Source organism: Pseudomonas sp. 10-1B (assembly GCF_000935045.1).
Lineage (GTDB): Bacteria > Pseudomonadota > Gammaproteobacteria > Pseudomonadales > Pseudomonadaceae > Aquipseudomonas.
In genome coordinates this window covers 1-55,721 of sequence record NZ_JYKS01000034.1, presented here as the reverse complement: position 1 = coordinate 55,721, position 55,721 = coordinate 1, and the positions used below count along the sequence as shown (strand labels likewise).

Here is a 55,721-nt window from a genome sequence, read left to right as displayed (position 1 = left end):
CGAAGCCGACGGTGCCCTGGGTGAAGCCCGACTCGAAGGTGCCGAGGAAGCCGAGGCCGGTTTCTTCTACGCGGCTCTTGTCGTCTTCGTTGTTACGGAAGTCACGGCTGAAGTACAGCATGCGGGTCTTGACGTTCAGCTTGCTGTCTTCGATGAAACCTTTGGACTCGTCCTGCGCCGAGGCCATTGCCAACTGCGAGGTCCCTGCCGTAACGGCCAAGGCGATCATGCTCCACTTCATCACGCGCATCGTGATTTGCTCCTTTGGTTTTTAGGAAGAGTACCGCTGCGTCCAAGTTTTCTAGTTATATGGGGCAGCTCTTTCTTGTTATGTCGGCGAAAATGTATAACACGCTGACTGTTGTTGGCGATATGGCTATAAACACTCTTTTCGGAACTTTTTTGCCATGTCGCTTTTAGGTATTTCCATGTCGCAAATCACGTCCCAATTCAAGGGTCGTGCAACACCAGCGCTGTTCCCTTCAGCGTAACGAATCTGTAACTACAGGTTCCTGCTGGGGAAACTCCCTGGTAACCAATGCCGCTGTTGTTATTTGTCGCGTACACCTGCCATTGCAGATGTCGTGCCGACTTGGCGTGAAGGGAATGCAACAAGCGTGCTCAAAATTCGCAACAGTTCATGAAATTTTCACAAATGCCGCTACCGAAGGTCGGAAAGTGCCGTAAACACGGGGCGAAAGCTGTCTGATGGTGTACCGGAGTCGAGAATCATTAAAATTTAAAAAGCTGCCATGAAAGTCAATGTGTTACCGCAACTTGTTCATCCAGAGTCATTTGTGGGGTGGCAAGTGTGGTGTGGGGTGTGCAGATGGCCTCATTTTGGTGCGAAAAGTAGCGCTGTGTTACCGGGATCGTGCAAGGTATCCTTGCAGGCCTGTTTTCCGCTTGAAGCGGGTTCGCTCTGCCAGAAGGAGATTTGCCGTGTTCGTCCTCGATTCGCGTTTGCAGCAGGATTGCCTGGTGTTGGGGGAGTTTGCGCTGTGCCAGTTGCTGCTGAGCAAGGATGCCAACTACCCATGGTTCATCCTGGTGCCCAAGCGCCCCGGTATCAGCGAACTGTTCGAGCTCGATGCGGCGCAGCAGCAGCAGTTGTGGCAAGAAACCAGCGCCCTGGCCGAGGCGCTCAAGGCCAGCTACAACGCTGACAAGATGAACGTGGCTACCCTGGGCAATGTGGTCAGCCAACTGCACATGCATGTGATCGTGCGCCAGCGGGACGACGTTGCCTGGCCGGCACCGGTGTGGGGCAAGTGCCCGGCAGTGGCCTACACCGACGACCAGGTGCAAGCCATTCGCCAGCGCCTGCGCGGGCTGCAACTCGCTGGCTACCAGGAGGCCTGAGATGTCGCTTGAATTGCGTGTGGTCGAACTGGAAACCCGTCAGGCATTCCAGGATGACACCATCCAGGCGCTGAATGACGTGGTGGTGGAGCAGGGGCGGGTGATCGAGCGGCTGCAATTGCAGATGGCCGAGTTGATCAAGCGTTATGAAGAGATGGTCGGCCAGTTCGGCAGCGAAGGGGAAGAGGCGCCGCCGCCTCATTATTGATTCCTCAGGCCAGCGCACAGGCCTCATCGTATATATGCGAGGCCCTGTGGGAGCGGGCGAGCCTGCCCCCACAGGGATGGTCGGTTTCCAGCAAGCGTCAGCGGCGGGTCACCGCAACCACATCCTCGGCCTGCAGGCCTTTGTCGCGGTGCATTACCGAAAACTCCACGCGCTGGCCTTCGACCAGGATGCGGTGGCCTTCACCGCGAATGGCACGAAAGTGCACGAAGATATCGTCACCCGAATCGCGGGAAATGAAGCCAAAGCCTTTGGACGTGTTGAACCACTTGACGGTACCGGTATCACGGTTGCTGGCATCTTGTGCCGTGTGTTGGCTGGTGCGTGCCTTGCGCGGGCTGCGGGCAAGGCCCACGGCCAGGTGCAGGGCCACGGCCAGCGCCGCGCAGACCAGTGCGGCGAGGTTGCCCATTTCCGGGCGGGCCAGCAGCGTCAGGGTCTGCAGTACCACCGCCACTACTAGCAGGGCGCAGGCCAGGTGTTGCAGCTGCTGCCGCGCACCGCGGTAGTACAATGGCACGACCGGTGCCAGAACCAGGTTGAGCAGGCCGAGCAAGGCCAGGTAGACCGCGTCGGGTTGTTGCAGGAAGGGTGTCGCATCGGTTTTCAGGCTGGGTATGAGCGATAGCAGCAAAGCTGCCACGCCCGTCACCAGGTGGACGATCTTGAACATGGGGTTGGCTCACAGTTATAAGGCCGATCACAGGAAGAGCTGGCAGCACGGTGCGCATGAGGTGTAGAGCGCGAACACATGGCGGCCAGCCTATGCACCCGGCAATGACAGTCCGCACGGGTGGCACAGTGCCTATTTAACAGCAAAGCTGCAGGCTACTCAAACCGCAGGCCAAGGTGGGCGATGTGTTGCGCCAAGTCATGGGCGGTGTGCGCCAAGTGTTGCTACAGTGGTCGGCACCTGCTTGAGTCTCAAGCCACGTGGAAAGGGGAACTTCATGGCAATCGATATCGGTATCACTGAAGAAGATCGCAAGTCCATCGTCGATGGGCTGTCCCGCCTGTTGTCGGATACCTACGTGCTGTATCTGAAAACCCATAACTTTCACTGGAACGTCACCGGCCCGTCGTTCCGCACCCTGCACCTGATGTTCGAAGAGCAGTACAACGAACTGGCACTGGCGGTCGACTCCATCGCCGAGCGCATCCGTGCCCTGGGCTTCCCGGCACCGGGGTCGTATGCATTCTATGCCCGGCACTCCTCGATCAAGGAGGAGGAAGGCGTCCCCCCTGCGGAGGAGATGATCCGCCAGCTGGTCCAGGGCCAGGAAGCCGTGGTGCGCACTGCGCGCAGCATCTTCCCGGTAGTGGACAAGGTCAGTGACGAGCCGACCGCCGACCTGCTGACCCAGCGCATGCAGGTTCACGAGAAGACCGCCTGGATGTTGCGGGTGTTGCTCGACGGTAAATAACGACCCAAAGCTGTGACATAACCCTGTGGGAGCGGGCGTGCCCGCGAACACCGGCATAGCCGGTGCCATCCACTGCGTCGCCTGCTTCGCGGGCACGCTCGCTCCCACAATGGTCCGGTACAGCCTTTTGTGTTTGTGCAGGAAGATTTTGCCGCTGCTTTAAGCTCGCCCATCAGCGCTTCATAGGTCACCTGGTACCTGTGACGAGGAAGTGTGGCGCATGATGCAAGCGAGCAAACGTGTGGCTGGCCAGGGGAGCTGGCCAGGAAAACAGTGCATCGATCCGTTCAAGGCGGATTTCGACATGTTGCAGATCCAACCGGTGTCTCGCTCGGTGCGGCTCAACGGGTTTTCCACCTGTCTGCGCCTGGAGGCCGTGTACTGGGGCATCCTCGAACGCATCGCCGCGGCCAACCGCTGTTCGGTCAGCGCGGTATTGTCCTACGTGGACCGCGAAGTGCACCTGCGCCAGGGTGGGGTAAGAAACTTCAGCGGGCTGATCCGGGTAATCTGTGTCGCCTGGCTGCAAAACCCGCCAAGTGTGCGCTGATCGCCTGGCGGGCTGCGCAGTGCTTGCTAACCATATATAATCCCGCTTTTTGCTGCCCCGGGCAGCCAGCGTTGTGGTTGACGAGAGACACCCATGCCCCTTTATGACTATCAATGTGCATCCTGCGAGCACCGCATGGAAGTGCTGCAGAAGATCAGCGCCGCGCCGCTGACAGATTGCCCGGCCTGCCAGGCGCCGGCACTGAAGAAGCTGCTGTCGGTGCCAGGCTTTCGCCTGAGCGGTAACGGTTGGTACGAAACCGACTTCAAGACCGGGGCAAAAAAGAATCTGGCAGGCGGCGACAAGGCCGACTGAGTTGAATGCTGTGACCGGGTCTTGCAGTATTAGCCCTCCGGGCGGCCAAGGCCTCCACCGAATACACGAATCACGAGAAGCGAAACCACCATCATGATGCGCAGCCATTATTGCGGCCAACTGAACGAGAGCCTGGACGGCCAGGAAGTCACCCTTTGCGGCTGGGTCCATCGTCGCCGCGACCACGGCGGGGTGATCTTCCTCGACATCCGTGACCGCGAAGGCATGGCCCAGGTCGTGTTCGACCCGGATCGCGCCGAAACCTTCGCCGCTGCCGACCGCGTGCGCAGCGAATACGTGGTGCAGATCACCGGCAAGGTGCGCAAGCGCCCTGAAGGTGCGGTGAATGCCAACATGGCTTCCGGTGCCATCGAGATCCTCGGCTACCAGCTGACCGTGCTCAACGAAGCGGAAACCCCGCCGTTCCCGCTGAACGAATACTCTGACGTGGGCGAGGAAACCCGCCTGCGTTACCGTTTCATCGACCTGCGTCGCCCGGAAATGGCCGACAAGCTGCGCCTGCGTTCACGTATCACCAGCAGCATTCGTCGCTTCCTCGACGAAAACGGCTTCCTCGACGTCGAGACGCCAATCCTGACCCGTGCCACCCCGGAAGGCGCGCGTGACTACCTGGTGCCAAGCCGTACCCACGCTGGTAGCTTCTTCGCCCTGCCGCAGTCGCCGCAGCTGTTCAAGCAGCTGCTGATGGTCGCCGGCTTCGACCGCTACTACCAGATCGCCAAGTGCTTCCGTGACGAAGACCTGCGTGCCGACCGCCAGCCGGAGTTCACCCAGATCGACATCGAGACCAGCTTCCTCGATGAAAGCGAGATCATGGGCCTGACCGAAAGCATGATCCGCAAGCTGTTCAAGGAAGTGCTGGACCTGGAATTCGGCGAATTCCCGCACATGACCTTCGAAGAGGCCATGCGCCGCTACGGTTCCGACAAGCCAGACCTGCGTATCCCGCTGGAGCTGGTCGACGTTGCCGACCAGCTGAAGGATGTCGACTTCAAGGTCTTCGCCGGCCCCGCCAACGATCCGAAGTGCCGTGTCACCGCCCTGCGCCTGCCAGGCGGCGCCAGCATGCCGCGCAGCAAGATCGACGAGTACACCAAGTTCGTCGGCATCTACGGTGCCAAGGGCCTGGCCTACATCAAGGTCAACGAGCGTGCCAAGGGCGTCGAAGGCCTGCAGTCGCCGATCGTCAAGAACATCCCCGAGGCCAACCTCAACACCATTCTCGACCGCGTTGGTGCCGTTGACGGCGACATCGTGTTCTTCGGTGCCGACAAGTTCAAGGTGGTCAGCGAAGCCCTGGGCGCGCTGCGTATCCGCCTGGGCCACGACTTCGAGCTGCTGACCTGCGAATGGGCGCCGATGTGGGTGGTCGACTTCCCGATGTTCGAAGAGAACGAAGACGGCAGTTTCACTGCACTGCACCACCCGTTCACCGCGCCGAAGTGCACCCCGGAAGAGCTCGAGGCCAACCCGGCCGTGGCCCTGTCCCGTGCCTACGACATGGTCCTGAACGGTACCGAGCTGGGTGGCGGTTCGATCCGTATCCACCGCAAAGAGATGCAACAGGCCGTGTTCCGCCTGCTGGGCATCGAGGCAGAAGAACAGGAAGAGAAATTCGGCTTCCTGCTCGACGCCCTGAAGTTCGGTGCACCGCCTCACGGTGGCCTGGCCTTCGGCCTGGACCGTCTGGTCATGCTGATGACCGGCGCCCAGTCGATCCGTGAAGTGATCGCTTTCCCGAAAACCCAGAGCGCCGCGTGCGTCATGACCCAGGCCCCAGGCATGGTCGACGCCAAGGCCCTGCGCGAGCTGCACATTCGACTGCGCGAACAGACCAAGGTCGAGTAAGCGGTCCCCGGGCGCATCCACATGGATGCGCCTTTGCGTTTCGGCGCAGGATTTTTCCGTCCCGCCCCGTACAGGGGCGGGGCTGTTTGTGATTCAAGGAAATCGGAGTCGTTATGGCTGGTCATTCCAAGTGGGCGAACATCAAGCACCGCAAAGAGCGCCAGGATGCCAAGAGAGGCAAGATCTTCACCAAGTGGATCCGCGAACTGACGGTCGCCGCCAAGCAGGGTGGTGCTGACCCGGCATCCAACCCGCGCCTGCGCCTGGCGCTGGACAAGGCGCTGGGCGCCAACATGAGCCGCGATATCATCGATCGCGCCGTGGCCCGTGGTGCTGGTACCAACGAAAGCGACAACGTCGAAGAACTCAGCTACGAAGGTTACGGCCCGGGTGGCGTGGCGATCATGGTCGAAGCCATGACCGACAACCGCAACCGTACCGCCGCCGCCGTGCGCCATGCCTTCACCAAGTGTGGCGGCAACCTGGGCACCGACGGTTCGGTGGCTTACCTGTTCGAACGCAAGGGGCAGCTCAGCTTTGCCCCGGGCGTGGAAGAAGACGCGTTGATGGAAGCGGCGATGGAGGCCGATGCCGACGACGTGGTGGCCAACGACGACGGTTCGTTCGATGTGTTCACCTCGTTCAACAGCTTCTACGCCGTGCGCAATGCCTTGGAAGAGGCCGGCTTCAAGGCCGCTGACGCGGAAATCGTCATGCAGCCGACCACCAGCGCCGAGCTCGACCAGGAGGGTGCCGAAAAGGTGCTCAAGCTGATCGACATGCTCGAAGACCTGGATGACGTGCAGAACGTCTACTCCAATGCCCAGATTTCCGATGAGATCATGGAGAACCTGGGCTAAGGTGTTCTGAAGTTTCGGAGCAAGTAGCTTTTTTGGGGCTGCTGTGCAGCCCATCGCCGGCGAGCCAGCTCCCACAGGTACAGTGCAGCCCTCAAGCCTTGCACTGTACCTGTGGGAGCTGGCTCGCCGGCGATGGGCCGCGCAGCGGCCCCAATGGTGTTAAAAAATGAGCTTTGTACGACAGGCACTATGACTCTGATTCTTGGTATCGACCCCGGTTCGCGCATCACCGGCTATGGCGTGGTACGCCAGACCGCCCGTGGTTGCGAGTACGTGGCGTCGGGCTGTATCCGCACCGGCAGTGGCGAGCTGCACGAGCGGCTGCAGATCGTTTTTCGTGGCGTGGGTGAAATCATCGCCCAGCACGGCCCGGTGACCATGGGCATCGAACGGGTGTTCATGGCCCGCAACGCCGACTCGGCGCTCAAGCTCGGCCAGGCCCGTGGCGCGGCCATCGTCGCCGCAGCCGAAGCCGGCCTGGAAATCGCCGAATACAGCGCCACCCAGGTCAAGCAGGCCGTGGCCGGCACCGGTGGGGCCAACAAGGAGCAGGTGATGATGATGGTCATGCACTTGCTGAAACTGACGCAAAAGCCGCAGATCGACGCCTCCGACGCCCTGGCCATCGCCTTGTGCCATGCCCATACCCGCTCCAGCCTGGTGCCGCATGGCCTGGCCACGGCGCGGCGACGCGGCGGGCGCTTGCGTCTGTAGGCGCTTCATGCGCTGATACACATTTTGTCCGGGTGAAGCGTTCACCCGCTGCATTTGCTGATAGGGTTGAGCGGTTTTTGACCGGCTCCCCGAGAGGAAGGATCGGAACGTGATTGGACGTTTGCGCGGCACCCTGGCGGAAAAACAGCCGCCGCACCTGATTATCGACGTCAATGGCGTGGGCTACGAGCTGGAAGTGCCGATGACCACCCTGTACCGCTTGCCCAAGGTTGGCGAGCCGGTGACCGTGCATACCCACCTGGTAGTGCGCGAAGACGCCCACTTGCTCTATGGCTTTGCCGAAAAGCGCGAGCGTGAGCTGTTCCGTGAGCTGATCCGCCTCAACGGCGTTGGGCCGAAGCTGGCCCTGGCGCTGATGTCCGGGCTGGAAGTGGACGAACTGGTGCGCTGCGTGCAGGCCCAGGACACCTCGGCCCTGGTGCGCGTGCCCGGCGTTGGCAAGAAAACCGCCGAACGCCTGCTGGTCGAGCTCAAGGACCGCTTCAAGGCCTGGGAAACTTCGCCGGCCATGTTCACCCTGGTGTCCGATGGGCCGTTGCCGGTCGCCAGCGAGTCCAGCGCCGAGGCCGATGCGGTCAGCGCCCTGGTCTCGCTGGGCTACAAGCCACAGGAAGCCAGCAAGGCGATCGCGGCGATCAAGGACAAGGCCGGCCTGAGCAGTGAAGAGCTGATCCGCCGCAGCCTGAAAGGGATGATTACCAAGTGATCGAAGCCGACCGCCTGATCGCCGCCAGTGGCCGCGACCGTGAAGAAGTCCAGGACCGTGCGATCCGCCCGCTGCGGCTGGACGAGTACATCGGCCAGCCGGTGGTGCGCGAGCAGATGGCGCTGTTCATCCAGGCCGCCCGTGGCCGCAGCGAGTCGCTCGACCATACGTTGATCTTCGGCCCGCCTGGTCTGGGCAAGACCACCCTGGCCAACATCATCGCCCAGGAAATGGGCGTGTCGGTCAAGAGTACTTCGGGGCCGATCCTCGAACGCCCGGGCGACCTGGCAGCCATGCTGACCAACCTCGAGCCGCACGACGTGCTGTTCATCGACGAAATCCACCGGTTGTCGCCGGTCGTCGAAGAGGTGCTGTACCCGGCCATGGAGGACTTCCAGCTCGACATCATGATCGGCGAGGGGCCGGCGGCCCGTTCGATCAAGCTCGACCTGCCACCTTTCACCCTGGTAGGGGCTACCACCCGCGCCGGCATGCTGACCAACCCGTTGCGTGACCGCTTCGGTATCGTCCAGCGCCTGGAGTTCTACAGCGACAAGGACCTGGCCACCATCGTCAGCCGTTCGGCCGGCATCCTCGGCCTGGCCATCGAAGACCAGGGCGCCTATGAGATCGCCCGCCGTGCCCGCGGCACGCCGCGTATCGCCAACCGCCTGCTGCGCCGCGTGCGTGACTACGCCGAGGTGCGCGGCAAGGGCCAGATCACCAAGGCCGTGGCCGACCTGGCGCTTAACCTGCTGGACGTCGACGAGCGCGGTTTCGACCATTCCGACCGTCGCCTGCTGTTGACCATGATCGAGAAGTTCGACGGCGGCCCGGTGGGCGTCGACAACCTGGCCGCGGCCATCAGCGAAGAACGCCACACCATCGAGGACGTGCTCGAGCCGTACCTGATCCAGCAGGGCTATATCATGCGCACGCCGCGCGGCCGCGTGGTCACCCGGCATGCCTACCTGCACTTCGGCCTGAACGTGCCCGGGCGCCTGGGGGAGGGTGGAGATTTTTCCGAACCAGGCGATGAATGACAGATCGAAAACGGCTTTTCGTGGTCCTACCGCTGGCATGCCGAAGGTGCGCTGGCAATAAGACATTAATGAAGAAAAAACAGTTGCCACAGCGGATTGGCAAGCTGAGGAGTAAGCACTAGAGTATGCGCGCGCAAAATGGCCTGGAACCGTTCGCACACCGTTGTCGCGTCTATTACGAAGATACCGATGCCGGTGGCGTGGTGTATTACGTCAATTACCTGAAATTCATGGAGCGCGCGCGCACCGAACGCTTGCGGCACCTGGGCTTTTCCCAGTCGCAGCTGGCCGAAGACAACCTGCTGTTCGTGGTCCACTCCAGCGAAGCGCGCTATCACGCGCCGGCGCGGCTGGACGACGAGCTGCGGGTCACCGCGCAAGTACTTGAACTCAATCGCGCCAGCCTGCGCTTCGTGCAGCAGGTCTGGCGGGAAAAGGATGAAACGCTGCTCTGCGAAGGGCAGTTCCTGGTGGCCGCCGTGCGCGCCGACACTTTCAAACCCCGAGCCATACCCCCCCAGCTGCGCGACGCCTTTGCGGCGGACGGCTCGGGTAATCAATCGAATGCAGGAGAATAAGCGTGGAAGCTAACGTCGTCGACCATACCTCCATGTGGAGTCTGGTCAGCAATGCCAGCGTGGTGGTACAGCTGGTAATGCTGACCCTGGTGGCCGCCTCGGTCACCTCATGGATCATGATCTTCCAGCGCAGCACCATGCTGCGCGCCGGTCGTCGTGCGCTGGATGCCTTCGAGGAACGCTTCTGGTCGGGCATCGACCTGTCCAAGCTGTACCGCCAGGCAGGCAGCAACCCAGACCCGGATTCCGGCGTGGAGCAGGTCTTCCGTGCCGGCTTCAAGGAATTCTCGCGCCTGCGCCAGCAGCCGGGTGTCGACCCGGACGCAGTCATGGAAGGCGTTGGCCGCGCCATGCGCGTGGCCATCTCGCGCGAGGAGGAAAAGCTCGAGCAGAGCCTGCCATTCCTCGCCACGGTCGGTTCGACCAGCCCATACATCGGCCTGTTCGGTACCGTATGGGGCATCATGAACTCCTTCCGCGGCCTGGCCAGCGCCCAGCAGGCCACCCTGGCCACGGTTGCCCCGGGTATCGCCGAAGCGCTGATCGCCACCGCCATCGGCCTGTTCGCGGCAATCCCGGCGGTCATCGCCTACAACCGCTTCGCGGCCCGCAGCGAAGTGCTGATCGGTCGTTACTACACCTTCGCCGACGAGTTCCAGGCGATCCTGCACCGCAAAGTGCACACCAGCGAAGAGTAATCAGGTAGAAGCCCATGGCCCGAGTTCGCCACAAACGCAAGCCCGTCGCCGAGATGAACGTGGTGCCCTACATCGACGTGATGCTGGTGCTGCTGGTCATCTTCATGGTGACGGCGCCCATGCTCAACCAGGGCGTGAAGGTCGACCTGCCCAAGGTTTCCAGCGAAGCCTTGCCGCAGGACAACAACGTCCAGATCCTCACCATCTCCATCAAGGCCGACAAGACCTACTACTGGAACCTCGGCAGCGAAGTCGACACCGACAAACAGATGGACAAGGCCATGACCTTGCCTGCCATGACCGATGCCGTGACCAAGATCATTGCCGCCGGCCGTGACCAGGGCAAGCAGACCCAAGTGTTCATTCGTGGCGACAAGGCTGTCGACTATGGCGCGGTCATGGGTGCCATGGGCGGGTTGCAGAAGGCCGGTGTCGGTAACGTTGGCCTGATTACCGAGGCGCCCTGATGCAACAGCGAGAGCCATCCGCCTCGGAAAGCTACTTCTGGCCCAGTGTCTGGGCCATCGGCCTGCATGTGCTGGTGTTCGCCCTGCTGTTCGTCAGTTTTGCCATGACGCCTGAGCTGCCGCCATCCAAGCCGATCGTTCAGGCTACCCTGTACCAGCTCAAGTCCAAGAGCCAGGCCACCACCCAGACCAATCAGAAGATTGCCGGGGAGGCGAAGAAAACCGCTTCGCGCCAGACCGAGGTCGAGCAGCTGGAACAGAAGAAGGTCGAGCAAGAGGCCGTGAAGGCCGCGGAACAAAAGAAAGCCGACGCCGCTCAAAAGGCCGAAGAGGCGCGCGAAGCCGCCGAAGCGAAAAAGGCCGAGGAAGCGGCCAAGGCTGCCGAGACCAAGAAAGCCGCCGAAGCCAAGAAGGCCGAAGAGGCGAAGAAGGCCGCCGAGAAGCAGCAGGCCGACATCGCCAAGAAGAAAGCCGAGGAAGAAGCCAAGAAACAGGCTGCTGAAGAGGCGAAGAAACAAGCCGCCGAGGATGCCAAGAAAAAGGCAGCCGAAGAGGCCAAGAAGAAAGCAGCCGAGGACGCCAAGAAGAAAGCGGCGGCCGAGGAAGCGAAGAAGAAGGCAGCTGAAGAGGCCAAGAAAAAGGCCGCTGCAGACGCCCAGAAGAAAAAGGCACAGGAAGCGGCCCGCAAGGCGGCGGAAGACAAGAAAGCCCAGGCCCTGGCCGAGCTGTTGTCCGACACCACCGAGCGGCAGCAGGCGCTGGCCGACGAGCAGGGTGACCAGGTGGCCGGCGACTTCGACGACCTGATCCGCATGCGCGCGGCCGAGGGCTGGGCGCGTCCGCCTTCCGCGCGCAAGGGCATGACGGTGACTCTGCAGGTCAACATGTTGCCGGACGGCACCATCACCAGTGTCAGCGTGGCCCGTTCCAGTGGTGACGGCCCGTATGACAGTTCGGCGGTGGCTGCGGTGAAGAACATTGGTCGTTTGACCGAGATGCAGGGTATGAAGCCGAGCGATTTCAACCGATATCGTTCGTTCAAGATGACATTTACACCTGAGGATCTAGCGTTGTGATTAAACGTCTGAGAGGACTGCTGGTCATGCTGTGCTGCGTGGCAGGCATGGCCGTGGCAGAGGAAAAGAACATCCTGGTCACCAGCGGCAGCGACCGGGCCACGCCCATCGCGGTAGTGCCGTTCGGTCTGCAGGGCGGCAGCGTGCTGCCCGAAGACATGGCCGACATCATCGGCAACGACCTGCGCAACTCCGGCTACTACTCGCCGATCCCACGGCAGAACATGATCAGCCAGCCGTCGCAGGCCAGCGAAGTGATCTTCCGTGACTGGAAGGCGCTGGGTGCCCAGTACGTGATGGTTGGCAGCATCGTGCCGTCGGGCGGTCGCCTGCAGGTGCAGTACGCGCTGTTCAACGTCGCCACCGAGCAGCAAGTGCTGACCGGCAGCGTGGCGGGCAGCGTCGACCAACTGCGTGACATGGCGCACTACATTTCCGACCAGTCGTTCGAGAAACTCACTGGTATCAAGGGCGCGTTCTCCACCCGCATGCTGTACGTGACGGCCGAACGCTTCTCCACCAACAACACCCGCTACACCCTGCAACGTTCGGACTACGACGGTGCGCGTGCGGTCACCCTGCTGCAATCGCGTGAGCCGATCCTGTCGCCGCGCTTCGCACCGGATGGCAAGCGTATCGCCTATGTTTCGTTCGAGCAGAAGCGCCCGCGTATCTTCGTCCAGCACATCGATACCGGCCGCCGCGAACAGGTCACCAACTTCGAAGGCCTGAACGGCGCGCCAGCCTGGTCGCCAGATGGTTCGCGCCTGGCGTTCGTGCTGTCGAAGGACGGTAACCCGGACATCTACGTGATGAACGTGGCTTCGCGCCAGATCAGCCGCGTAACCGCGGGCCCGGGTATCAACACCGAGCCGTTCTGGGGCAAGGATGGCAACACCCTGTACTTCACCTCCGACCGTGGCGGCAAACCGCAGATCTACAAGCAGTCGGTCAGTGGTGGTGGTGCCGAGCGGGTAACGTTCGTGGGCAACTACAACGCCAACCCGAAGCTGTCGGCAGACGAAAAGACCCTGGTGATGATCCATCGCCAGCAGGGCTTCACCAACTTCAAGGTTGCGGCCCAAGACTTGCAACGCGGAAGTGTAAAGATTCTGTCTGAAACAAGTCTTGATGAGTCTCCCACTGTTGCGCCAAACGGCACCATGCTAATCTACGCCACCCGCCAGCAGGGCCGGGGAGTCTTGATGCTCGTGTCGCTTAACGGCCGTGTGAGGCTCCCACTTCCTACCGCTCAAGGCGAAGTCAGAGAACCGTCCTGGTCCCCCTACCTGAACTGATTGCGGCGTAATACTTTGCTTAACACACTGGGGTTTCATTAGGAGTTTCACGATGGAAATGCTGAAGTTTGGTAAATTTGCTGCGCTGGCTCTGGCCATGGCCGTAGCTGTAGGTTGCTCCTCGAAGGGCGGTGACAACGCAGGCGAAGGCGCTGCTGTAGACCCTAACGCTGGCTACGGTGCCAACACTGGCGCTGTTGACGGCTCCCTGAGCGAAGAAGCTGCCCTGCGCGCAATCACCACCTTCTACTTCGAATACGACAGCTCGGACCTGAAGCCAGAAGCCATGCGCGCTCTGGACGTTCACGCCAAGGACCTGAAAGCCAACGGCAACCGCGTTGTTCTGGAAGGCAACACCGACGAGCGCGGCACCCGCGAGTACAACATGGCTCTGGGTGAGCGTCGTGCCAAGGCCGTTCAGCGCTACCTGGTTCTGCAGGGCGTTTCCCCTGCTCAGCTGGAACTGGTCTCCTACGGTGAAGAGCGTCCGGTTGCCACTGGCAACGACGAGCAATCCTGGGCTCAGAACCGTCGCGTAGAACTGCGTAAGTAAGTTTTATGCGTATGTGCCGCCGTGTAGTAACCGTCCTCGCACTCAGCCTGCCGCTCGCGGCCTGGGCTGAGGTTCCTGTAGTAGATGACAACGCAGGCAGTTATCCGCCTTCGGGTTATGGCACGAGCGGCGCCTATGCCGGGGCAGGGGCTTCGGCCCCTGCCTCTGCACAGGGCCAGCTGTTCATGCAGCTGCAACAGATGCAGGATCAGCTTTCCCGCCAGCAAGGCATCATCGAAGAGCTGCAGAACGATGTGTCGCGCATGAAGCAGGAAAACCTGGAGCGTTACCAGGACCTGGACCGTCGCATCAACAGTGGCGCTGCGCCTGCCGCGACCCCTGACAATTCCTCCGGTGGTGGTGCTGTCAATGCCGCCCCGGGTGCAGCAGCGGGTGCTGCTGCGCAACAACCGGCCGCCAGTAGCGAGCCCGGTGATCCGGCGAAAGAAAAGCTCTACTACGATGCTGCTTTCGACCTGATCAAGCAGAAGGACTTCGACAAGGCCAGCCAGGCGTTCAACGCCTTCTTGCGCAAGTACCCCAACAGCCAGTACGCCGGCAACGCCCAGTATTGGCTGGGTGAAGTGAACCTGGCCAAGGGCGACCTGCAAGGCGCCAGCCAGGCTTTCGCCCAGGTCAGCCAGAAGTATCCCAAGCACAGCAAGGTGCCGGATTCGTTGTACAAGCTGGCTGACGTCGAGCGCCGCATGGGCCACACCGACAAGGTGAAGGGCATCTTGCAGCAGGTCATCACCCAGTACCCCGGCACCTCTGCCGCGCAACTGGCCCAGCGTGACCTGCAGAAGCTCTAGGCCATACAGCACCGTTCGAAAGAAACCCGCGCTTGTCGCGGGTTTTTTCGTTAGAATCACTGCCCTTTTTTCGTAAACACGCTGCTGCGGATAACGCTATGTCGAGTCCGCGACAGTGCCTGACGGAGGCGGGCAGCCTGTTTAGCTGTCACGCCCGTGGCGAGCATGCAAGACACATTACGCATTACCGAAGTCTTTTACTCTTTGCAGGGTGAAACGCGAACGGCTGGACTGCCCACGGTATTCGTGCGCCTCACCGGTTGCCCCCTGCGCTGCCAGTACTGCGACAGTGCCTATGCCTTCAGTGGCGGCACCATTCGCAGCCTCGATTCTATCCTTGAGCAGGTCTCCGGCTTCAAGCCGCGTTACGTCTGCGTCACCGGTGGCGAGCCATTGGCCCAGCCCAGCGCCTTGCCGCTGCTGCGGCGCCTGTGCGACGCCGGTTATGAGGTGTCGCTGGAAACCAGCGGTGCGCTGGATATATCCGGCACCGATACCCGTGTCAGCCGCGTGGTCGACCTGAAGACCCCCGGCTCCGAAGAGTCGCACCGTAACCGCTACGAGAACATCGAGCAGCTGACCCGCAACGACCAGGTCAAGTTCGTCATCTGTTCCCGTGAGGACTACGACTGGGCGGTTTCCAAGCTGATCCAGTACAACCTGGCCGAACGTGCCGGTGAGGTATTGTTCTCGCCCAGCCACCACCAGGTGAACGCCAGCGACCTGGCGGACTGGATCGTTGCCGACAACCTGCCCGTGCGCTTCCAGCTGCAGTTGCACAAGCTGCTGTGGAACGACGAACCCGGACGTTGATTGAGGAGTAAACCGACATGACAGAAAAACGCGCAGTCATCCTGCTGTCCGGCGGCCTGGACTCGGCCACGGTGGTCGCCATGGCCAAGGCCGAAGGCTACAGCTGCTACACCATGAGTTTCGACTATGGCCAGCGCCACCGCGCCGAGCTGAACGCCGCTGCCCGCGTGGCCCGCGACCTGGGTGCGGTCGAGCACAAGGTGATTGGCCTGAACCTGGACGGCATCGGTGGCTCGGCGCTGACCGACAGTAGCATCGACGTACCGGAAACCCCGGGCGAAGGTATCCCGGTCACCTACGTGCCAGCACGCAACACCGTGTTCCTGTCCCTGGCGCTGGGCTGGGCAGAAGTGCTGGAGGCGCGGGACATCTTCATCGGCGTCAATGCCGTGGATTACTCCGGCTACCCCGATTGCCGCCCCGAGTTTGTCGAAGCCTTCGAGCGCATGGCCAACCTGGCGACCAAGGCCGGAGTAGAGGGGCAGGGCTTCCGCATCCAGGCGCCGCTGCAGAACATGAGCAAGGCGCAGATCGTACAGGCCGGTATGGCCCGTGGCGTGGACTACAGCCTGACCATTTCCTGCTACCAGGCCGACGATGACGGCCGGGCCTGCGGCAAATGCGACAGCTGCCGCCTGCGTGCCGATGGCTTCAAGGCGGCGGGTGTAGCAGACCCGACGCGATATTTTTAAAAAAGTTGCGATGGGGTGTTGATTTCCCGTTAGAAATCAGTATTATACGCGCCATCCAACGGGTCGTTAGCTCAGTTGGTAGAGCAGTTGGCTTTTAACCAATTGGTCGTAGGTTCGAATCCTACACGACCCACCATACGCAGTACGTCAAAGCCCGCTACCGGCAACGGTCGCGGGCTTTTTCGTATGCGTCCTGCACGGCGTGCTATCAGTGACCGCTCTCGGCCCAGCCTGTGTGCCACCGAACAAGGTACCGGCAATCGCCCGTTGCCCGCGTCTTAGCCAATACAACGTTAGCGCCATTTCTGGTGATGGCCCAGCCTCGGGCCGCGCGATCTAATTGTTCTAGAACATCAGTCATGCCCATCTGGATGTCATAGACTGCTGCCCGTCGTTAAAGTGGCGCCATCATATTGGCATCATTGGCGATAGAGCGACTCACTGGGTACACATTGAGACGGGATTAGACATGATTCTATGTCCCGCGGTGTTCTTTTGCCTTGTTGAGCCTCTTTTTATCGCTAAACCCTCAGAGAGTGCTTCTTCATGAAGTGGAAGATGGTCAGCTCCAATCAACGATTGTTCCGGATGTTAATCGGCATGCAGATCATTGTGCTGATCTTCCTGATGTTCATGGGGCTCGACGCTTTTTTATGTAGCCCGGTTTCCATCGAATGGTTTCCTGGTCGGGTCGTGAACATGGATACAGGGTTAACGCACACTTTTTCAAATGATGGACACGCTTTCACGAACCTGGTGGGTTCTCAACCATTGAAATCATTTGGCGTGGAATTGAGTTGGGAAAGCAACTCGAACCTTGTCTTTGTTTTGCTGGGTGTGATCGGTTCGATTGTGCTCTTCATTATCCTGCGTTCGCTGTGGTTTATGTGGCGGGCGCGAAAGACCGAGGCAGTTCGCCTGCACCTATGTGCCAAGACCGTAAGGCTCGCCCCCCATGTTTTTCAATGGTGTGGAACATGCGGGGCCCGGCTCGGATATCCGCGACCTGCACCAGCTCGCGCCCGTAGCGTGTGGGTAATCGAGATCATCCTGAATACGACTCGGGTGCGTAAGGCCAGTGCACTTGCAATCAAGGATTTGCAGTTGCCGGTCATCAGGACCGAGACCAATTTGATCGTGATAGGCGTGTACCGGAACAAGGCGGAGCCTGCTGCCGTCATCAAGTTACTTAAGGAGAGATACGATGTGCGCGGCTGGATGGTCGAAGGGAATTGAAGGTGAAGACTGCAGCGCCGTGCTGATTGGAGTGCGTCATGGTCAGCCCTGAGCCGGTTCGTGTAATTGCCGTGACAAGTGGGAAGGGCGGGGTAGGGAAAACGAACCTGGCCATCAACTTATCGATTGAACTCGCTGCGAAAGGACGGCGTGTCGTCTTGATGGATGGCGATCTCGGGTTGGCCAATATCGACGCGCTGCTCGGCTTGAAGGCGCAGTATACGTTGCAGGACGTCATCGAGTCCCGCTGCGAGATCCGGGATACCTTCATCAAAGGGCCGGCTGAAGTATTGATCGTGCCGGCAGCCTCAGGCTCCCAGGGCATGGTGCAGTTGAACACCGCCCAACACGCAGGGTTGGTCTATGCGTTCGATGAGCTTGCAAAGGATATCGATGTCCTGGTGGTGGACACGGCAAGTGGTATTGGTCACACCGTCATCAACCTGGCCAAGGCGGCCAGTGAAGTCCTGATCGTGGTGTGCGATGAGCCTGCTTCGCTCGTGGATGCTTATTCATTGATCAAGCTGTTGTACCGCCAGCAGGGCACTACGCACTTCAAGGTATTGGTGAACATGACGAGGTCGTCGGGCGAAGGGGCTGCCACGTTCGCCAAGTTAAATAATGTGGCGCTGGAATTCTTGGGAGTGGCCTTGATCTATGCCGGTGCCTTGCCCTACGACGATGATGTGAAGAAAGCCATGCAAAAGAAAGCCCCTGTTGTATTGGCTTACCCTAAATCGAAGTATTCACTGGCACTCAAGCCTATCGCATGCACTCTGGACCGAGCGCCGATCAATACGGCGGGGCAGAAAGGTGTGACTTTTTTCCTGACGCGGAATTTTTAAGCCTGCTTTTTTCGCTGGTGTAATTGAGACGATTCTTCGAGGGGACAATGCGGTGTGGTGGGGGATATGAACAGGGACATGACGGTATTGGTGGTCGATGACTTTTCTACCATGCGGCGCATCATCAAGAACCTGCTGCGTGAGTTGGGCTACAGAAACGTGCTCGAGGCCGAAGATGGCCTGGCGGCATTGAAGGTCCTGCAAAAAACACCGGTGGATCTTGTCATCACGGACTGGAACATGCCCCACATGTCGGGGTTGGAGCTCCTGCGGACCCTGCGCGCCAGCGAAAACTGGAAGCACCTGCCTGTGTTGATGGTGTCGGCGGAAGCGAAGCGTGATCAGATCATTCAAGCCGCAAATGCCGGGGTGAATGCCTATATCGTCAAACCCTTCAATGGTCCGACGCTTGAAGAGAAGATCCATCGTATCTATGAGCGCCTTCAATGGCAGATCGCGCCTCATGTCGGCGATTAGGCAAATTCGCGCTCGACTATACGGGTTGCAAATGAGTACCCAAGCCTGTTTTCAACGCAGCATGATCGCCGCGCAAGCGCTTTTTGTATAACGCCTAAGTAGTGGCCTGTGTAATAAGTCGTTAGCCCGTGAACGCTGAATGTCGCCTGTTTCAGGTTGCTACATGACTTTAGCGTCCTGCGTCAGATAGGTATCTATTTGAAAGGCTTGAAAATACAAGACCACATGCTCAAAGCAAGGAAACTTAATCAAGAAATCAAGGTTCTACTGAAAGATAGGGTGATCGCGCGCTCAATTTATAATATGTAAGTTCTGAAGGATTGTTTTTGATGGCAAATCATACGCCAAATCGACACTGTCATAAGTGGAGGTTGGAATTGCGCAGCGCTCAAGGCGGCGAGTCCAAATCCAAGATTCTCGCAAAGTCGATCAGGGCGGATATCGAACAGGGCTTACTACTGCACGGCGTGCGCCTTCCGCCGCAGCGGCATTTGGCCGACTGCCTGGGCATTAGCTTGCAGACGACATCCAACGCCTATCGGGAGCTAGAGCGGCAAGGATTCATACGTTGCGAAATTGGCCGCGGCAGTTTCGTCTCGAGGCCTGTGAGCTCCGACGTCGCCAATTTGATTCTCGACACCCCGCAGTCCACGGTCATGGACTTTTCTACCGTCAGAATTATCCATACAGATGAACATGGGCAGCGTTGGCGCGACATCTGCCTGGCCTTGAGCGGCGAGCAGGACCAGCCTTGGATTCAGGCGTTACGCCCAATTGCCGGCCTTGAAGCGCACCGTGAAACGGCTCGGCAATGGTTGGCACGCCACGGGGTGCAGGCGGACCTTGAGGACATCCTCATCACCAATGGGGCAGCCCATGGGATATTCCTCGCTCTGGCTTCCTTGACGAGTACGAATGATGTGGTCCTCTCCGAGGGCATTACCGATCATGGGATAATCGGGACTTCCCAAGTGCTGGGCTTTACGCTGAAAGGGCTCGAAACGGATCGTCATGGTATTGACCCAGACCATTTTGAGTACCTGTGCACCCATGAGCGTGTTACGGCCTTGGTGTGTACGCCTAATTTCAACAATCCGACAACGACCTTGATGCCTGCTAGCCGTCGCCGTGAAATTGCCAGCATTGCCAGGCACTTTGGTGTCTGGATCATCGAGGATGATGTTTTCGGGCCGTTGTTAGGGGAGCATCACATACCGCCGATTAGTCATTACTTACCCGAACGCACCATTTATTGCACGAGCATGACAAAGTCTGTGCTCACGGGGTTACGTATTGGTTATCTGGTGATGCCAAAAACCCTATCGTCACGGACGAAAAGCGTGTTGCGGGTCAATGGTTGGATGGGGACACCAATCATGGCCGAAATCGCATCCCGTTGGATTCGCGATGGTAGCGCCGATTTATTGATTCAAAAGCAAAGGCTGCTGGTGGCAGAAAGACAGGCGGTGATCAGTGAATGTTTTTCTGATTTCATTTTGGGGCATCACCCATACGCCTTGAGTGCCTGGATTGGCGTTCCGCCTCATTGGGAAGCTGCCGGTCTGGTCAACACATTGCGTGAGCGGCACATCGCGATCACTCCACCGGATCCTTTTGTTGTGCCGGGAATTGTCAAACCGCCAGCGGTTCGTATTTGTGTCGGGGCCGAATGTGGCTTTGATGAGATGCGCAATGCGATACAGCAAATGCGCGAAGTCTTCGACAAAATGCAATAGCGTGCCGTTGGCGTCGCAGCGCATATGGATCATGGCTGCGGCCTGAAGCGCTCAGGTCTCTCTAGTCCGGCCAGTTTCTGTTCCCAGGCACAGCCTGAGGTCTCGAATTATCGTCGGACGATATCAGGAGCCTTGTACCGCGATGGGTTTGGGTAGCGGCTCAATGCAGGCGGGTTACTCGGCCCATTCCGGATCCCCGGTGAACACTACCGTCAACCAACGATCCGGTCCTTCACCCCCCACCGCATCGCCAATCTCGTTGCGCCACGCATCCCATTCATCAATGGTTTTCGCAGCCATGCTCTTCGGCACGATGAAATACAACTCGATCTCCCGCGAGCGCCCGACCTTGGCCACATAGGCGCGGTATGACTGCAGCCCATGGCGGGCGACGAAGGCCTTGGCCACTTCATCGACGTGCAGCTTGAGGTCGCCAGGGGTGACCAGGAAGATTTCCGACAAAGCCTGGCGCACCACCGACAGCGGCAGCGGCACGATCACCAGGCACACCAGCGCCAGCACCGCCGGGTCGATGTACGGCGATACCCACTCCAGCGACGTGCCCTGTACCGCGTAACCAAAGCAGAAGGCGATCAGCAGCGCGGCGGTGATGCTGGCCGACATCACCCAGCCCTTGACGTCCATGCGCACGAAGTCCGAGCCCAGCTTGCGGTTGGCGCGCGCTTCGACAATGGCGATGGTCGCGCAGGCGATCACGGTCAGTACCGCGTAGACCATGGCGATGCCGAACTCCAGGTGACGGCCGCCTTGCAGCAGGCTGCTGACGGCGTTGATCAGCGCGTAGATGGCCACGCCGCTGAGCAGGATGCCGTTGAGCGCCAGTACCATCGGCTCCAGGTGCCAGAAGCCCATGGTGAAGCGCTCGCGCAGCTTGCGCGACATCTGCACGCTGGTGGTGTGCGAGGTGATCAGCTTGACCACCACCAGCGACAGCCCGCTCATGCTGGCGTCGACCAGCGAGTAGACGCCGTCGAACACGATGGAGAACGAGCCGGAGGCCAGGCCGAAGCCGATGCCGATGGTGGCGATGAACAGGGTGACGGCGATCGAGGTGCGTAACAGGCCCTGTTCGCTGGTGATGTCGAAGAACGTGGATTGGGTTGCGGTTTGCATAAGGTGTGCTCGGTAAAATCGATGATGCTGTAGTACCTGTGAGGGCCTCTTCGCGGGTGAACCCGCTCCCACAGGTTGGGTGCTGCTTGTGAGGGCAGTGCCCACCTGTGGCCTACAGGGGATCATGGCTTCAAAGGCCAGTGAGGGACCCTGTGGGAGCGGGTTCACCCGCGAAGAGGCCCTCACAGGCTAGACGCGGAACTGCTCCATAAGCGCCTGTTGCTGGTTGGCCAGCCGGTTCAAGGCCTGGCTGATGCGTGCCGACTCGTCTGCCTGGCCTGCCAGCGATTCGGTCACGTCGCGAATGCCGGCTACGTTGCGGTTCACCTCTTCGGCCACTGCGCTCTGTTCCTCCGCGGCCGAGGCAATCTGCAGGTTCATGTCGCTGATCACCGCCACCGCCTCGCCAATGCGCTGCAGCGCCGGCAGCGCCTGTTCCATGCGCGTGGCGCTGTCCTGGGCCTGGCGCTGGCCTTCATGCATGGCGCCCACCACATCCTGGGTGCCTTGCTGCAAGCCTTCAATGACCTGGCGGATTTCCTCTACCGATACCTGCGTGCGCTGGGCCAGGCCGCGCACTTCATCGGCCACCACGGCAAAACCCCGCCCGGCTTCGCCAGCGCGGGCGGCTTCGATGGCAGCATTGAGGGCCAACAGGTTGGTCTGCTCGGCGATGGTGCGGATCACCTCCAGTACCGTGCCGATCTGCCCGCTGCGGCCTTCCAGCGCACGCGCCTCGTCCATGGCGGTGTTCATGCCGGCGGCCAGGCGGTCGATGCCCTGGCGGGTGCTGTCGATCAGTTGCAGGCCTTCGCGGCTGGCCTGGTCGGCAGCGCGGGCGGCCTGGGCTGCCTGCGAGGCGTTATGGGCGACATCCAGGGCGGTGGCGCTCATTTCGTTGGCTGCAGTGGCCACTTGCTCGATTTCGCGGTGCTGCTGCTGCATGCCGCTGCTGGTCTGGCTGGCGATGGCGGCCGACTGGTCGGCGGTACCGCGGGCTTCCTGCAGTGAACCTTTGACCTGGGCGATGACCGGCTGCAGTTTGTCGAGGAAGCGGTTGAACCAGCCGGTGAGCTGGCCCAGTTCGTCCTGGCGCGCATAGTCCAGGCGGCGGGTGAGGTCACCTTCGCCGCTGGCGATGTCCTCCAGCCGCGCGGCCACAGCCAGGATCGGCCGGGTGACGCCGCGTGCGGTCAGCCACACCAGCAGCAAGCCAACCACTGCGGCACCCAGGCCGATCAACAGGCTGGAGAGGTTGGCGCTTTGGTTGTGTGCGTCCAGGCGCTGGTTAAGGGCTACGGCTGGTGCCTGCAGCACGCTTTCCGGCAGTTCCAGCAACACCTGCCAGGGGGCGGCGTCAGGGATTGGCGTGAAGGGGTGGGCCACGCGCAGCAGGCCATCGGCTACCGCCTTGTCCATGGGGTGGCCAAGCGTGCTGGCGTCACGGCTGTTGCCGGCCAGCAGGCCGGCTGCGCTGACGATACTCACTTGGCCCTGGCCGTCGAACAGCTCGCGGCGGCCGTCCACGCTCAGTTGTTGCAGGTTGGCCAGGCCGATGTCCAGGCCGACCACTCCGACCACCTTGCCATGCTCCAGTAGCGGCAGGGCGATGCTGGTCATCAGTACCTGCTGGCCATTCACCTCGTCGAGGTACGGTTCGAGCATGCAGGTGCTGGCGGTGTCTTGCGGGCAGGTCAGCCAGCGGTTCTTCGCCGCGCCGTTACTGCCGATGCTGGCATCGCCGAGCATCGATTCCGGCATGGCTTCAAGCTCCAGGGTGCCGGGGTGCGGCTGTGACCAGTACAGCGAGAAGCGCCCGCTTTCGTTGCTGCCCACAGCCTCCTGGCCAATGTATTGGCTGTCGTGCTGGTCCAGAGCATCGGGCTGGAACACCAGGTACAAGCCGATCACATCCGGGTTGCCGGCCAGGCTGGCACGGGCCTGGCGCGTCAGCTCGGCGCGCAGGTCGCTGCCACCACGGGTCTTGAGCACCTGCACCAGGCGGGCAAAGCCATTGCCGTACTGGTAGGCATCCATGAAATAGCGCTGGATGCGCAAGGCTTGGGTTTCGGCGTGGGCCTGCAGGCGCAGGCGGGCGCTACTGTCGAGCATTTCGGTGTTGGCCTGGTTGACCAGTGCCGCGCTGCGCCGGGCCTGGGTCAGCGACGTGGCCACCAGCAGGGCGACGATGGCCAGCAAGCAGAGGCCGGCGAGCAGGGTGATCTTCCACTGGATGGAGAGGCGACGCAGCGGCATGAGGGCTTTCCTTATCGATAAAAGGCAAAGCCCGCGGTCAGGCGCGGGCGTTGTTGGCAGCGTGGGTCATTCTGCGATGTAGTTGGGCGGGGCATCCTTGAAGGCTTTGGTCAGATAACCCAGGTACAGCACGCCGAGCAGTGCCCAGGCGCCGCCGAACAGCAGTGAGTGCGCGTTCAGGTCCAGCCACAGCGAGACGATGATGCAGAAGCCGATGGTCGGCAGTACCAGGTACTTCAGCTGATTGGCCAGGCCTTTGCGGTTGCCTTCGCGCAGGTAGCAGTGGTTGATCACCGACAGGTTGACGAAGCTGAACGCGACCAGCGCGCCGAAGTTGATGATCGAGGTGGCAGTAACCAGGTCGAAGAAGATCGCCGACAGCGAAATCAGCCCTACCACGACGATGTTCAGTACCGGTGTCTTGTAGCGCGAATGCAGGCGGGCGAAGACGCTGGCCGGGATCACGTTGTCGCGGCCCATCACGTACAGCAGGCGTGACACGCTGGTTTGCGAGGCCAGGCCCGAGGCGATGGTGTTGATCACGGTGCAGGCAATGAAGATCGACTGGAACAGCTTACCGCCTACGTACAGGGCGATTTCCGGCAGGGCCGCTTCCTGATCGTGGAAGCGCGCCATGGTCGGGAAGTAGGCCTGGATGAAGTACGACACGGTGATGAACACCACGCCGCCGATCAGTGCGGTGAGGAAGATCGCCCGGGGGATGGTCTTGCCCGGGTCGCGGGTTTCCTCGGACAGGCAGGTGACCGCATCGAAGCCCAGGAACGAGAAGCACAGGATGGTCGCGCCCGCGGCCAAGGCGCTGAACTGAGTCTGGCTGTCGGCGAATGGCAGCAGGCTCCAGCTGGTACCCAGCCCTTCCCCCTGGTCCAGGCCGCGTACGCACAGGTAGATGAACACGGCGATGATCGCTACCTGCACGCCCACGAACAGCAGGTTGAAATGCGCCACCAGGTTCACGCTGCGCATGTTGATCAGGCTGATCAGGGTGACGAAGCTTGCCACCCATATCCACTCCGGTACCTCCGGGAACATGGCCGAGAGGTACAGCTTGGCCAGCAGCGCGTTGACCATCGGCAGCAACAGGTAGTCCAGCAGCGACGACCAGCCGACCAGGAAGCCCACGTGCGGGTTGATCGCCCGTTGGGTGTAGGTGTAGGCCGAGCCCGATTGCGGGAAGCGTTTTACCAGGGTGCCGTAGCTTACGGCGGTGAACAGGATCCCGGCCAGCGCCAGGATGTAGGCGCTGGGTACATGACCGGCGGTAATCCCGGACACGATGCCGAACGTGTCGAACACGGTCATCGGCGTCAGGTAGGCCAGGCCGATGATGATCACGTGCCAGAGGCGCAGGGTTTTGCGGAGTTGGCCGTTGCCGGAGGCGCTGTGGTCAGGCTGCATGCTGGCATGGCTCCTGCGGCTGGGCGTAAACGACGGGCACGGGGTACTGCGCATGCGGCAAGGGCGAGCGGGTGGGCTCCATGTTGTTCACCTTTTTTGTTGGAGCGGCGGGAGGCGCGAGGGGGCGCGCAAAGTGGTGAAAATAAAAAACGATGGGTAGGTGGGTGTCAAGTTAAACATGACAAGATGTTGCTAATTTGAAGTATTTATCGAGTCAAATAGAGATTTGTTCGGTTTTTGTGCGTTTTTTTGCGGTTATGATCAATCTCTGTGTTCGTAAAAATTAACGTATTGGCCATTTCTTTTCAGATGGGTCGGAAATGTGGGATTTCTCCACTGGGACCACCCACGCTGCTTGGCCTGCGGTGGTACTCTTCGCGCTCTGCGTGGCCGCTGGCGCCACGTGCATTCCCTACGGACAGCAATCGGTTCTATTCATGAAGAAATCAGTTGGCATCCTCTCCGGCCTGGCTATTGCCATCGCCGTCGTAACCACCGCTGGCGCCTGGTACACCGGCAAGCAACTGCCTGTGGAGCTGGACAGCGCCCTTGCCCGCAGCAACGCCGAGCTCGAAAAGGCCCTGATCGGCACCGGTGGCAACATGAGCATCGAACGGGTGTCGCTGGAGCAGCATTTCTTCAGCAGTACTGCGCAGTACCGGCTCAAGGCGCGGGACATCAACCTGGGTCAAGGCGAGGTGGTGAATTTCGATGTGGGTGTGACCGATCAGATCGAACACGGCCCGTTCCCTTGGTCGCGGGTCAAGGCGCTGAAGCTGATGCCGGTGTTGGCCGTCAGCAACAGCACATTGCAAAAGGATGACTTCACCGCGGCATGGTTCGCCGCCGCGGGCGACAAGCCCCCGGTCAGCGCGCAGACCAGCCTGGGCTATGGCGGCAATGTGGTTAGCCAGGTCCAGCTGGCGCCGGTCAAACTCGATGAAGCCGACGGCAACAGCCTCGACTTCTCGGGCATGCAATTGCAGGTCAGTGGTGACCGGGAAGGCAAGGCCTCTGCATTCCACGGCCAGGCCGAGCGTTTCGTGATGAAGCTGGTGCGCGACGACCAGCCGCCTGCCACGTTCGAACTCCAGGGCCTGAATGTTGCTGGCAACCTTCAGGCCACCGAGCACGACGCCATCTATGTGGGCAATGTCGACCTGGCTCTGGCCGAAACCAAGGTCACCCTGGGGCCCAAACAGCAGATACTGCTGATCAAGGGCCTTGAGCAGAATGCCGTGCAAACCCTCGACGGCCCGGATACCGTGGGCGGCCGCGTGGAGTACAAGCTGGGGGATATCACCTGGGATGGCCGTGCGGTCGGCAAGGCTCAGCTGGCGGTGAGCATCACTTCGGTCAATGCGCCGGCACTGCAGGCGTTGTCGCAGTGGTACCAGGCGCACCTGCCGGAGTTCGAGGCCGCGTCTGCCGCCGGCCAGCCTGTGCCGCAAATCCAGATGGACGACGCCGAGAAGGCGCGGTTCCAGGGGGACCTGCACAAGCTGCTGGCGGCCAAGCCCAAGGTGGCAGTGGAAAACCTGTCGTTCAAGACCGCCAATGGCGAAAGCCGCTTCAACCTGTCGATGGACTTCGCCGCCCCGGCCAGCTTCGACCTGCCGGCGGACCAGTTGAGCAAGCAACTGATCACCGAGGTGAAGAGCCAGTTGTCGCTGTCCAAGCCGATGATCGGTGACCTGGCGACCTTGCAGGCGCTGCTGGAGGGCCAGACTGACGCCCAGGCGATCGCCATGCAGTCGAGCCAGGCGGGGGAAGTGGTCGGCATGATGGCGCTGCAGAGCGGCATGGCCACCGTGCAAGGCAATGATGTGGTCAGCAGCCTGCACTATGCCGATGGCATGGTCGATTTCAACGGCAAGAAGATGACAGTGGAAGAATTTGCCATGCTGATGGCGGCACACCTGGCGGCCCTGTCGCCGCAGGGTTGACAGTCACCTGTACTGGCCTTTCGCGGGCTTGCCCGCTCCCACAGGATATTCATTGCACCTGAGGGCAGCACAATACCTGTGGGAGCGGGCAAGCCCGCGAAGGGGCCAGCACAGGCAACACAAAAACCACTTTAGAATTCGCTGGATTGTCTGTAGCCTTCGGCCTCCGATAATAATCCGTGCCCGCAGAGGGCCGTGGCGGCCTGCGTGCCGTCCGGCACCCTTAGCCGATCTGCCAGGGCCGGGTGATACACTCGATTTGACGCGCACACGCGCCTGCAGGTCCAGCGATCATGACCCAGATTTCCGAACGCCTATTGGTTCAGGCCCACCTCGACGCCAAGCAGCCCAACCCGCTGACAGCCGAGCAGGAGGCCGAATACCGTGCGGCCATCGCTGCCGAGCTCAAGGCCCAGAACGCCGTGCTGGTCGCCCACTATTACTGCGACCCGGTCATCCAGGCGCTGGCCGAAGAAACCGGCGGTTGCGTGTCCGACTCGCTGGAAATGGCCCGCTTCGGCAAGAACCACCCGGCCGAGACGGTGATCGTTGCCGGTGTGCGCTTCATGGGCGAAACGGCCAAGATCCTCACCCCGGAAAAGCGCGTGCTGATGCCAACCCTGGAGGCCACCTGCTCGCTCGACCTGGGTTGCCCGGTGGAAGAGTTCTCGGCCTTCTGCGACCAGCACCCCGAGCGCACCGTGGTGGTCTATGCCAACACCTCCGCTGCCGTGAAGGCGCGCGCTGACTGGGTGGTGACCTCGAGTTGCGCGCTGGAAATCGTCGAAAGCCTGATGGACAACGGCGAGACCATCATCTGGGGCCCGGACCAACACCTGGGCCGTTACATCCAGAAGCAAACCGGCGCCGACATGCTGCTGTGGGATGGCGCCTGCATCGTTCACGAAGAGTTCAAGTCGCGCCAACTGGCCGACATGAAGGCGCTGTACCCGGATGCGGCGATCCTGGTGCACCCCGAGTCGCCGGAGTCGGTGATCGAACTGGCCGACGCGGTGGGTTCCACCAGCCAGCTGATCAAGGCCGCCCAGACCCTGCCGAACAAGACCTTCATCGTCGCCACCGACCGCGGCATCTTCTATAAGATGCAGCAGCTGTGCCCGGACAAGGAGTTCGTCGAAGCGCCTACCGCCGGTAACGGCGCGGCATGCCGCAGCTGCGCGCACTGCCCATGGATGGCGATGAATACCCTGGAGCGGGTGTTGCATTGCCTGCGTAATGGTGGCGATGAAATCTTCGTGGACCCGGCGCTGGTGCCCAAGGCGATCAAGCCGCTGAACCGGATGCTGGACTTTACCCAGGCCGCGCGCCTGAAGCTGTCTGGTAACGCCTGACTTCAGACCGCGTCGTCTTCTTCGCGGGCTCGCCCGCTCCCACAGGTACTGCACCGCTTGCAAGGGCGATGGGGAACCTGTGGGAGCGGGCGTGCCCGCGAAAGGGCCCTCAGCGCCCCATCATCTCCCGAACCATGCGCTGCTGCTCCATGATCTCGCGCTGGCGCTGGTCAATTTGCGAGGCCAGCGGGAAATTCCCCCCCGCCCGACGCTTGGCATAATCCAGCTGCTGGATCGCCTGGTCAAAATCCCCCACCAAAGTGAAGTACTCGGCGCGCGCCCGGTGCAAACCGATGGTATTACCCGACAAGCCACGCACTTCGGCCATATCGTACCAAACGTCCGGGTCATCCGGCCGGCTCTTGACCAGCTCGTTCAACACCTTTTCCGCCTCGGCAGGCTTGTTCTGCTTCACCAGCAAATCGGCACGCACCTGCTTCAGCGGATAGTTGCCCGGGTACAGCCCTTGCATCCGCTCGGCCCGCTGTTGTGCATCAGCCAAGCGGTTGTTGGTGATGTCCAGGTCGATTTGCGCCAGGTTGTAGGTGATGTCGTTGGGCGCCTTGGCCAGTAGCGGCTTGAGCAGCTCACGCGCCTCGTTCAGCTGGCCGCCCTTGATCTGCGCCAGGGCCAAGCCATAACGCGCGGCATCGAGCTTGGGGTCTTCGTCCAGCTGGGCGCGGAAACGCTTGGCGGCGAGCCCCGGGGTGCCTTCGTAGGTCAGCGCCACCCGGGCACGAATCAGCTGGTAACGCATGCTGTCTTCAATGCCGCCCTTGGGCGCCTGGTCGGCACGGTTACGGGTATCGGCGATACGCGATTCGGTCACCGGGTGAGTCAGCAGGAATTCCGGTGGCTTGGCGTCATAGCGATACTGGCGTGCCAGGCGCTCGAACATGGTCGGCATGTTGCGCGGGTCGTAGCCGGCCTTTTCCAGGTTCTGGATGCCGATACGGTCGGCTTCCTGTTCATTCTGCCGCGAGAACCGCCGCTGTTCCTGGATGGCCGCTGCCTGGGTGCCGGCAATCATGCCGATGCCCGCATCGCCAGCGCCACCTGCGGCCAGCACGATACCGGCCAGCAGCGCCGCCATCATCGGCAACTGCATGCGTTGCTGGGCCTCCACGCCGCGGGCGAAGTGGCGCTGCGACAAGTGCGCCAGTTCGTGGGCCAGTACCGAGGCGTATTCGCCTTCGGTCTGGGCGTTGAGGAACAGCCCGCCGTTGACCCCGACAATGCCACCGGGGGCGGCGAAGGCGTTGAGCTCGCGGCTGTCGATGAGGATGAACTCCAGGCGCCGGTCCTGTAGCTGGCTGGTTTCGGCCAGCTTGTACACGCTGGTTTCGACGAAGTCCTTGAGCTGCGGGTCGTTAAGCTGGTTGACCTGGCCACGCAGCAGGCTCAGCCAGGCACGGCCGAGCTGGTGTTCCTGCTGCGGCGAAACGATCGCGGAGCTGGCGTCACCCAGTGATGGCAGGTCGTCAGCATGGCCGGGAAGGGCCATCAGGCAGGCCAGCGTCAGCAGGGTAGGGCGCAGTAGATTCATGCATGAAGCTCGCGTCGGTCAAAGATAGCTACTGTAGCGGGCTCACACGTTGGCGACCAGTGGCGCTATCCTAGCCGACCCTATCGAACAGCAGCCCGGCAATGCCTTTGGAGAGCCCCGCGATGACTGACACCCTGACCTGCGACGCCGAACTGGACGCCAGCGGGCTGAATTGCCCTTTGCCGCTGCTGAAGGCCAAGATGGAGCTCAACCGCCTGGCCAGCGGCGCGGTGCTGAAGGTGATCGCCACTGACGCCGGGTCCCAGCGCGACTTCCGCACTTTCGCCCAACTGGCCGGTCATACCCTGCTGCGGGAAACGGCCGAGGCCGGTACCTACACCTACTGGCTGCGCAAGGCCTGAGTCTTTTCCAAGGATCGTCAATGTTCAAAGTGCTTCGCGACTGGATGCAGCGCTACTTCTCCGATGAGGAGGCCGTGGTGCTGGCGGTCCTGTTGTTCCTGGCTTTCACTGCGGTGCTCACCCTGGGTGGCATGCTCGCGCCGGTGCTGGCAGGCATGGTGCTGGCGTTCCTGATGCAGGGGCTGGTCAATGCCCTGGAGCGTGTGCGGGTGCCGACGCGGCTGGCGGTGGCGCTGGTGTTCGCCCTGTTCATGGGGGCGCTGGCGGTGTTCATGCTGGTGCTGGTGCCGCTGCTGTGGCACCAGCTGATCACCCTGTTCAACGAACTGCCGGGCATGCTCGGCAAGTGGCAATCGCTGCTGTTGCTGCTACCCGAGCGCTACCCGCATCTGGTCTCGGACGAGCAGGTGCTGCGTGCCATCGAGTCGGTGCGCGGGGAAATCGGCAAGTTCGGCCAGTGGGCGCTGACCTTCTCGCTGTCCAGCCTGCCACTGCTGGTCAATGCCATGATCTACCTGGTGCTGGTGCCGATCCTGGTGTTCTTCTTTCTCAAGGACCGTGAGCTGATCGGCCGTTGGGTCAGCGGCTACCTGCCGCGCGAGCGCACCTTGCTGAACCGGGTTGGCAGCGAGATGAACCGGCAGATTGCCAACTACATTCGCGGCAAGGGCATCGAAATCCTGATCTGCGGCATTGCCACCTACATCGCCTTCATAACCTTGGGGCTCAACTACGCCGCGCTGTTGGCGTTGCTGGTGGGGCTGTCGGTGGTGGTGCCATACGTGGGGGCGGTGGTGGTGACCGTACCGGTGACCTTGATTGCACTGTTCCAGTGGGGCTGGGGCGACCAGTTCATCTACCTGATGACGGTGTACGCAATCATCCAGGCGCTGGACGGCAACGTGCTGGTGCCGCTGCTGTTCTCCGAGGCGGTGAGCCTGCACCCGGTGGCGATCATTTGCGCGGTGCTGCTGTTTGGCGGGTTGTGGGGGTTCTGGGGGATCTTCTTCGCGATTCCGCTGGCGACGCTGATCAAGGCCGTGCTGGATGCCTGGCCCAGGCAGGAGCCTAGTGTTTCGCCGATGCTTTAGCTTTGATGCTGTAGTTTTTGGGGCTGCTTTGCAGCCCTTCGCGGGTGAACCCGCTCCTACAAGGGAACGCAACCCCCTGTAGGAGCGGGTTTACCCGCGAAGGGCCACAAAGCGGCCCCATTCAATCTCAAGCCTTGTGCAAAGCCTGGGCCGCCGCCAACACGGCATCCACATGCCCCGGCACCTTCACCCCACGCCATTCCTGGCGCAGCACACCGTCCTTGTCGATCAGGAAGGTGCTGCGGTCAACGCCCATGTATTCCTTGCCATACAGCTTCTTCAGCTTGATCACGTCGAACAGCTGGCACAGGGCCTCGTCCTTGTCGCTGATCAGCTCGAACGGGAAGCCTTGCTTGGCCTTGAAGTTCTCGTGCGACTTGATGCCATCGCGCGAGACGCCGAACACCACGGTATTGGCCGCGGCAAAGGCAGCATGCTGGTCACGGAACCCCTGGCCCTCGGTGGTGCAGCCCGGGGTGCTGTCCTTCGGGTAGAAGTACACCACCACTTGCTGGCCCTTGAGCCCGGCCAGGCTCACGGTGTGCCCGCTGGTGGCCTGGGCTTGGAAATCGGCGACGGGTTGGTCGAGTGCTACGGCCATGGTGGTTTCCTTACATGGGGTTCTGTGGGCGCCAAGGCTCGATCAGCGCGTCCAGGTTCAGGGCGTCGGCAAAGTCCAGGAACTGGTCACGCAGCCAGCTGATCTGGGTGCCGGCCGGCAAAATCACGGTGAACTGGGCGTTGAGCATGCTGCTGCCGGTCTGCGGCGCCAGGTACGTGTCGCAGGTCATGGCTTCCAGCTCGACGCGATGGTCGAGGAAGAACTGGCACAGCTCGTTGATGATGTCCGGGCGGTAGGCGGCGCTGACGTAGGCCACGTAGGGCAGGGCCTGTGGGCGCACTTCCTGGTCGGCGCTACGCACCACGTCGAGGGTCAGGCCGTGCTTCTTGCCCAGGCCCGGCAAGGAGGCTTCGAGGCGCGCCAAGGCGTCCCAGCTGCCGCCCACCTGCAGTACCAGGGCGCTGGTCTCGCCGTGGCGGCTCAGGCGCGAGGTGACCACCGCACAGCGGTTTTCGAAGGCAGCGCGGCTGAGGACGTTGGCCAGCTCCATGGGGTTCGGGCCCAGGGCGCTGATGACAAGGAATTGTTCGCGGACGGTGGGGGTGGACATGCAGCATTCCTAAAGCGATGAGCGGTCGGTACAGGACGGGCGAAAGCCTCCTGTCGGCAGGGCCCTGGGCTCGCATGCGAGATCGTGGACGCTGGCCGGGAGCAAGGTCGACGGCCCGGCGGGCCGTGCTGCACCGATCAAAGCATCAAGGGTAGCGAAATAAGGCGCCGAGGGGAATGCTCCGCCCGCCTGCTTCGCTTGTGCAAGGCCGATGCCCCCAGTACCATTACCGCTCTCTTTTTCCGGCAGGAGCAGTTACATGATTGCGGGCAGTATGGTGGCATTGGTCACTCCCATGGATGCACAAGGGCGTCTTGACTGGGACAGCCTCGACAAACTTGTAGACTTCCACCTGGAAAACGGCACCCATGCGATCGTCGCTGTCGGCACCACCGGTGAGTCCGCCACGCTGGATGTCGAAGAACACATCCTGGTCATCAAGCACGTGGTCGAGCGCGTCAAGCGCAGTAGCCACCGCATCCCGGTCATCGCTGGCACCGGTGCCAACTCCACCGCCGAGGCCGTGCACCTGACCCAGAACGCCAAGAGTGCCGGTGCCGATGCTTGCCTGCTGGTAGTGCCGTACTACAACAAGCCGACCCAGGAAGGCCTGTACCAGCACTTCAAGCACATTGCCGAAGCCGTCGACATCCCGCAGATCCTCTACAACGTACCCGGCCGCACCTCCTGCGACATGCAGGCCGATACCGTGATCCGCCTGTCGAAGGTCAAGAATATCATCGGCATCAAGGAAGCCACTGGCGACCTGGCCCGTGCCAAGGCCATCCTCGATGGCGTCGACAGCGATTTCATCGTCATGTCGGGTGACGACCCGACTGCCGTCGAGCTGATCCTGATGGGCGGCAAGGGCAACATCTCCGTCACCGCCAACGTCGCCCCGCGCGAAATGGCCGATATGTGCGAGGCCGCCCTTGCGGGCAATGCCGAGAAGGCCCGCGCGATCAACGAAAAACTCATGCCGCTGCACAAAGACCTGTTCTGCGAAGCCAACCCGATCCCGGTGAAATGGGCGCTCGTCGAAATGGGCCTGATGCACAAAGGCATTCGCCTGCCGCTGACCTGGCTGAGCGAAGGCTGCCACGAAAAAGTCCGTACTGCCTTGCGCCAGTCCGGCGTACTGGTTTAAGAGGAAGTACACCGCATGAAGCGACTGGCTGGTCTTTCCGCCCTTGCCCTGATTATCTCCAGCACCAGCGGGTGTGGCTGGCTGTGGGGCGAGGATGGCTATTTCCGCGACCGCGGCAGCGATTACCTGCAGGCGCACCCGACCGCGCCGATGCAGCTGCCGCCGGACGCCAGCAACGTCAAGCGCCTTGACCCACTGCTGCCGATCCCGCGTAACGTCGCCGACGATCGCGCCAGCGGCGAGTTCGAAGTGCCGCGTCCGCAGCCTCTGACCGGCGGTGCCGCCCAGGTCACCGACTACAGCCTGCAGCGCAGCGGCAGCAGCCGCTGGGTGCTGGCCCAGCACTCGCCAGCCGAAGTATGGCCGGTGGCTCGCCAGTTCTTCGAGGACAACGGCTTCCGCATCGCCGAAGAGCGCCCGCAAACCGGTGAGTTCAACACCACCTGGCAGCGTTTCGACGAACTGTCGGCATCCCTCGGCCAGCGCCTGGCTAGCACTGCCAGCAGCGGTGACAGCGAGGTGCGCGTGCGTGTGCGCATGGAGCCTGGCGTGCAGCGCAATACCTCCGAGGTGTACGTGGTCAGCGTCGAGCGCCCAGCCGGCAGCACCGCCGAGCCTGATTTCCCGTCCACTTCCAGCAACACCGGCGCCGATGCCCTGCTGGTCGACGAAATGCTCGCCAGCATGAACCGCAGCGCCGAGAAGGGCGGTTCGGTGTCGCTGCTGGCCGCGCGCGACTTCGACGCGCCAAGCCGCGTCAGCCTGAGCGAAGACGGCAGCGGCAACCCGGTGCTGTACCTGGGCGCCGACCTGGACCGCGCCTGGTCCAGCGTGGGCCGTGCCCTGGAGCAAGGTGGCGAGTGGCGTGTCGAGGACATCAACCGCAGCCTGGGCCTGTACTACATCAACCTGTCCGAAAAGCCTGACGACAAGCAGAACCAGCCAGGCTTCTTCAGCCGTATGTTCGGCAGCGAGCCGACCAAGGAAGAGCGTGAAGCCCGTGCCGAGCGCTACCAGGTACGCCTGAGCAAGGTGGGCGAGAGCGTGCAGGTCACGGTCGAGAAGAACATCAACACCGTGGCTCCGGCCGATGTCGCCCGCCGCGTGCTGAGCGCCATTCAGGACCACCTGGGTTAAGTGCGTTTCGCAGTACTTGGAAGCGGCAGCCAGGGAAACGGCACGCTGATCGCCAGTGGTGACACGTTCATCCTGGTCGATTGCGGGTTTTCCTTGCGCGAGACCGAGCGGCGCCTGGCGCTGCTCGGTGTGTCGGCGGCCCAGCTCAGCGCGGTACTGGTCACCCACGAACATGCCGACCACGTGCATGGCGTTGGCTTGCTGTCACGGCGCTACAATGTACCGGTCTACCTCAGCCAAGGGACCTTGCGCGGCATGCGCAAGCCAGTGGAGGTAGCCGGTTTTCTCGCTTGTGGCGACAGCCTGCGTATCGGCAGCCTGGAAGTGACCGCGGCGCGGGTCGAGCACGACGCCTACGAACCGTTGCAGTACGTGGTCAGCGACGGCCAGCGGCGTTTCGGCATGTTGACCGACCTGGGCTCGTACGACGCGCTGCTGCTGGAGCGTTACCAGGGCCTGGATGCACTGTTGATCGAGGCCAACCACTGCCGTGACCTGCTGGCACGCGGTCACTACCCGGCCTTCCTGAAGCGGCGGGTGGGTGGCATGCAAGGGCATTTGAACAATCACCAGGCTGCGCGCCTGGTGCACGAGTTGGGCTGGCGCAACCTGCAACACCTGGTGCTGGCCCACCTCAGCAGCAAGAACAACCTGCCACACTTGGCCCGCCAGTGCTTCGTCGACACCCTCGGGTGCGACCCGGACTGGCTCCAGGTGGCGAATCAGGAATACGGGCTCGACTGGCGCGAAATCGCCTAGCCCAACACCTCAAGCAAGCGGAGCCCAATCATGGAAAAACGCGACGAACTCTACCGCGGCAAGGCCAAATCGGTTTACAAGACCGACGACGCCGACCGCTTGATCCTGCTGTTCCGTAACGACACTTCGGCGTTCGACGGCAAGCGCATCGAACAACTCGACCGCAAAGGCATGGTGAACAACAAGTTCAACGCCTTCATCATGCAGAAACTGGAAGAAGCCGGCGTGCCGACCCAGTTCGACAAGCTGCTGGGCGACAACGAATGCCTGGTGAAGAAGCTGGACATGATCCCGGTCGAGTGCGTGGTGCGTAACTACGCCGCCGGTAGTCTGGTCAAGCGCCTGGGCGTGGAGGAGGGCATCAAGCTGGAGCCGTCCACCTTCGAGCTGTTCCTGAAGAACGACGAAAAGGGCGACCCCTTCATCAACGAATCCCACGTTGTCGCATTCGGCTGGGGCACCGCCGAGCAACTGGTGGAAATGAAGAAGCTGTCGTTGAAGGTCAACGAAGTGCTGAGCAAGCTGTTCGATGACGCCGGCCTGCTGCTGGTCGACTTCAAGCTGGAGTTCGGCGTATTCCACGGCCAGATCGTGCTGGGCGACGAGTTCAGCCCGGACGGCTGCCGCCTGTGGGACAAGGAAACCCGCAAGAAGATGGACAAGGACCGCTTCCGCCAGGGCCTGGGCGACGTGATCGAAGCCTACGAAGAAGTTGCCAAGCGCCTGGGCGTGCCGCTGTAAGCGGCGCATTCACGCAAGCGCCTGATACCACGCGATTTTTTTGAAAATAAAGGTTTGCGTTTTCAAAATTCGCTGGTATGATGCGCGGCATTGGAGAGATGCCGGAGTGGTCGAACGGGACGGATTCGAAATCCGTTGTACTGGCAACAGTACCTAGGGTTCAAATCCCTATCTCTCCGCCATACATAGAAAACCCCTGTAATTCAATGAGTTACGGGGGTTTTTCTTTTTCAGTTCTACTACTCATTTCTACTACTCGCCCCCTCCTTTCTCACGTGTACCTTTGCCATGGCTGTAGCCTTTTCTGTGCTACACCAAGCGAGCCATGCTCCTGTGTGCATACGCCGCTTCCTGTGTCCGTGCCCCCCCGAAATGTAGCCATTAGCCACCTGTCTGCGTGTAGAATCTCCAGCAATCGCTATCAGGCAACCCTATATGTGAGATGCCTGTCATTTACGGTATGTCGAGCATCATAAGGATTGGATATGGAAGTCGCTGCAAGCCAAACATCTCTCACACCGCCTCGGTCGAGAACAGCATTGTTTTTGTGGGTAATCGCTTTAGTAATTGCATCTACAGCTTCGTCTATGGTTATGGCGGAAAATGACACCGGAAACAACCTTTTGCAACACTGCAAACAGACAGTCTACCTGCTTGATAATAATTTTAACGCGACGCCTGGTACTAATGATCTAGAGGTTGGAAGGTGTATTGGGCTCGTTGAAGGTGTCAGGCATACAATGATCTATCTGTCGAGTGTCATGCCAAAGGATATTGAAGTTTGCTGGCCTAAGAATGGGATAACTAACGGGCAAGCCGTGCGAATTGTAACTAGGTGGCTGGAGACGCACCCGGAGCAGTTGCAGGAAAATCCAACATATCTAGTCATGAAGTCTTTCATAGATGCGTATGGATGCAAGAAATCGGGTAGGCGTTCTTAGATAGTTATCTTGAAGAATATGGATTAGGGTTTTAGGATTATTACCTTCCTTAGTCCCCCCCAAAAAAAACAACCTGCCCACAATCCCCGGTCTGTTTTTAGATCAACTCAAATTATCTTAGGTCGGATAGTCCGAGCGGGACAGCAAAGGGGCTTAGCACCCTGCTTTAGTCAAAGTACCGGGATGCTTGGAAATCTATGAATCCCAGCGCCAGCTACTAACGATAGCGCCCCGCCATAGCTCCACAAAGGGCCATTACGGCTCTCGGTCTGGTCTGGGCTTGGGTTCTGCAGCCTGACAAGGGTGCAAGGAATGCTCCTCCAAGCGAATTCCGCACTCTGGGCAGTGGTGGTGCGACTCGCGCAGTGATAGCCTTATGCCTTTATTCAGGGAGGTGACGACTATGCGGGGTCTAGGAATTACGGTGCTGGTGCTGGGCTTGTTTGCGATCATCGGGGCACTCGCAATGGATGTCTCGGTTTCGTCAGGGACTGGACGGGTTAACAACATTGGCTTGATTGCTCAACAGCAGAATTACATCACTGTTGGTGGCCTGATGCTGCTCCTAGGCGCTGTGCTGACAATTGCTGGTAGGCGGCGTGAAGCGGTGGTCGAGAGCGGTAAGGACTGCCGAGCCTGCCCCATATGTGCCGAAACCATCAAGGTTGCTGCATTGAAGTGCAAGCATTGTGGTTCGGATACATCCAGCACTGCTAAAACCGTAGAAGAGATGCAACCGGCTAGCGATGCTGAAGATGCTAATGGCACTCAGATATGGATTGCCCGATGGACTATTTTGGCCGTATTCGTTGGCATTATCCTTTTTTCATTGATGCGGCACTGATGTCTTCATTTCCGAGCAAAACGTAAATGCTTGGATTGCATCCTAATGGCGTGTTGGTTAAGCGATATAAGTTTCAATTGCATTCGCCGCTGTCGTTGCTTTGTCTTCCATCTGTACGTCCCCTGAGTCCAGGCGCATAGCATAGCTGATTCAGATAATTCCGATTTTTATGTACAGAAAGTTGATTTTCCGCTAAAAGCCAACCCGCCAAAATTTGCTAGCTCGCATTTACAACACCCAAAAAATTCACAGGGCGATAATCCGGGGGTGACAGCGGATCGGCTTAGCACCCTGCCGCTGTGAAAGTACGGGGTGCTTGGAAATCTATGAATCCCTGTGGCAGATACAAAGAAGCCCCGCCACAGCTCCAAGTAGGGCCATAGCGAGGCGTTTGATGTATTGTGTATGCAACCCTACTGTGTAGACAGTAAACGGCTGTATGAGGCTGGTTTTAAGAAGCTGCTTTCAGTTCCTTCTTGATTCTATAGACCGTGGCAACCCCACACTCTGCCAGCTTGGCTACATCGTCGGCGGTCATGGTTGGGTGCTTGGCCATGATGCCCGTAACCTTCTCCCACATAGCAGCGTTCTTACCTTTGCCCGCTGGTTTCCAGTCAGGGTTAGCTGCCTTCTTGTTCTCGATACCTTGTTTGATCCGCTCCACACGTTTCTCTTGGTCGAGTCGTGCCATGGTTGCCATGAGGTCCAGGAGCATGTTGTTAATCACTTTCATTATCGCACCTGTAATGCCATTCCCATCAACCAACTGGTGAGAGGTGGGTAGATCGATCACTACCAATCGAAGTCCTTTGCCCTCGATAGTACCTTTCAGAGATTCCCACTCAGAACTGGTCAAGCGGGAGAGGCGGTCTACCGATTCTACTACCAGCACGTCACCCGCTTGAGCAGCATCAAGCAAACGGGAAAGTTCTGGACGCTCTAGCTTGGTTCCTGAGATGTTCTCAGCGTATACGTCTGCAATGGTAAGATTGTGGTCACTTGCGAAAGCCTCAAGCATCTGACGTGCTCGGTTGGCGTCCTGATCCTTGGTGGAAGCACGGAGGTAGAGATGGGCTTTCATGATCGCTATCCTTTAGCTATCGATTTGATGGAGCTATGATAATGGATCATATAGCTATCATCAATAGGTATTTTGATAGTTGCTATCAGATAGGGGCGCCACTACCTTTTGAGTAGAGTCAATTGATAGTGGGATAGGGTGCTTGGTTCTCGCAATGAGACCGTGATAGCTTTCTGCCTTTATCGAAAGGCAGAGGAAAGGATTCATGCGCTGTTTGATTGCCGTTACCGCGATTGCGACATTGTTAGGAGGTTGTGCTGCACCACCAACGGTTGGTGAGGCTATACCTGCCCCGACTAATCGGCTGCTAGCACTCCAAACTGAGGACCGTGGCAAAGACGGTACTGTCTCAGTGGTTCGTGAAGGTGCCGCCCAGGCGGGTCACTGCTTTTTCGGGATTTATATAGACGGCAAGCTTGTCGCGAGACTGGATAACAACGAGAAAGCCAGTTTTCACGTAAAGCCGGGCAGGAGGCTTATAGGGGTTGGTTCTGATCCCCAAGGAGCAGGGCCATGCTCAGGAAATACTCGCTATAGAAGGGAGGTCGCGACTTGGATTCAGGTTGGAGAGAATCAGATATTCAGAATTGCGTTTCAGCCAATGCTTGACATTAGACCTTCTTCATACTGATTTCAGTGTAATGCGGCAGTGGCAGGTGCCGCATACACGTTCATTTACTCGTTATTACTATAAAACTCTTTATAGAGGCGGGAGGTGTAGTTTTTCTCTCCGATACCTTCACAAAGCCGATGTGTCTCTTGGGGGAAACTGACTCCGCACACTCGCTCCCAGTTTGCGGCGGCCTCACACCCGTTCCGAATCTTCCCGAACTGACTGATGAAACGCTCTTTGTCGAACGTTCCGGGTTCAACCAATCGCTTAAAGTCGCTGTCTGTCAGCGGTTCAGGAACAAGGTGAGCAAAACCGATACCGCTACTCATGCCTTCATAGAAGAATGGCGTGCTTCCAACAAATGCACCAAAACGATTTTTTGCGTTTACCCATCCGCAATAATTGTTGTCACCTGTCCCTTTGAAGACATCTGTGAATTTGGCGCTGTCAGGATCGAATAAAGATTCTTTGACAGCCTTCTTTGCGGTGTTCTCAGCAGTCGGTAGGTAATCACACCCCGTCAAAGTGCTTATCACAATTGCGAAAGCTACGATGCTTCTCAAATCAAACTCCTTTTTATGTTTTTGCGGTGCTGGCATTTTGATTGTAATTGATTTGGATTGGAAGTGACAGAATTAATGGTGGTTTTTATAGATTTAATTTTATTGTTAAATTCACACGCTCGCTAGATTTGAGGCGCGTTGCGCTTTGACTGCACTCCGCCATCAAGCTAATGAGAAAGCCGCTGTAATCACGTTGTAGAGGGTTCTAGAGGTGTATGTGAGGTGCTTCCCTACCGTTTATTGGGAATATGTAATTACATGCCGCCCTATGGAATTTTTATCGGTGAGGGCAGAGGGCGTGTTCAACTGAATACCCGCTCAACCCTGATGGAATCAGGCTTGCAGAGGATTTGATGGGTTATCATAAAACAGATTGTCTTGGTATGCACTCCTGTTAATTACCTGTACGATCCCTGATGGTGTGCCTGTACATTCCATGCTATTGGGCAATATCAGGTGTTATTCCATTATTAATATCGGAAAATGCCGCCACCACTACTGCTGATGTGTCCTCTATTCCGCTGTCATTGGTGTTATGCACGTATTCACCAATTGCTACAAGTGAGCACAATGCCTTCAGGCGTAATGTCTATATCATATTGTCTATCCTGTGAACTGGGTTTGCCTATACATCCTTGTTGTGTGAATCACAGGCAAAGAAAAAGCCTCTGGGGCCAATCAGTCATCGATGTAATATATCGACAACTAAATGACCCCAGAGGCTTAATCTATAAATTCTTCTTTACCAAAGGATAAAGGGAAGGGGAGGCCAAAAGCCTACCAACTCTTCTATAGCTTTATCTTCTGTATATTACTCTATAGCGTAAGCTATAAATATTATCTTCTTTCTTGTCTCTTCTTCTTTACTACTCTTTCTTGCTGCTTCTTCACCAATATCCTCTTTCTGAAAGTGAAGATAGAATTTCCCTAAGTCTCCGACAATCGCAGAGCATGAGGGATCATTCACTTTCAAATCAGTTAAGAATGACAGGTAGCGGTCTGCTACTACATCCTCCCCCCGATAAGTGCTGACATGCCGTCAGAACGTACAATGGTACGCAAGATAGGCAACCGATCTTCACATAATCGTTACCCGTCAGATTCTTTAGCTGATGGAACAGCTGACTCTCGGTGTCTCTGAATGCCACAAGGACAAATCTCTACCGTTTGGTTTGCAAGCTGTTAAGCCCGCGGCGCTATGAGCCTCCCAATTTATCTGCGCTTTAAGTAAGGGAAAATTCGAGGATTCGACGCCGAAAAGCCCTTACCGAGACCCACACCCTCTCAGGCAGGTGGTTGAGTCAACCATGCACCACACGATCACAGGCTTAGGTCCTTTTAGTAACCCGAGTGAACAGCGTGTAGATCAATCGTTACGGAGGGTCGTGCCCTTTTCCGTCTCTGATATGCGCTCATTATACACTTTTTATTGCCATTTGTCAACTTCAGCTTGACTTGCGTTATTGGTTGTGCATTTTGCTCGCTATGAGGGGTGGCAAGGGGCCAAATAGCCCCATACAGCAACGTTTAGCACTCTCCCTATCCAATCCCCACTAGTACCGGCTTAAAACGCTCCGAATCGCCCTGTAGAGCCTTATAGGGCATATTCCATTTGCTTCGCCTCAGCTTAGCCATCCCTGTTCGATAGCAAATCGCTTAAAGCCTTCAATCTGGTGAGTTTCGTATACAGGCCATTGGTGTTGGTTAACACCAGATGCTACATCCTTCAATACATCTGTGATATCTGAGATGATGCCAAATGGAACCCGGAGGGTGTATTGATACATCCTGCCGTTAACGGATAACATATCGATATGCAACGTTGTCGTTTTCATTGTAATTCATCCTTTCCGTTTTCTCGGTGAGATGTGTTTGATCGCATCTCGATAGGCATTACTAATTCTCACTAGGTGGTTGATGGGAATGTTCCCATGCTTACACTTATGTAGCTGTTTGTATTTGCTAAAGATCGTAGGACATACCAGCATCACTTTGAACATAGAATGCCGGTATTGGTGTTTGATGTGGGTGAGAGTTACATCACTAATGCCTTGGTAGGCATCAATGATGTGGTTCTCTGTCATGTTCATAATCAAACAATTGAACATGGCTATCACATGTCCGTTGTAAATACATCAGGCACTTCATCTGGAAAGCCATCAGGGATAGATAGTTCACCAAAGCATGTATTGGCTTCTTTCTCAGCATCAGCAAAACGTTTTGCTTTAGCTTGTTCCAGTGCTCGACGTTCCTTTTCTTCAGCCGCTTCAATCAACTGTTGCGTTAGCTTTTCCTTGTATTCATTCAGCTGAGTTTGGAGGTATTGTACATATTCCGACTTTACAACAGCCTTCAGACTTTCTTTTTCTGCTGACTGTACGCTTGCTGGCTTCACCATCTGCACTCTGTGAGAGAGTTGAGCATGATGCACTGCCCAGCGTCTGTCTAAGCTATAGCCGTTAGTTAGTTTGTCTCCGACTAATTGAAGAAATTCATGCTCTAAAGGGTGTGTGATAATCTCGGTACACTCACTAGTGTTCTCATAAACATTTAACCGCATCAGTAGACGACGATTAAACTCAGCGGCATCCCAGGCCGGGGGTGTACCATGGACGATCGTCATGGATAACTTGTTTGTTTGTTTTTTAGTCATTAATTGGTTTCCTTCTCTTTGCTCAGTAGTGTTCGGGTCTGCGTCAGAATGTTATTAACGTATGTTGCGTCGTCCATTGCTCTTGCTGGATGCTGGGCTGATTCCTGCTTGTCGAAAATTCCTTGATCACATGAGGCGTGTTCAGAATTGCAGGGGTTATGCATTGGCTCGTTTTTGTAGAACCTGTCTTTATTTCGCTGCTCCTTGAGCCTTAACGCTGATTCTTTCAGGCGTCGCTCAAAGCGTTCTGGTGTGAAACCCATATCAATGTTCCTCGTTCTGTTTGTGTTTGATGTTTAATCGACTTAGACGTTTGCGGCATTTATCAGAGCAGGTTTTAGTGTCGGTACGTTTGTTGATTAATCGGGTGCTGCAAATAGTGCATTTGTGTTTATTCATGTAATGTGATTGTTCCTTGTGCGTCACAAATGGTTGTATGGGCGATAAAAAAGCCCATACCAAGCATCAACAATTAACTGAGGTGAAGGTATGGGCTTTATTGAAGTGAGGGGTGCCTCCCGATTGAGGGACAGGAAACACCGCAATATGATTGGAAGGAGAGAAAGCCAATCACATTGTTGAAGAATAAAAAGAGGTCATGAGAATGCACGACCTAAGCAACAATTCTAGCGTGTATCAAAATGAACTATTCAACACCTTTCAACTAACATTATGATTAATTGAAATCCCAATCTGTATTGGGCGTGTTATACCAAGGAGGTTACTGAAGTTGTCTGTGTGAGATAACTATCTTCATCTGTCTTGATGTGTTCATTGTATCATTTATATATGAAAAAGTCGACACCTGTGACATGTTTATTTGTTTTTTATATATCGAAGTCGTATGTGAGCTTTTGTATTGCTTCTAACTTTTGCTCAAATGAACATCCCCCGCTGTAGGTGCTGAGGGTGAACGATGTATTTTCATGTCCCAAAAGGTACGGTAGTACCTCCAGACCTACGCCAGCTTGATGGAGCTCGGTTGTGACTGTTTTTCGTATGCTATGAAATACATGAAGGTCTGAGAAGTTGGCTTTCTTCTTCAGTCTACCAAACTGTTTGCTCAAGCCGTCGAGGCGGTTGCCATACTTGTTCTTTCCACCTTTGAAGAGATGGCCATCGTTAGCAGTCGCCTGAGACGAGAGTTTTTTATATAGGGGGATCAAAGAAGAGTGAATCGGCACATCCCGCACACCGGCACTTGTTTTTGCTTGGTTGATTCGGAAACCTATTGGCTCCCCGTTGCTGTCGATGATTGAGTCGTCTGATTTAAGGCGACCTATTTCTTCAAGGCGAGCACCGGTGTATGCTCCAATCACAATCAGATTTGCCAAGTCATCTTTGCCATCCTCACGCGCAAGCTTGTACAGAGTTTCTACTTCGACACGGGTGAAGGCAACGTACGATTCGCCAGCCGCCTTACCAGCTCTTGGTAACGTATGGCCGTCGAATGGACACTGCTGGGTGGCGAAGTGCTCTCTAAATTGAGCGTTGTATTTTATTGCCCATCGCCAGAAATCGCGACCAGACCATAGGTAGTTGGCCAGTGTCTGCCGTGCTGCTGATTGTGATGTGAGAAATTGATGGATCGTATCGAATGTGAGCGGGGCACCCTCGGTATTCAAATACTGAGAGATTCGTTGCAGTCGTGCTCGATGACTATTTCGAGTCTTTTCTGAGGCTATTTGAGATACAAGACTAATAGCCCATTCATTAATCATGGATGGCGTTATTGGCGATCTTGGTTTATAGGCTTTAGGATTGATAATGATGGTTTTGGCTTCGGTAATCTCGCTGGATGACAACTCATACCGCACCCTAGATAACTCAGAAATGTAATGCTGGGTGATTTCGTCCGCAGCCTGAACTCCATCAATCATGTTTGTAGGTTCAGAGCTAAATTGAGCTTCCATACGATCTGCCAGACCAGTTATTCCAGTCTCAGATTCCATGGTTCTGACGTGTGCTATCAGCTCAGCCTGATCAGCGGCAAGCTGCGCGATACGTGCCGTTACCGTTTCGATGGTCGGGCTACTTGATCCCTTGGGTGGGTTTCGTATCCCCTCGACGAGGGCGGTGTCAGCTCGCTGGCGATGTTCGGCAGCCTTAGCATGAACCTTGTCTTGCCAGCCCTCACGATGGACCTTCCGAGTAGACCTTGCAGCCTCAATGTCGGCTTTCCACTGAGCAAGGATGGGGAGGCGATTCACCATTGCCTCAGATCGCATCCCCGTTTTCAGTGACTGGATCAGTACGCGGCGATTACCAAGTGCTTTACGGACGTCCTTGGGCACGTCGAGACGCACATACCATGTTGACTCGCCTGCTTTCTGAAAAATATGGTCTGCCATGGGGAGCACCGAGGTTGGAGTAATAGAGTGAATTCTACTACTATTTTCTACTACTCTGCGCTAGAAAGTCCCGTATTCATTGGGTTCGCTGGGCTTTGGAACCCTGATCGGAGATTCCCTATCTCTCCGCCATACAAGATGAAGCCCCGCAGATTAAAGTCTGCGGGGCTTTTTCGTTCTCTGCATCCATTTTGATACATTTTCCTAAGCACCATTGCTTGACGCTTACAGGTGCTGGAGGCAGTATGGTCACCAATCGCGCCCGATCCTCTGGTGCTGGCTTAGTCCGGCATTACGTTCGGGCCTTCTTATTTCTGGGAAATGGATTTTGCTGGCGCCGAAACCTTTTCGAACCTATCCAGATTTGGTCGCACTTCTACAGCAGCGCAGGATGCACGTGGCTGACTCCACGAGAGCAGAGCGTAAGCTTGCTCAAGTGGGCTACTACAGGCTGAGCGGGTATTGGTATCCAGCTCGGGAATTCGATAGAGACCCACTGAGCAACCAGCCCAGAACCTGCCGGATCACCGGAAAGCCGCTTCGCCGTGACATTTTTGCTGATGGTGCGAGCTTCGATGACGTCGTTGACCTTTACAGGTTTGACAAGCATCTCCGTCTTCTGATGCTCGATGCGATCGAACGGCTTGAAGTCAATCTGAAAACTGTAATTGCTCACGTCGTTGGATATCACGATCCGATGGCGTATGCAGATGCCCGATTCATCAAACCTAAATACACTCGAGACTTCGTCTCGCATGGCAAGGTCCGAAACAAGTGGAATGAGTGGGAGGCTAAACAGCGTGAGCTGCTGAATAGGAGCAACGAGGACGCTATCCGTTGGCACCGCCTTTCCGGCAGACCTGTTCCATTTTGGGTTGCTGTGGAGGCGTGGGATTTTGGCACGTTGTCTCGCTACTTCGAGATGCTCCTCGGTAGCTATCAGAATCAGGTCTTGGCACGGTTTGGATTGGACCATGCGCAAATATTTGCCCGCTGGTTACAAGAGATCAATCTGCTGCGCAATCGTTGTGCTCATCACACTCGCATCTGGAATCAGGTGTCGTCGAACCCATTGTCCGTACTGCATGTTGACCCGTTCTTCGCGACGTTGAACCTGGATAAAAACGCCCTGGCAAGGCCTTACGGGCTGGTATGCATAATCTGGTTCTTGCTTAAAAAGCTTGCTCCAAATTCAGATTGGATCGACAAGGTTGCGGATCTGGTTGATCGCAAACCAGGATTGCCGGGATGCACTTTTGCAGCGTTTGGCCTTCCCGCAGAAACCGGGTTTCCACGTGAGGCATTTGGCATCTAGCGCCCCGCAGCCTTGGGCCTGCGGGGCCTTCTTCATTGTTGGCTTGAGCCTTACCTTATCGGTTATAGCGGTCTACCGAACGTCTCGGGCCTTTGCTACTTCCATCAATGCTCGCCTCAGAGTCTGCGGGTCATTGGTTTTCATGACTTCTTGCAGGAACGCCTTGATCGTTGCGGGCCTATCGAGGAATCGGGATGCCTCGAAACGCTTGGTGTTGCTCAAATCCAAGTCGACTATTGGCATATCGGCGCTCATTTTTTCATCATCCCCAACTCAGCATCATCCAGCAGCGCCTTGGCCATCGCGCTCAGGTAGTGCGCGGCCCAGATCAGTTTCTGGTCGCCTTCCATCAGGCCAGTGATGACCAGGTCGCGCACGTAGCCCATCAGTTCGGATGCCTGTTCGCGGGCGTCCTGGCAGGGGATGCCGGGTTCGATGCGGAACAGCGGGTGGGTGTTGTTTTCGCCTTGGTAGAAGCAGGTCTTGCCGGCGGTGGTGGGTTCTTGGGTGTCATCGGTTGGCATTGTTTTTATCTCCCTGGAATCTTGGTTGCCTGGGCTGGCCTCTTCGCGGGCATGCCCGCTCCCACAGGTACTGTGCAGTGTTTGAGGTTGTGAAATCCCTGTGGGAGCGGGCGCGCCCGCGAAGAGGCCTAGCCTGCTAATGCAAGGTGTAAGGCTCAGTAGATAAATGCGTCCTCATCTGCAATTGCATCAATGCCGACTCGACCAGCCCCTGTACCGCCTCCATTTCATGGATCACGGCCTGCATCACGATCGAGCTGTGGGCAGTGGGCTTGAGTTGCACGGATTGGCGGGCCACGGACAGGGCGCAGAGTACGTACTCTGAGGACTGGACCAGGGTGTCTTGCAGCACCTGGGTGGAATCGAGGGAGTAGGGTGGATCGGGGACCATCTTGCGCATACACATCTCCAGGATCATTGGAGCTGCCGCAAGCTTGCTGTCAAACAAGAGGGTGGCAGCTGTACATGGGTTGACAGACCGAGGATCCCGGAGTAACTCGGCGCACACGAGGGTGCCCCACGTACAGCCGCCATAAACAGTGCACGTGTGCGGGAAATCGTCGGCCTGTCAAAGCCGGTCGTTGATTTTGCAACGACAAGCCGAGACTAGAGCGCGACACAATCCGTCGCAACAGTTTGAGCGGGTTGGCAGTATGTTTGGGAAATGGCCTACAGGGAAGGGGATTATTCTGAAGTTTCGGTGTAGGACGGGGGCCGCTTTGCGGCCCATCGCGACACAAGGCCGCTCCCACAACGGGCCAATGTAGGCCAGATCAGGCAGATCCCTGTGGGAGCGGCCTTGCGTCGCGATGGGGCGCAAAGAGCCCCCAGGGCCCTCAGCGCATAGCCGCCAGTTTAATGCCAAACCCCACCAGGCAAGCTCCCGCCAGCCGCTCGAACATATTGGCAATCCGCGGGTTGGCGCGCATGCGTTCGGCCAGCTGGTGCGTCAGCACCACGGCAATCAGCCCATACAGGAAGGTCACCACTGCCACCGTCGCCGCCAGGAAACCGAAGGTCACCAGCCCCTGGTGCTTCACCGGGTCGACGAACAGCGGGAAGAACGCCATGTAGAACATGATCGCCTTGGGGTTGAGCAGGGTGATCATCATGGTCTGGCGCAGGTACTGGCCGTTGTCCATGCGGCTGGCGCGCGGTGCGCCGCCAGGTTTGCTCAGCAGCATGCGCAGGCCCAGGTAGGCCAGGTACGCAGCACCGGCCCACTGCACCACGTGGAATGCGGCAGGGTAGGCGGCCAGCAGGGTGGCGACGCCGGCCACGGCCAGCCACAGCAGCACCTGGTCACCCAGGATCACCCCACAGGTCGCGGCCAGGCCAGCCTTGATACCGCCCTTGCCGGTGGCGGTGATCAGGGCGAAGTTGCCCGGACCAGGGATGGCCAGGACGATGATGAAGGCGATGACGAACGCGCCGTAGTCGGTGACGCCGAGCATGGGGTACTCCTGTTGGGCAGTGCGAAGGCAGGGTCCAAAACTATCGTCGCCACCGCCTCGCTTTACAACAGGGTGTCGTGAAATTGCAACTAACAGCTGTTTTTCCAGAAAATCATGACATTTCTTGCGCAGGCATGTTGTTAATTGCATCCCCGCAACAAACAAGTGCCAAGTGCGACTTGGATCCAATGCGTGGGTTATGTATCATCCGGCCGCCATCAGACGATGGCCGAAGATGATTCATTAAAGGACTTAGTATGAAAAAGCTGTTCAAGGCCACCGTAGCCGTTGCTGTCGTTTCGGGTGTTGCCCTGCTGTCGGGTTGCACTGGCCAGGTTTACAACCAACCGAAAAACTGCTCCTACGACTACCTGTTCCACCCTTCGGTTTCCATCTCCAAGATCATCGGTGGCTGCGGCCCGATCGATAAACTGCCTCAGCAGCAGTAATCTTGGCGGTACCCTGATCGCGACGCTTGCGGCGTGATCCAAGGCCCCCGGTCATGTACATGGCCGGGGGTTTTTGTTGGTGGGCCACTTACCAGCGCAGTGAAACCGTTCCCAGCAAGGTGCGCTCTTCACCCCAGTAGCAGCGCCCGGCGTTGTTGCAGCCTGCCACGTACTCCTTGTCGAACAGGTTGCGGGCATTGACCTCGACCGACCAGTTGTCGTCGATTTCATATCCGACCTTGGCATCCACCAGGGTCACGTCGCCGGTATCCAGCTTGCCGTACAGGCTCGCCGGGGTATAGGCGAACGTGCTGTCGAAGTGCCGCACGCCGCCACCGATCTGCAGGCCTTTGAGCAGCCCGTCACGGAAGCGGTAAGTGCTCCACACCGAGGCCTGGTTACGCGGCACGCCGGTCATCTGGTGGTCTTCATACAGCGACCCTGCCACGTCCTTGGTGATACGCGAATCGGTGTAGGTGTACGCGGCGGTGAGGTTGAGGTTCTCGCTCAGGTCACTGTTGAGTTCAAGCTCCACACCCTTGGCCCGGCTGGCACCGATCTGGCGGTAGTCACCCACGGCGGAATCGAACAGCACATCGTCCTTCTTGCGCAGGTCGTACACCGACGCGGTAAGGGCGGTGTTCCAGCCTTTGGGTTCATACTTGATACCCACTTCATACTGTTCGCTGGTGGTCGGGTCCAGCGGGCCGCTCTTGCTTTCGGTCTGCTGGGTCGGGGCAAAGGCGGTGGAGTAGCTGAAGTACGGCGACAGGCCGTTTTCGAACTGGTACATCACGCCGGTCTGCCAGGTGAACTTGCTGTCCCAGCTGTCCATGTCGGCTTGCGCGTTGAGCGTGCCGGCCTTGTTGCGAAACTGGCTGTTGACCCTGTCCAGGCGCCCGCCAAGCAGCAGTACCCAGTTGTCGACCTTGGTCTGCAGTTGGCTGTAGAGGCCGTACATGGTCTGTTCGAGCAGGGCGTTCTGCACGGGGACGGGTGTGCTCGGCTTGCCATTCCAGACCGGGTCGAACACATTGATGGTACCGCCGCTGCCCGCGTCCCAATCCTGGTTGAACGACGTGCGGTCCAGGCTCGCCCCCATCAGGACGGTATGGGCGAACGCGCCGCTGGTGAAGTGGCCTTCGAACTGGTTGTCCAGTGAGTAGGCGATGGATTTGTTGTAGCGGTCGTAGGCCTGATTGCTCAGCGTGGTGCCGAAGCCGCCGTCGTTCAGGTTGCCTGGCCACGTTTCCTGGCGGTCGATGCGCGACTGCATGTAACGCGAATTCTGGCGGAACTGCCAGGTGTCGTTGAAGCGGTGGCTGAACTCGTAGCCCAGGCTCCAGGTTTCCCGCTCGAAGTTGTCCCAGTCCGGGTTGCCGGACAACTGGTCCTTGTCGATCTTGCCGTTGGGGTTGTGCAGCAAGGTGCCGGCGGCCGGGTGGCCCAGTTCCATCAAGGTGCGGTCGCGCTGGTAGGTGGCCAGCATGGTCAGGCTGTTGAAATCGTCGAAGTTCAAGGTCAGCGACGGTGCGATATACAGGCGATCATCGGGCTGGTGGTCGACCTGTGTATCGGACTTGCGCCCCATCATCACCAGACGGCCGAGGACATTGCCGTCACCGGTCAGCGGGCCGGACACGTCAACACCCAGTTGACGGCGGTTGTGCGACCCATAGCTCAACTGCACTTCACCGCGAGACTCGGCGGTAGGCCGCTTGCTGACCAGGTTGACCACACCACCGGGGGCATTCTCGCCATACAGGATCGAGGTCGGGCCGCGAAACACTTCTACCCGCTCCAGGCCGTAGGGCTCGCTGCTGGTGTCGTAGCGGTTGCCCTGCACCCGCAGGCCGTCGCGCAGCAGGCCATAGCCGTAGTCGGTGGCGTTGAAACCATGGATGAAGAACAGGTCGCCCGCCTGGCCATCACCGCCGGCAAACGGCGGCGAGAATACCCCTGGCACGTAGCCCAGCACCTCGGTGAGGGTTTGCGATTGCTGGTCATCCATGCGCTGGCGGGTCACTACCGAAACCGAGCGCGGGGTGTCGGCCAGGGCGCTGCTGGTTTTGCTGGCCGTGGCACTGGCCAAGGCGCGGTAGCCGGTATCGCCCTGGCCGTTGCTGGCGAGCAGGGCGGCGGCGTTGATCGACGTGGCATCCAGTTGCAGTGCCGTGCCATCGGCAAGGGGTTGCAATACATAGCCTGCGCTGCCTTGCGGCACGGCGTGCAGGCCGCTGCCCTGAAGCAGGCGGGCCAGGCCCTGGGCGATGCTGTAGCGGCCTTGCAGCCCTTGGCTGGTCTTGCCGGCGGCCAGCTCGTTGCTGCCGGCCAGGTAGATGCCGGCCTGGCTGCTGAACTGGTTGAGGGCGCTGGCGAGTGAGCCGGCTGCGATGTTGAAGCTGGTTTCGGCGCTGGCCGCCTGTTCGGCGTGGGCCAAGGTTGCTGGCAACATCAACGGCGCGGCGGCACACAGCGAAAGTGGCGCGGCAAGCGCCAGGCGAAGCGCGGGATGGAAGGGCGTCGGCATGCTGGTCTCTGGGATCGAAAGGGTGAGTTGGGAGGGCTATGCCGGGTTAACCGAACGAGATTGGAAAAAGGGAACCGGATGGGCAGATTTTTTTGAATGCTTCAACGAATTCGCCAACCCCGTTGGAGCCAAATACCGCGTTGCCTGCTTCGCGGGCTCGCCCGCTCCCACAGGTACTGCGCTGGCGCTGCACCTGTGGGAGCGGGCATGCCCGCGAAGAATCCAGCACGGTGTACCGGTATCAAACCGGCTCGACCGTCACCCACCACGGCGCCAGCCGCCGCACCCGCACCGGCAACGCCGCTTGCAGCAGCTCCAGCGCACGGTCGGTATCGTCGAGCGGAAATGCCCCCATCACCGACAGCTTGGCGACATCCGGGTGCCAGCCCAGATGGCCATGGCGATAGCGCCCGAGCGTTTGCAGCAAATGCGCCAATGGCATGTCTTCGGCATTCAGGCGGTGGTGAATCCACGACTCACCCGCGCTTTGCGCCGCGCGTGCGCTACTGATGCCCCGGGCACTGAAGTCCACCTGCTGGCCCGCCTGCACGATGCAGCGCTCGCCGCTCTGAGCGGTGCACACCTCCACGGTACCGGCATACACGTCCAGCCGGGTGTTGTCGCCCTGTTGGCACACCGCAAAGCGTGTGCCCAAGGCCTGCATGCGCCCTTGCGCGGTGTCGACGAAGAACGGCCGACGCGGGTCGTGGGCGGTTTCCACCAATAGTTCGCCAAAGCGCAGTTTCAGTACCCGGCTGAACGTCGAGAACTCCATATCCACGGCACTCTGCGCTCCCAGCCACAACTGGCTGCCATCGGCCAGGCGCGTCTCGCGGACTTCACCGATGCCGGTGGCCATGTCGGCATCCCAGCCCGACAACGGCGCCCCGTGCCAGGCCCGCCAGCCAAGCAGCGAGCTGGCGCCAAGCACCAGCAGCGACTTGAGCCCGCTGCGTCGGCTGAAGCGGCGTGCATCGTGCTCGCGTAGTGCCCGGCCGGCAGCCGCACCTTCGGCCTGCAGCGGGGCAAAACGCTGGCCGACCCGTTGCACATAGTGCCAGGCCGCCTGATGGTCGCCATGCTGCTCCAGCCAGTGCTGCCACTGTTTGAGCAACTGCGGGGCGACGTTTTCGTCCTGCAGTTGCACGTACCAGTGCGCGGCTTGCTGCAGGCTGGCGTGGCTGAGTTTTTGCGCGGGCGCGGTCATCACGTCACTCCACCAGCAAGCCGTCGAGTTCGGCTTCGAGAATGGCGCAGTGCAGAAACGCCTGGGCCAGGTACTTCTTGATCATGCGTTCGCTAACGCCGATATGCGCGGCAATATCGCGGTAGGCCAGGCCATCGATCTGCGCCAGCAGGAACGCCTGGCGCACCTTGCCCGGCAAACGCAGCAACATCGCGTCCACCTCGTGCAGGGTCTCGACAATGATCGCGCGCTGTTCGGGGGAGGGCTGCACGGCTTCCGGTTGCAAGGCCAACTGCTGCAGCCAGGCCTGCTCCAGCTTCTGCCGGCGCCAGTGGTCCACGCACAGGCCGCGGGCAATGGTTGCCAGGTACGAGCGCTCGCCGCGTTCCCCATCGAACTGCCTGGGGCGGTTGAGGATGCGCACGAAGGTGTCCTGGACCAGGTCGGCGGCATCGCAGCGGCTACCCAGCCGGCGGTACAGAAAACCGAGCAACCAGCGCGAATGGCTGTGGTACAGGGTATGGAGCGGGCGATTCAACTCGGGTATCGAAACCACGGCGGCATCCGGCGCGAGCGCGTACTGGTGCGAATGAGAAATGATCGCGATAGTAGGGGCGTCGGAACAATACTGCAATCGGCAGGGCGTTTTCCCTTGGGAACATGGGACAACCTGCCGCCTTGACGCCCGGACCTGCAATTTGTTTGTGCTGGCATTTCAGATACAATCGGAAAAACGATTCAGCCTTGTCGGTCAATTCGACAAAAGGCCGAGTCGTTTTCTGGTTCTCTGGCTGCTGAACAATGATCACAACAAGCCTGCGCTGAAGAACACGCTTTACCTGGGCCAGCCACAGGCCCTCCCTCTGTTCTCCTGACTGGAATTGATCAATGTTCAAGAAAGCTGGCAAGACCTTGCTGGGTCTGGCTGTCGCTGCAAGCTTCATGCAAGCGCATGCCGCAGAAACCAAGAAAGTAGACGTGCTGCTGGTCGGCGGCGGCATCATGAGCTCCACCCTGGCTGTGTGGCTGCACGAGCTGGAGCCAAGCTGGTCGATGGAAATGGTCGAGCGCCTGGACGCTGTCGCCGAAGAAAGCTCCAACGGCTGGAACAACGCCGGTACCGGCCACTCCGCGCTGGCCGAGCTGAACTACACCCCGGAAGACAAAGACGGCAACGTCAACATCGCCAAGGCCATCGAAATCAACGAAGCCTTCCAGATTTCCCGGCAGTTCTGGTCGTGGCAGGTACGCCAGGGCGTGCTGAAGAACCCGCACTCGTTCATCAACACCACCCCGCACATGAGCTTCGTGTGGGGCGATGACAACATCAAGTTCCTGAAGAAGCGTTACGACGCGCTGCAGGCCAGCCCGCTGTTCCGCTCGATGCAGTACTCCGAGGACCACGCGCAGATCGCCAAGTGGGTGCCGCTGATGATGGAAGGCCGCGACCCGAACCAGAAACTGGCCGTGACCTGGACGCCGATCGGCACCGACGTCAACTTCGGCGAGATCACCCGCCAGTTCGTCGGCCACCTGAAGACTCAGGAAAACTTCGACCTGAAGCTGTCCAGCGAAGTGCAGGACATCACCCGCAACAAGGATGGTTCCTGGCACGTCGAGTACAAGAACCTGAAGGACGGTACCGAGTCGGCCACCGACGCCAAGTTCCTGTTCATCGGTGCCGGCGGCGGCGCGCTGAAGCTGCTGCAGAAGTCGGGCATTCCTGAAGCCAAGGAATATGCAGGCTTCCCGGTGGGTGGCTCGTTCCTGGTGACCGAGAACCCGACCGTGGCCATGCAGCACATGGCCAAGGCCTATGGCATCGCTTCGACCGGCGCCCCACCCATGTCGGTACCGCACCTGGACACCCGCGTGCTGGACGGCAAGCGCGTGATCCTGTTTGGCCCGTTCGCCACCTTCTCGACCAAGTTCCTGAAGAACGGCTCGTACCTGGACCTGCTGAGCAGCACTACCACGCACAACGTGTGGCCGATGACCAAGGTCGGTATCGACCAGTATCCGCTGGTCGAGTACCTCGCTGGCCAGCTGATGCTGTCTGACGACGACCGCTTCGAAGCCCTGCGCACCTACTTCCCGAACGCCAAGAAGGAAGACTGGCGCCTGTGGCAGGCCGGCCAGCGCGTGCAAATCATCAAGCGTGATGCCGAGAAGGGCGGCGTGCTGAAGCTGGGTACCGAAGTGGTCGCTTCCGAAGACCGCACCATTGCCGGCCTGCTGGGCGCTTCGCCAGGTGCTTCGACTGCTGCACCGATCATGCTGAACGTGCTGGAAACCGTGTTCAAGGAGAAGGTCGCTACCCCAGAGTGGCAGGCCAAGATCAAGGAAATCGTGCCTAGCTACGGCACCAAGCTGAACGAATCGGCGGCAGCCACCCAGAAAGAGTGGAACTACACCGCTGAAGTGCTGCAGTTGCAGAAGCCACCGGTGATCGACGAGAGCGTCGGTACCACGGTTGCACCGAGCCAGCCGGTTGAGAGCAAGCCTGAGAACGACATGGCGCTGTAATCGGCCATTGTTGTGAAAGAAGCCACGGGGGAGACCTCGTGGTTTTTTTTTGCCTGTGCCGGCCTCTTCGCGGGCTTGCCCGCTCCCACCGGTACGCCACAGCTCCGAACACTGTGGTGTACCAGTGGGAGCGGGCAAGCCCGCGAAGAGGCCGGCACAGGAAACCACTGATCGGAAACCTTCACAGCAACCAATAAAAACATATTTTGATGCTTAAATTAATCTTGTCAGTCGATCCCCTCCAGGAGGGTGCCGTCA

General features: G+C 58.9%; 57 protein-coding genes, 2 tRNA genes and 2 pseudogenes (1 of these 61 running past the window's edge). 39 read left to right on the top strand and 22 right to left on the bottom strand.

The window, feature by feature from the left end; all coding sequences use genetic code 11:
- Nucleotides 1–250: the beginning of an OprD family porin gene (locus tag TZ03_RS18930; protein WP_051099719.1), read on the bottom strand. 1,031 nt of this gene lie to the left of the window's left edge; only the first 250 of its 1,281 coding nucleotides appear in the window; the start codon lies at nt 248–250; the stop codon falls past the left edge of the window.
- Nucleotides 251–942: 692 nt separating this feature from the next.
- Here TZ03_RS18930 and TZ03_RS18925 point away from each other — a divergent pair.
- Together TZ03_RS18925 and TZ03_RS18920 are read left to right on the top strand one after the other, a co-directional pair.
- Nucleotides 943–1,362, top strand: a complete 420-nt coding sequence (locus tag TZ03_RS18925; RefSeq protein ID WP_051099718.1) for an HIT family protein — start codon at nt 943–945, stop codon at nt 1,360–1,362.
- Between the two features lies 1 nt (nt 1,363).
- On the top strand, nt 1,364–1,570 hold the full coding sequence (locus TZ03_RS18920; protein ID WP_051099717.1) for a SlyX family protein: 207 nt from the start codon (nt 1,364–1,366) through the stop codon (nt 1,568–1,570).
- A 97-nt stretch (nt 1,571–1,667) separates the two neighbouring features.
- On the opposite strand, the gene TZ03_RS31815 is transcribed toward TZ03_RS18920, so the two are convergent.
- Entirely contained in the window at nt 1,668–2,261 is a 594-nt protein-coding gene (locus TZ03_RS31815; protein ID WP_051099716.1) for a cold-shock protein, read from the bottom strand.
- A 277-nt stretch (nt 2,262–2,538) separates the two neighbouring features.
- Here TZ03_RS31815 and TZ03_RS18910 point away from each other — a divergent pair, with 277 nt between their 5' ends.
- The 22 genes from TZ03_RS18910 to TZ03_RS18805 all read left to right on the top strand — a co-directional run bounded on the left by TZ03_RS18910 (nt 2,539) and on the right by TZ03_RS18805 (nt 20,371).
- Nucleotides 2,539–3,012: a Dps family protein gene (locus tag TZ03_RS18910; RefSeq protein ID WP_051099715.1), complete on the top strand. Its 474-nt coding sequence runs from the start codon at nt 2,539–2,541 to the stop codon at nt 3,010–3,012.
- Between the two features lie 220 nt (nt 3,013–3,232).
- Nucleotides 3,233–3,562, top strand: coding sequence for a ribbon-helix-helix domain-containing protein (locus TZ03_RS18905; protein ID WP_051099714.1), 330 nt, complete (start codon nt 3,233–3,235; stop codon nt 3,560–3,562).
- Between the two features lie 93 nt (nt 3,563–3,655).
- The gene (locus TZ03_RS18900; protein ID WP_003254776.1) at nt 3,656–3,877 is read left to right on the top strand and encodes an FmdB family zinc ribbon protein; all 222 of its coding nucleotides are present in this window, start codon (nt 3,656–3,658) and stop codon (nt 3,875–3,877) included.
- A gap of 93 nt (nt 3,878–3,970) precedes the next feature.
- Nucleotides 3,971–5,746, top strand: coding sequence for an aspartate--tRNA ligase (gene aspS, locus TZ03_RS18895; protein ID WP_051099713.1), 1,776 nt, complete (start codon nt 3,971–3,973; stop codon nt 5,744–5,746).
- Between the two features lie 113 nt (nt 5,747–5,859).
- Nucleotides 5,860–6,606: a YebC/PmpR family DNA-binding transcriptional regulator gene (locus TZ03_RS18890; RefSeq protein ID WP_051099712.1), complete on the top strand. Its 747-nt coding sequence runs from the start codon at nt 5,860–5,862 to the stop codon at nt 6,604–6,606.
- 189 nt (nt 6,607–6,795) lie between these two features.
- Nucleotides 6,796–7,320, top strand: a complete 525-nt coding sequence (gene ruvC, locus TZ03_RS18885; protein WP_004375291.1) for a crossover junction endodeoxyribonuclease RuvC — start codon at nt 6,796–6,798, stop codon at nt 7,318–7,320.
- 109 nt (nt 7,321–7,429) lie between these two features.
- Nucleotides 7,430–8,047 (top strand): Holliday junction branch migration protein RuvA, encoded by a 618-nt coding sequence (gene ruvA, locus TZ03_RS18880; RefSeq protein ID WP_051099711.1) that lies wholly within the window; start codon nt 7,430–7,432, stop codon nt 8,045–8,047.
- The gene (gene ruvB / locus TZ03_RS18875) at nt 8,044–9,090 is read left to right on the top strand and encodes a Holliday junction branch migration DNA helicase RuvB (RefSeq protein WP_051099710.1); all 1,047 of its coding nucleotides are present in this window, start codon (nt 8,044–8,046) and stop codon (nt 9,088–9,090) included. Before ruvA ends, ruvB begins: the two co-directional genes overlap by 4 nt.
- Before the next feature lie 125 nt (nt 9,091–9,215).
- Nucleotides 9,216–9,668 carry a tol-pal system-associated acyl-CoA thioesterase gene (gene ybgC / locus TZ03_RS18870; RefSeq protein WP_051099709.1) on the top strand — a complete coding sequence of 151 codons (453 nt, stop codon included), beginning with the start codon at nt 9,216–9,218 and terminating at the stop codon, nt 9,666–9,668.
- 2 nt (nt 9,669–9,670) lie between these two features.
- On the top strand, nt 9,671–10,366 hold the full coding sequence (gene tolQ / locus TZ03_RS18865) for a protein TolQ (RefSeq protein ID WP_010952367.1): 696 nt from the start codon (nt 9,671–9,673) through the stop codon (nt 10,364–10,366).
- 14 nt (nt 10,367–10,380) lie between these two features.
- Nucleotides 10,381–10,833, top strand: coding sequence for a protein TolR (tolR, locus tag TZ03_RS18860; RefSeq protein WP_003254760.1), 453 nt, complete (start codon nt 10,381–10,383; stop codon nt 10,831–10,833).
- Nucleotides 10,833–11,909 carry a cell envelope integrity protein TolA gene (gene tolA / locus TZ03_RS18855; protein WP_051099708.1) on the top strand — a complete coding sequence of 359 codons (1,077 nt, stop codon included), beginning with the start codon at nt 10,833–10,835 and terminating at the stop codon, nt 11,907–11,909. The genes tolR and tolA overlap by 1 nt, the downstream gene beginning before the upstream one ends.
- A 26-nt stretch (nt 11,910–11,935) precedes the next feature.
- Nucleotides 11,936–13,207: a Tol-Pal system beta propeller repeat protein TolB gene (tolB, locus tag TZ03_RS18850; RefSeq protein ID WP_051099707.1), complete on the top strand. Its 1,272-nt coding sequence runs from the start codon at nt 11,936–11,938 to the stop codon at nt 13,205–13,207.
- Nucleotides 13,208–13,259: 52 nt separating this feature from the next.
- On the top strand, nt 13,260–13,760 hold the full coding sequence (gene pal / locus TZ03_RS18845) for a peptidoglycan-associated lipoprotein Pal (RefSeq protein WP_003254755.1): 501 nt from the start codon (nt 13,260–13,262) through the stop codon (nt 13,758–13,760).
- A 5-nt stretch (nt 13,761–13,765) separates the two neighbouring features.
- The gene (gene ybgF / locus TZ03_RS18840) at nt 13,766–14,572 is read left to right on the top strand and encodes a tol-pal system protein YbgF (protein WP_051099706.1); all 807 of its coding nucleotides are present in this window, start codon (nt 13,766–13,768) and stop codon (nt 14,570–14,572) included.
- Between the two features lie 165 nt (nt 14,573–14,737).
- Entirely contained in the window at nt 14,738–15,385 is a 648-nt protein-coding gene (gene queE / locus TZ03_RS18835; RefSeq protein WP_051099705.1) for a 7-carboxy-7-deazaguanine synthase QueE, read from the top strand.
- A 17-nt stretch (nt 15,386–15,402) separates the two neighbouring features.
- Nucleotides 15,403–16,077: a 7-cyano-7-deazaguanine synthase QueC gene (queC, locus tag TZ03_RS18830; RefSeq protein WP_051099704.1), complete on the top strand. Its 675-nt coding sequence runs from the start codon at nt 15,403–15,405 to the stop codon at nt 16,075–16,077.
- Nucleotides 16,078–16,137: 60 nt separating this feature from the next.
- Nucleotides 16,138–16,213: transfer RNA gene (locus TZ03_RS18825), tRNA-Lys, on the top strand.
- Nucleotides 16,214–16,623: 410 nt separating this feature from the next.
- Nucleotides 16,624–17,313 (top strand): hypothetical protein, encoded by a 690-nt coding sequence (locus TZ03_RS27995; RefSeq protein ID WP_152645491.1) that lies wholly within the window; start codon nt 16,624–16,626, stop codon nt 17,311–17,313.
- 38 nt (nt 17,314–17,351) lie between these two features.
- Nucleotides 17,352–18,158, top strand: coding sequence for a MinD/ParA family protein (locus tag TZ03_RS18815; RefSeq protein ID WP_051099703.1), 807 nt, complete (start codon nt 17,352–17,354; stop codon nt 18,156–18,158).
- A gap of 66 nt (nt 18,159–18,224) precedes the next feature.
- The gene (locus TZ03_RS18810) at nt 18,225–18,635 is read left to right on the top strand and encodes a chemotaxis response regulator CheY (RefSeq protein ID WP_051099702.1); all 411 of its coding nucleotides are present in this window, start codon (nt 18,225–18,227) and stop codon (nt 18,633–18,635) included.
- Nucleotides 18,636–18,964: 329 nt separating this feature from the next.
- Nucleotides 18,965–20,371, top strand: coding sequence for a PLP-dependent aminotransferase family protein (locus TZ03_RS18805; RefSeq protein ID WP_051099701.1), 1,407 nt, complete (start codon nt 18,965–18,967; stop codon nt 20,369–20,371).
- Between the two features lie 174 nt (nt 20,372–20,545).
- On the opposite strand, the gene TZ03_RS18800 is transcribed toward TZ03_RS18805, so the two are convergent.
- The 4 genes and pseudogenes from TZ03_RS18800 to TZ03_RS18790 form a co-directional block, all read right to left on the bottom strand.
- Nucleotides 20,546–21,505, bottom strand: a complete 960-nt coding sequence (locus TZ03_RS18800) for a cation diffusion facilitator family transporter (RefSeq protein WP_051099700.1) — start codon at nt 21,503–21,505, stop codon at nt 20,546–20,548.
- A gap of 189 nt (nt 21,506–21,694) precedes the next feature.
- The gene (locus TZ03_RS32030; RefSeq protein ID WP_414860315.1) at nt 21,695–22,450 is read right to left on the bottom strand and encodes a methyl-accepting chemotaxis protein; all 756 of its coding nucleotides are present in this window, start codon (nt 22,448–22,450) and stop codon (nt 21,695–21,697) included.
- Between the two features lie 102 nt (nt 22,451–22,552).
- Nucleotides 22,553–23,542: pseudogene (locus TZ03_RS32025) on the bottom strand (HAMP domain-containing protein); the annotation flags it as partial.
- A gap of 285 nt (nt 23,543–23,827) precedes the next feature.
- Nucleotides 23,828–25,180, bottom strand: coding sequence for an APC family permease (locus TZ03_RS18790; protein WP_051099698.1), 1,353 nt, complete (start codon nt 25,178–25,180; stop codon nt 23,828–23,830).
- Between the two features lie 437 nt (nt 25,181–25,617).
- Here TZ03_RS18790 and TZ03_RS18785 point away from each other — a divergent pair, with 437 nt between their 5' ends.
- Nucleotides 25,618–27,126, top strand: a complete 1,509-nt coding sequence (locus TZ03_RS18785) for a YdgA family protein (protein ID WP_051099697.1) — start codon at nt 25,618–25,620, stop codon at nt 27,124–27,126.
- 293 nt (nt 27,127–27,419) lie between these two features.
- Nucleotides 27,420–28,478: a quinolinate synthase NadA gene (nadA, locus tag TZ03_RS18780; RefSeq protein WP_051099696.1), complete on the top strand. Its 1,059-nt coding sequence runs from the start codon at nt 27,420–27,422 to the stop codon at nt 28,476–28,478.
- A gap of 109 nt (nt 28,479–28,587) precedes the next feature.
- Here the strand turns inward: nadA and TZ03_RS18775 are convergent, their stop codons facing one another.
- Nucleotides 28,588–30,024 (bottom strand): M48 family metalloprotease, encoded by a 1,437-nt coding sequence (locus TZ03_RS18775; RefSeq protein ID WP_051099695.1) that lies wholly within the window; start codon nt 30,022–30,024, stop codon nt 28,588–28,590.
- 122 nt (nt 30,025–30,146) lie between these two features.
- Between TZ03_RS18775 and TZ03_RS18770 the strand changes: the two genes are divergently transcribed.
- Both TZ03_RS18770 and TZ03_RS18765 read left to right on the top strand, forming a co-directional pair.
- Nucleotides 30,147–30,386, top strand: a complete 240-nt coding sequence (locus TZ03_RS18770; protein WP_051099694.1) for a sulfurtransferase TusA family protein — start codon at nt 30,147–30,149, stop codon at nt 30,384–30,386.
- A gap of 20 nt (nt 30,387–30,406) precedes the next feature.
- Nucleotides 30,407–31,477: an AI-2E family transporter gene (locus tag TZ03_RS18765; protein ID WP_051099693.1), complete on the top strand. Its 1,071-nt coding sequence runs from the start codon at nt 30,407–30,409 to the stop codon at nt 31,475–31,477.
- 127 nt (nt 31,478–31,604) lie between these two features.
- On the opposite strand, the gene TZ03_RS18760 is transcribed toward TZ03_RS18765, so the two are convergent.
- Together TZ03_RS18760 and TZ03_RS18755 are read right to left on the bottom strand one after the other, a co-directional pair.
- Nucleotides 31,605–32,078: a peroxiredoxin gene (locus tag TZ03_RS18760; protein ID WP_051099692.1), complete on the bottom strand. Its 474-nt coding sequence runs from the start codon at nt 32,076–32,078 to the stop codon at nt 31,605–31,607.
- A gap of 10 nt (nt 32,079–32,088) precedes the next feature.
- Complete coding sequence (locus TZ03_RS18755) at nt 32,089–32,649, bottom strand: glycine cleavage system protein R (protein WP_051099691.1); 561 nt, start codon at nt 32,647–32,649, stop codon at nt 32,089–32,091.
- Between the two features lie 259 nt (nt 32,650–32,908).
- Between TZ03_RS18755 and dapA the strand changes: the two genes are divergently transcribed.
- From dapA to TZ03_RS18725, 7 genes are all read left to right on the top strand, one after another.
- The gene (dapA, locus tag TZ03_RS18750) at nt 32,909–33,796 is read left to right on the top strand and encodes a 4-hydroxy-tetrahydrodipicolinate synthase (RefSeq protein WP_051099690.1); all 888 of its coding nucleotides are present in this window, start codon (nt 32,909–32,911) and stop codon (nt 33,794–33,796) included.
- A gap of 15 nt (nt 33,797–33,811) precedes the next feature.
- Nucleotides 33,812–34,933 (top strand): outer membrane protein assembly factor BamC, encoded by a 1,122-nt coding sequence (gene bamC / locus TZ03_RS18745; RefSeq protein ID WP_051099689.1) that lies wholly within the window; start codon nt 33,812–33,814, stop codon nt 34,931–34,933.
- Nucleotides 34,934–35,692 carry an MBL fold metallo-hydrolase gene (locus tag TZ03_RS18740; RefSeq protein ID WP_051099688.1) on the top strand — a complete coding sequence of 253 codons (759 nt, stop codon included), beginning with the start codon at nt 34,934–34,936 and terminating at the stop codon, nt 35,690–35,692.
- Nucleotides 35,693–35,722: 30 nt separating this feature from the next.
- Nucleotides 35,723–36,433 (top strand): phosphoribosylaminoimidazolesuccinocarboxamide synthase, encoded by a 711-nt coding sequence (gene purC, locus TZ03_RS18735; protein ID WP_011535129.1) that lies wholly within the window; start codon nt 35,723–35,725, stop codon nt 36,431–36,433.
- A gap of 92 nt (nt 36,434–36,525) precedes the next feature.
- Nucleotides 36,526–36,615: transfer RNA gene (locus tag TZ03_RS18730), tRNA-Ser, on the top strand.
- 303 nt (nt 36,616–36,918) lie between these two features.
- Nucleotides 36,919–37,374: a Rap1a/Tai family immunity protein gene (locus TZ03_RS32020; protein ID WP_414860314.1), complete on the top strand. Its 456-nt coding sequence runs from the start codon at nt 36,919–36,921 to the stop codon at nt 37,372–37,374.
- A gap of 424 nt (nt 37,375–37,798) precedes the next feature.
- Nucleotides 37,799–38,218 (top strand): zinc ribbon domain-containing protein, encoded by a 420-nt coding sequence (locus TZ03_RS18725; RefSeq protein ID WP_236692853.1) that lies wholly within the window; start codon nt 37,799–37,801, stop codon nt 38,216–38,218.
- A gap of 451 nt (nt 38,219–38,669) precedes the next feature.
- Here the strand turns inward: TZ03_RS18725 and TZ03_RS18720 are convergent, their stop codons facing one another.
- The 6 genes from TZ03_RS18720 to TZ03_RS18685 form a co-directional block, all read right to left on the bottom strand.
- Entirely contained in the window at nt 38,670–39,299 is a 630-nt protein-coding gene (locus TZ03_RS18720) for a recombinase family protein (protein WP_051099687.1), read from the bottom strand.
- A 675-nt stretch (nt 39,300–39,974) separates the two neighbouring features.
- A complete protein-coding gene (locus tag TZ03_RS27990) occupies nt 39,975–40,475 on the bottom strand; it encodes a hypothetical protein (RefSeq protein WP_053388449.1) in 501 nt (166 codons plus the stop codon).
- A gap of 1,622 nt (nt 40,476–42,097) precedes the next feature.
- Nucleotides 42,098–42,310, bottom strand: coding sequence for a hypothetical protein (locus TZ03_RS18705; RefSeq protein ID WP_051099686.1), 213 nt, complete (start codon nt 42,308–42,310; stop codon nt 42,098–42,100).
- Between the two features lie 278 nt (nt 42,311–42,588).
- Nucleotides 42,589–43,128 (bottom strand): hypothetical protein, encoded by a 540-nt coding sequence (locus TZ03_RS18695; protein ID WP_051099684.1) that lies wholly within the window; start codon nt 43,126–43,128, stop codon nt 42,589–42,591.
- On the bottom strand, nt 43,128–43,391 hold the full coding sequence (locus tag TZ03_RS18690) for a hypothetical protein (RefSeq protein ID WP_051099683.1): 264 nt from the start codon (nt 43,389–43,391) through the stop codon (nt 43,128–43,130). Before TZ03_RS18690 ends, TZ03_RS18695 begins: the two co-directional genes overlap by 1 nt.
- A gap of 564 nt (nt 43,392–43,955) precedes the next feature.
- Nucleotides 43,956–45,479: a tyrosine-type recombinase/integrase gene (locus TZ03_RS18685; RefSeq protein WP_051099682.1), complete on the bottom strand. Its 1,524-nt coding sequence runs from the start codon at nt 45,477–45,479 to the stop codon at nt 43,956–43,958.
- A 391-nt stretch (nt 45,480–45,870) separates the two neighbouring features.
- Between TZ03_RS18685 and TZ03_RS18680 the strand changes: the two genes are divergently transcribed.
- A complete protein-coding gene (locus tag TZ03_RS18680; RefSeq protein WP_051099681.1) occupies nt 45,871–46,794 on the top strand; it encodes an Abi family protein in 924 nt (307 codons plus the stop codon).
- A gap of 78 nt (nt 46,795–46,872) precedes the next feature.
- Here the strand turns inward: TZ03_RS18680 and TZ03_RS31550 are convergent.
- The 4 genes and pseudogenes from TZ03_RS31550 to TZ03_RS18660 form a co-directional block, all read right to left on the bottom strand.
- Nucleotides 46,873–47,049, bottom strand: a pseudogene (locus tag TZ03_RS31550) (putative addiction module antidote protein); the annotation flags it as partial.
- Nucleotides 47,046–47,318, bottom strand: a complete 273-nt coding sequence (locus TZ03_RS18670; protein WP_051099680.1) for a DUF3077 domain-containing protein — start codon at nt 47,316–47,318, stop codon at nt 47,046–47,048. The gene TZ03_RS18670 and the pseudogene TZ03_RS31550, both read right to left, overlap by 4 nt.
- Before the next feature lie 136 nt (nt 47,319–47,454).
- Entirely contained in the window at nt 47,455–47,718 is a 264-nt protein-coding gene (locus TZ03_RS18665) for a hypothetical protein (protein ID WP_051099679.1), read from the bottom strand.
- Between the two features lie 436 nt (nt 47,719–48,154).
- Nucleotides 48,155–48,772, bottom strand: coding sequence for a LysE family transporter (locus TZ03_RS18660; RefSeq protein ID WP_051099678.1), 618 nt, complete (start codon nt 48,770–48,772; stop codon nt 48,155–48,157).
- Nucleotides 48,773–49,029: 257 nt separating this feature from the next.
- On the opposite strand from TZ03_RS18660, the gene TZ03_RS18655 reads away from it, so the two are divergent.
- Nucleotides 49,030–49,221, top strand: a complete 192-nt coding sequence (locus TZ03_RS18655) for a YhfL family protein (protein WP_046616491.1) — start codon at nt 49,030–49,032, stop codon at nt 49,219–49,221.
- Between the two features lie 88 nt (nt 49,222–49,309).
- Here the strand turns inward: TZ03_RS18655 and TZ03_RS18650 are convergent, their stop codons facing one another.
- The 3 genes from TZ03_RS18650 to TZ03_RS18640 all read right to left on the bottom strand — a co-directional run bounded on the left by TZ03_RS18650 (nt 49,310) and on the right by TZ03_RS18640 (nt 53,493).
- Nucleotides 49,310–51,751 (bottom strand): TonB-dependent siderophore receptor, encoded by a 2,442-nt coding sequence (locus TZ03_RS18650; RefSeq protein ID WP_051099677.1) that lies wholly within the window; start codon nt 51,749–51,751, stop codon nt 49,310–49,312.
- Between the two features lie 241 nt (nt 51,752–51,992).
- The gene (locus TZ03_RS18645; protein ID WP_051099676.1) at nt 51,993–52,958 is read right to left on the bottom strand and encodes a FecR domain-containing protein; all 966 of its coding nucleotides are present in this window, start codon (nt 52,956–52,958) and stop codon (nt 51,993–51,995) included.
- A gap of 4 nt (nt 52,959–52,962) precedes the next feature.
- Nucleotides 52,963–53,493: a sigma-70 family RNA polymerase sigma factor gene (locus tag TZ03_RS18640; RefSeq protein WP_051099675.1), complete on the bottom strand. Its 531-nt coding sequence runs from the start codon at nt 53,491–53,493 to the stop codon at nt 52,963–52,965.
- A 40-nt stretch (nt 53,494–53,533) separates the two neighbouring features.
- Between TZ03_RS18640 and TZ03_RS18635 the strand changes: the two genes are divergently transcribed.
- Nucleotides 53,534–53,812: a hypothetical protein gene (locus TZ03_RS18635; protein WP_051099674.1), complete on the top strand. Its 279-nt coding sequence runs from the start codon at nt 53,534–53,536 to the stop codon at nt 53,810–53,812.
- Between the two features lie 13 nt (nt 53,813–53,825).
- Nucleotides 53,826–55,463 carry a malate dehydrogenase (quinone) gene (gene mqo, locus TZ03_RS18630; protein WP_051099673.1) on the top strand — a complete coding sequence of 546 codons (1,638 nt, stop codon included), beginning with the start codon at nt 53,826–53,828 and terminating at the stop codon, nt 55,461–55,463.
- Nucleotides 55,464–55,721 lie beyond the last annotated feature (258 nt).

Excerpts from the sequence above, each read along its gene's own strand:
- TZ03_RS32030 (WP_414860315.1), bottom strand. The coding sequence starts at position 22,450 with ATGCAGCAGCAGCACCGCGAAATCGAGCAAGTGGCCACTGCAGCCAAC.
- TZ03_RS27995 (WP_152645491.1), top strand. The coding sequence starts at position 16,624 with ATGAAGTGGAAGATGGTCAGCTCCAATCAACGATTGTTCCGGATGTTA.
- TZ03_RS18815 (WP_051099703.1), top strand. The coding sequence starts at position 17,352 with ATGGTCAGCCCTGAGCCGGTTCGTGTAATTGCCGTGACAAGTGGGAAG.
- tolB (WP_051099707.1), top strand. The coding sequence starts at position 11,936 with ATGCTGTGCTGCGTGGCAGGCATGGCCGTGGCAGAGGAAAAGAACATC.
- TZ03_RS18705 (WP_051099686.1), bottom strand. The coding sequence starts at position 42,310 with ATGAAAACGACAACGTTGCATATCGATATGTTATCCGTTAACGGCAGG.
- TZ03_RS18655 (WP_046616491.1), top strand. The coding sequence starts at position 49,030 with ATGAAAAAGCTGTTCAAGGCCACCGTAGCCGTTGCTGTCGTTTCGGGT.
- queE (WP_051099705.1), top strand. The coding sequence starts at position 14,738 with ATGCAAGACACATTACGCATTACCGAAGTCTTTTACTCTTTGCAGGGT.
- TZ03_RS18645 (WP_051099676.1), bottom strand. The coding sequence starts at position 52,958 with ATGACCGCGCCCGCGCAAAAACTCAGCCACGCCAGCCTGCAGCAAGCC.
- TZ03_RS18690 (WP_051099683.1), bottom strand. The coding sequence starts at position 43,391 with ATGGGTTTCACACCAGAACGCTTTGAGCGACGCCTGAAAGAATCAGCG.
- mqo (WP_051099673.1), top strand. The coding sequence starts at position 53,826 with ATGTTCAAGAAAGCTGGCAAGACCTTGCTGGGTCTGGCTGTCGCTGCA.
- TZ03_RS18800 (WP_051099700.1), bottom strand. The coding sequence starts at position 21,505 with ATGCAAACCGCAACCCAATCCACGTTCTTCGACATCACCAGCGAACAG.
- TZ03_RS18680 (WP_051099681.1), top strand. The coding sequence starts at position 45,871 with ATGCACGTGGCTGACTCCACGAGAGCAGAGCGTAAGCTTGCTCAAGTG.
- bamC (WP_051099689.1), top strand. The coding sequence starts at position 33,812 with ATGAAGCGACTGGCTGGTCTTTCCGCCCTTGCCCTGATTATCTCCAGC.
- TZ03_RS18660 (WP_051099678.1), bottom strand. The coding sequence starts at position 48,772 with ATGCTCGGCGTCACCGACTACGGCGCGTTCGTCATCGCCTTCATCATC.
- TZ03_RS18695 (WP_051099684.1), bottom strand. The coding sequence starts at position 43,128 with ATGACTAAAAAACAAACAAACAAGTTATCCATGACGATCGTCCATGGT.
- TZ03_RS18770 (WP_051099694.1), top strand. The coding sequence starts at position 30,147 with ATGACTGACACCCTGACCTGCGACGCCGAACTGGACGCCAGCGGGCTG.
- TZ03_RS18670 (WP_051099680.1), bottom strand. The coding sequence starts at position 47,318 with ATGCCAACCGATGACACCCAAGAACCCACCACCGCCGGCAAGACCTGC.
- TZ03_RS18890 (WP_051099712.1), top strand. The coding sequence starts at position 5,860 with ATGGCTGGTCATTCCAAGTGGGCGAACATCAAGCACCGCAAAGAGCGC.
- aspS (WP_051099713.1), top strand. The coding sequence starts at position 3,971 with ATGATGCGCAGCCATTATTGCGGCCAACTGAACGAGAGCCTGGACGGC.
- ybgF (WP_051099706.1), top strand. The coding sequence starts at position 13,766 with ATGCGTATGTGCCGCCGTGTAGTAACCGTCCTCGCACTCAGCCTGCCG.
- ybgC (WP_051099709.1), top strand. The coding sequence starts at position 9,216 with ATGCGCGCGCAAAATGGCCTGGAACCGTTCGCACACCGTTGTCGCGTC.
- TZ03_RS18650 (WP_051099677.1), bottom strand. The coding sequence starts at position 51,751 with ATGCCGACGCCCTTCCATCCCGCGCTTCGCCTGGCGCTTGCCGCGCCA.
- TZ03_RS18685 (WP_051099682.1), bottom strand. The coding sequence starts at position 45,479 with ATGGCAGACCATATTTTTCAGAAAGCAGGCGAGTCAACATGGTATGTG.
- pal (WP_003254755.1), top strand. The coding sequence starts at position 13,260 with ATGGAAATGCTGAAGTTTGGTAAATTTGCTGCGCTGGCTCTGGCCATG.
- TZ03_RS18900 (WP_003254776.1), top strand. The coding sequence starts at position 3,656 with ATGCCCCTTTATGACTATCAATGTGCATCCTGCGAGCACCGCATGGAA.
- dapA (WP_051099690.1), top strand. The coding sequence starts at position 32,909 with ATGATTGCGGGCAGTATGGTGGCATTGGTCACTCCCATGGATGCACAA.
- TZ03_RS18760 (WP_051099692.1), bottom strand. The coding sequence starts at position 32,078 with ATGGCCGTAGCACTCGACCAACCCGTCGCCGATTTCCAAGCCCAGGCC.
- TZ03_RS18785 (WP_051099697.1), top strand. The coding sequence starts at position 25,618 with ATGAAGAAATCAGTTGGCATCCTCTCCGGCCTGGCTATTGCCATCGCC.
- TZ03_RS18905 (WP_051099714.1), top strand. The coding sequence starts at position 3,233 with ATGATGCAAGCGAGCAAACGTGTGGCTGGCCAGGGGAGCTGGCCAGGA.
- TZ03_RS18775 (WP_051099695.1), bottom strand. The coding sequence starts at position 30,024 with ATGAATCTACTGCGCCCTACCCTGCTGACGCTGGCCTGCCTGATGGCC.
- ruvC (WP_004375291.1), top strand. The coding sequence starts at position 6,796 with ATGACTCTGATTCTTGGTATCGACCCCGGTTCGCGCATCACCGGCTAT.
- TZ03_RS31815 (WP_051099716.1), bottom strand. The coding sequence starts at position 2,261 with ATGTTCAAGATCGTCCACCTGGTGACGGGCGTGGCAGCTTTGCTGCTA.
- TZ03_RS18810 (WP_051099702.1), top strand. The coding sequence starts at position 18,225 with ATGAACAGGGACATGACGGTATTGGTGGTCGATGACTTTTCTACCATG.
- TZ03_RS18765 (WP_051099693.1), top strand. The coding sequence starts at position 30,407 with ATGTTCAAAGTGCTTCGCGACTGGATGCAGCGCTACTTCTCCGATGAG.
- TZ03_RS18920 (WP_051099717.1), top strand. The coding sequence starts at position 1,364 with ATGTCGCTTGAATTGCGTGTGGTCGAACTGGAAACCCGTCAGGCATTC.
- TZ03_RS18665 (WP_051099679.1), bottom strand. The coding sequence starts at position 47,718 with ATGCGCAAGATGGTCCCCGATCCACCCTACTCCCTCGATTCCACCCAG.
- TZ03_RS18755 (WP_051099691.1), bottom strand. The coding sequence starts at position 32,649 with ATGTCCACCCCCACCGTCCGCGAACAATTCCTTGTCATCAGCGCCCTG.
- tolA (WP_051099708.1), top strand. The coding sequence starts at position 10,833 with ATGCAACAGCGAGAGCCATCCGCCTCGGAAAGCTACTTCTGGCCCAGT.
- tolR (WP_003254760.1), top strand. The coding sequence starts at position 10,381 with ATGGCCCGAGTTCGCCACAAACGCAAGCCCGTCGCCGAGATGAACGTG.
- TZ03_RS18790 (WP_051099698.1), bottom strand. The coding sequence starts at position 25,180 with ATGCAGCCTGACCACAGCGCCTCCGGCAACGGCCAACTCCGCAAAACC.
- TZ03_RS18635 (WP_051099674.1), top strand. The coding sequence starts at position 53,534 with ATGATCGCGATAGTAGGGGCGTCGGAACAATACTGCAATCGGCAGGGC.
- TZ03_RS18720 (WP_051099687.1), bottom strand. The coding sequence starts at position 39,299 with ATGAAAGCCCATCTCTACCTCCGTGCTTCCACCAAGGATCAGGACGCC.
- queC (WP_051099704.1), top strand. The coding sequence starts at position 15,403 with ATGACAGAAAAACGCGCAGTCATCCTGCTGTCCGGCGGCCTGGACTCG.
- purC (WP_011535129.1), top strand. The coding sequence starts at position 35,723 with ATGGAAAAACGCGACGAACTCTACCGCGGCAAGGCCAAATCGGTTTAC.
- TZ03_RS32020 (WP_414860314.1), top strand. The coding sequence starts at position 36,919 with ATGGAAGTCGCTGCAAGCCAAACATCTCTCACACCGCCTCGGTCGAGA.
- TZ03_RS18910 (WP_051099715.1), top strand. The coding sequence starts at position 2,539 with ATGGCAATCGATATCGGTATCACTGAAGAAGATCGCAAGTCCATCGTC.
- TZ03_RS18805 (WP_051099701.1), top strand. The coding sequence starts at position 18,965 with ATGGCAAATCATACGCCAAATCGACACTGTCATAAGTGGAGGTTGGAA.
- nadA (WP_051099696.1), top strand. The coding sequence starts at position 27,420 with ATGACCCAGATTTCCGAACGCCTATTGGTTCAGGCCCACCTCGACGCC.